Origin of the sequence: Micromonospora sp. NPDC126480 (assembly GCF_040302465.1) — a bacterium.
GTDB lineage: Bacteria > Actinomycetota > Actinomycetes > Mycobacteriales > Micromonosporaceae > Micromonospora.
In genome coordinates, this window is sequence record NZ_JBEORU010000001.1 from 110,547 (window position 1) to 166,793 (window position 56,247).

Below are 56,247 nucleotides of genomic sequence, written 5' to 3' on the forward strand. Positions count from 1 at the left end.
GTCGCGCTGGGCATCGAGTTCGGTGACATCGCCACCAAGGCCAGCCTCGCCGACGCCCTGCGGCACGTGCTCCGGCTCACCGGCGTGGAGACCGGCCGCCGGTCCCGGCGGGAGTCCTGATGGACCGGGTGCCGATTCTCAAGATCGGCGACATCCTGCTGGTCTCCATCCAGGTCGACATGTCCGACCAGACGGCCGTCCAGCTCCAGGAGGACCTGGCCGAGCGGATCGTGGCCACCGGCAGTCACGGCGTGGTGATCGACATCACCGCACTCGACATCGTGGACTCCTTCGTCGGGCGGATGCTCTCCACCATCGCGTCCATCTCGAAGGTGCTCGACGCCGAGACCGTCGTCGTCGGGATGCGCCCCGCGGTCGCCATCACCCTGGTCGAGCTGGGGCTGTCGCTCAACGGCATCCGCACCGCTTTGAACGTGGAGCGGGGCATGGAACTGATCGCGGCGGCCCGCGCCGACGGGCACGACGTGGAACTCGACGACGAACCGGACGCCGGAACGACGGCCACGCCATGACGACAAGCGTGGACCTGGGTCAGCCGCAGGCGCAGACGGTCCACAGCGACGAGGACGTGGTGCGGGTGCGGCAGCTCGTGCGGACGGCCGCAGTGGCGGTCCGGCTCTCCCTGGTCGACCAGACCAAGGTGGTCACCGCCGCCAGCGAACTGGCCCGCAACACCCTCGTCCACGGCGGGGGCGGCCTGGTCGAGGTGAGCACCGTCGACAACGGGCGGCGCCGGGGCGTACACATCGTCTTCGCCGACACCGGGCCCGGCATCGCTGACCTCGACCTGGCCCTCACCGACGGCTACACCACCGGCGGCGGGCTCGGCCTCGGGCTCAGCGGTGCCCGCCGGCTGGTGGACGAGTTCGACATCAAGACGGCGCCGGGACAGGGCACGACGGTCACCGTCACCAAGTGGTCCCGATGACCGGCGACGCGGTCACCGACCGTGGGAGCTGGTTCCGGGTCGAGGCCGGGAGCACCGCCAGTGCGGTGCGGCGCGCCGCCGAACGGCTCGGCACCGACCTGGGCCTCGGTGCGGCCCGGATCGCCGACCTCGCCATCGTGGCCGCGGAGCTGACCAGCAACCTGGTCAAGCACGCCGACGAGGGTGTGCTGCTGCTCCGGCCGGTCCGCGGCGACCGGCACGCCGGTGTGGAGCTGATCGCGATCGACTCCGGCCCCGGCATGGCGGACCTGACCGTCTCCTCCCGGGACGGGCACTCCACCACCGGCACGCTCGGCATCGGTCTCGGCGCGATCGTCCGGCAGGCCACCTGGTTCGACGGGTACTCCCGGCCGGGCCGGGGCACCGTGCTCGCCGTGCAGGTCTGGCCGCGGGACGCCGACCCCGGGCCGTCGTGGGTGGGCGCGCTGACCCGGCCACTGGCCGGTGAGCAGGTCAGCGGCGACGGGTACGCCTGGCGGGTCGTCGACGGCCGACGGCAGGTGCTCGCCTGCGACGGCCTGGGACACGGGCCGCTCGCCGCCGCCGCCACCGAGGCCGCGACCGAGGCGTTCCGGCGGGCGCCGGCCGCGTCGCCAGCGACGGTGGTCGAGCACCTGCACCGCGCCATGACACACACCCGGGGCGCGGCGTTGGCGGTCGCCGAGCCGGACCCGGCGGCCGGCCTGCTCCGGTACGCCGGCCTCGGGAACGTCTCCGGCTCCGTGATCGACGGCGCCGGGCACCGCCGCGGCCTCGTGTCGCTGCCCGGCATCGCCGGGCACCAGCGCCCGGTGATCCGCCAGTACGAGTACCCCTTCCCACCCGACGCCCTGCTCGTGATGCACAGTGACGGGGTGGTCGACCGCTGGCAGCTCGACGACCACCCGGGTCTCGCCGGGCGGTCGCCCCTCGTGGTCGCCGCGACCCTGCTGCGCGACGCCGGTACGCGGCGCGACGACGCCTGCGTCCTGGTCGCCAAGGGGGCGCCGTGACCGGAGCGCTGCTGCAGATGGCGCTGCGCGTCGAGCACGACATCTTCGTCGTACGGCAGCGGGGGCGGGAGGTCGCCGCGATCGTGGGGCTGGAGCACCAGGACCAGGTACGCCTCGCCACCGCCCTCAGCGAGGTGGCCCGCGACCTGCTCCGCGCCGCCGGTGGCGCGGACGTGACGTTCGCCGCGGTCGACGACGCCGTTGACGGTAGGCGTCACCTCCGGGTCGACCTCGCCCCGCTCCGGCCGCTGCCCGGCGGGCGGTACGAGCCGCAGTCGGGAGCGGTGGCGCGACTGGTCGACAGCCTGGCCGTCCTGGGCGGAGGGGAGGATACGGTCGTGAGGATGACCCGACGCGTCCCGGCCACCGCGCCGGTGCTGACCCCCGAGCGCCTCGCCGAACTGCGAGCCGCGCTCACCGGCAGCGCGCCCGGCAGCGCCCTCGACGAGCTGGCCGCGCAGAACGAGCAGCTCATCGCCGCTCTCGACGAGGTACGCAGCCAGCGCGACGAGCTGGCGGTGCTGAACGCGGAGCTGGCCGAGACCAACCGCGGGGTGATGGCTCTCTACAACCAGCTCACGGAGGAGCTGGAGGAGACGAACCGGGGAGTCGTGGCGCTCTACGGCGAGCTGGACGAGAAGTCGGCCCAGCTGCGCGCGGCGAGCGAGTCGAAGAGCCGGTTCCTGGCCAACGTCAGCCACGAGCTGCGCGCGCCGGTCACCGCGATCATCGGGCTCGCCCGGTTGCTTGCCGACTCGGCCTCCGATCCGCTCACCGCCGAGCAGGCCCGGCAGGTCGGGCTGATCCGTTCGTCGGCGGCCGACCTGCTCGCCCTGGTGAACGAGCTGCTCGACCTGGCCAAGGCGGAGTCCGGGCGGATCGAGCCGACGTGGGGCGAGGTGGACCTGCGGCTCATCTTCGGCCAGCTGCGCGGCACGCTGCGGGCGCTGGCCACCCGGCCCGACGTCGAGCTGGTGGTGGAGGAGCCGCCCGCCCCGGCCACACTCCGCTCCGACGAGGTCCTCCTCGCCCAGGTGCTACGCAACCTGCTGCACAACGGGCTCAAGTTCACCGAGAGCGGCGAGGTGCGGCTGCGGGCCCGACGCGCCGGTGACCGCTGGCTGCTCAGCGTGTCCGACACCGGCCCGGGCATCGCCCCCGAGCTGCAGGACCGGATCTTCGAGGAGTTCTACCAGGTGCCGGGCGCCACCCGGGTCGGCGGCACCGGCCTCGGCCTGCCGTACGCACGACGCCTGGTGAACCTGCTCGGCGGAACGCTGGAGTTGACCAGCGCGCCCGGTGCGGGCAGCACGTTCACCGTCTCCCTGCCGGTGGACGGAGCCTGACCGTGGACGGCGGCCCGGCGACCGTCCTGGTGGTCGACGACAGTCGCACCAAGCGGTACCTGCTGGTGAGCTGGCTCTCCCGGGCCGGCTTCACGGTGCTGGAGGCGGAGAACGGGGCCGAGGCGCTGGCCCGGGTCGGCACGGACCCGATCGACCTCGTGGTGCTCGACGTCCGGCTGCCGGACGTGAGCGGGTTCGAGGTGTGCGAGCGGATCAAGGCCGACCACCCCGCCATCGCGGTGATCCACGTGTCTGCGCACGCCGTGGACGTGACGGACCGGGCGCGAGGGCTCACCCGGGGCGCGGACGCGTACCTGGCCGAGCCCATCGAGCCGGAGGAACTGGTCGCCACGGCCCATGCGGTGCTGCGCTACTACCGCGCCCGGCAGCGGGCGGAGCTGCTCGCCGAACGGCTGCTCGGTCTCGCCGACACCACCATGGCGGTGCACGCCGCGCCGAACTTCGCCCGGCTGCTCCAGGAGGCGGCGTCCGGCGCCGCGCGGATCTTCCGCAGTCCGGCCGCGGTGATCGCCGAGACCTTCGACGGCGACTGCCTGGCCGGGGTCGCCACCGGCCCCGACGGCGCGGCGGCCGTCATCCCGTGGATCGTCGACGACTCCGGTGTCCCGACCGGCGCGACGGTCCGCGTCGAGGACCCGGCCGGCTGGGACCTGGTGGACTGGCCGGCCGGGGACACGGTCACCGTGGCCGCCGCCCGGCTGCGCGAGGACCGGGCACCGCTCTACGTGGTCGTGCCGACCGCCACCCAGACCGCCCGCACACCGGTGCTGGTACAGCTCGCCCAGGCGGTCGCGGCCGCCGTGGAGGCGCAGCGCTCCTTCGACGAGGAGCACCGGATCGCGGTCACCCTCCAGCGCAGCCTGCTGCCCCGCCGGATACCGGAGATCGCCGGGCTCGATCTCGCCGTGCGCTACGAGCCGGCGAGCGCGCGGACCGAGGTGGGTGGTGACTTCTACGAGCTGGTGATGCTCGACGGGCACCTGCTGCTGGCGATCGGGGATGTGGCCGGCCACTCGCTGCACGCGGCCACCGTGATGGCGGAGCTGCGCCACGCGGTGCGGGCGTACGCGATCGAGGGGCACCCGCCGGGCGAGATCCTGCACCGGGTGAACGAGTTGATGCGGGCGCTGCTGCCCGCCGAGTTGGCGACGATCTGCGTCCTGCTGCTGCACCCGCCGACCGGTCACGTACGGCTGGCCAGCGCCGGTCACCTGCCGCCGTTGCTCAGCAACGACGGCAAGGTCGAGTTCGTGCAGCAGTCCGCGCCGCTGCTCGGCGTGCGGGCGCCGCGCCCGCCGGACCTGGAGTTCGTCCTGCCGGCCGGCGCCACGCTGGTGTTCTACACCGACGGCCTGATTGAGCGGCGGGACACGATCATCGACGACGGGCTGAGCGCCCTGGCGGTGGCCGCCGCCACAGTCGACGACGACCTGGACCGCTTCTGCGAACGGCTTCTCGTCGAGCTCGCCCCGCCCGAGATCCAGGACGACGTGGCTGTGGTCGCCCTCCGCCGCCGCTGACCCCGGTACGGCCCGCCCGTCGTTACCTGACGCGACGGCGAACCATCTCACCGTCCGTGATGCCTCTTCCGGGCCCGGCGACGGCCTCGTCCGCCTTTGCTCTGCTTACTCATACGCACAAGTCGTTTTACCTGCGGCTTTGGCCGCGTCCGCGGAGCGCGGACACCTTACTTGCCGGCACCGTCAGTGATTGTTGCGTCCGTTGAAGCAGAGCAAAGGGGGCAGCGGGATTGTCGCCGGCCACATGCTGTGACGGAACGTGCAGGTCTGGGGCCGCGCCGCGGCGGACGCGTTCGGCCTTCGCCGCGCAGCCCGACTGCCGGTCAGACCAGGGAGCGGGCGTACGCGGCCGGCGTGCTGCCGGTGACCGCGGCGAACTCGCGGACCAGATGGGCCTGGTCACTGAAGCCCAGTTCGGCGGCCAGCCGGGCCCAGTCCGGCACGCCCCCGGCCGCCTGTTCGATGGCCTCCTGCAGGCGGTAGCGGCGAATCACCCACTTCGGGCCGGCGCCGACGTGCGTCAGGAACAGCCGTTGCAGCCGCCGGACCGGGATGCCGTGGCGGTCGGCGACGTCGTCGACGCGCAGCACGCCACGGTCCCGGCGGATCGCCTCGACCAGGGCGATCACCTCGTCGTTCACGGGGTCGGGCCGGGGTGCCCAGCCGGTCAGCAGGGCGTCGAGGGCGCGGCGGCGCTCGGTGTCCGTACCCGCGCAGTGGCCGGCACCGGCCCCGGCGGCGGCCGGCGGCCAGCGGTCGGCCAGCGCGGTGAACGACCACCGCCCCCCGGTCAGCTCCGCCACCGACCGGCGCCAGAAGGGCCGGAAGCCGCCCGGACGGAACTGCACCCCGCTGACCCGGCCGGATCCGGCGAGGGTGATCGAGAAGAGTTCGAGCCCGATTCCGGCCACCTCGCCGGCCTCGCGGCCGTCGCCGTCGCCGTCGCCGTCGCGGCGGAACACCACGTTGACCGCCGGGTGCGGCACGATCTGCTGGGTGAGCGGCTCGGTCAGCTCCCAGTCGATGAACCAGTAGTGCTCCACCCACCGGTGCAACGCCGGGGCGGGCAGGTGCCGGCGGAAACGTACCGCCCGGTGCAGCCGTGCCGGGTCGAGGATGCCCCGGTTGTCGACGCGCGGCTGCTGTCGCATTTCTTCAAGACCGCCCTCATACGCTGGCGCTATGGCCACAAAGACTAGCGACCTCCTGGCGGCCGCCGCCCCGCGTACCGTCGCGGTGGTCCGCGGCATCGCCGACGACCAGTTCGACCTTCCCACGCCGTGCAGCGAGTACGCGGTGCGCGACCTGATGAACCACCTCTTCCAGGTGGTGGTCAACTTCCAGCAGTTGGCGGCGAAACGTCCCGCCGAGTGGGCCGACAAGCCGGACTTCCTCAACGACGGCTGGCGGGACCGGTTCGAGGCCGAGACGCGGCGGTTGATCGACGCCTGGGCCGATCCGGCCAGCCTGGAGGGTGTGTCCCCCGGCATGGGCCTGCCGCAGGCGACGGTGGGCGGCATGGTGCTGCTGGACCTGACCGTGCACGGGTGGGACCTCGCCGTCGCCACCGGCCAGCCGTACCAGCCGGCGCCCGAGGCGGTCCGGGCCCTGCACGAGCTGGTCGAGCAGCTCGGCCCGAACGCCCGGAAGATGGGCGTCTTCGCCGAGGCGGTGCCCGCCCGGGCCGACCTTCCGGACCTGGACCGGCTTCTCGCCGGCACCGGCCGCGACCCGGTCTGGGCGGCCGGCACGCGCTGACCGTCGGTCCCGGCGGCGCGCGGGCGCCGCCGGGACCGTTGACACCGCTATTCGCTCAGTGAATAGTGGCGGAGGTGTCCACTCCGCACGTACTACTCGGGCTGCTCGCGAGCGGCGGCACCCGGCACGGCTACGAGCTGAAGCGCGCACACGACGAGCGGCTGCCCCGGGCCCGGCCGCTCGCCTTCGGGCAGGTCTACGCCACGCTCGGCCGGTTGCAGCGCGACGGGCTCGTCGCCACCGCCGGCCAGGAGCGGGAGGCGGGCCCGGACCGCACCACGTACACGCTCACCGACGCCGGCCGGGCCACGCTGGACCGCTGGCTCACCGAGGTCGAGCCGCCCATGCCGTACGTCGCCAGCACCCTCTTCGCCAAGGTCACGGTCGCGCTGCTGGTAGCCGACGTGGACCGGGCCCGCGCCTGGCTGATCGCCCAGCGGCGGGCACACACCCAACGGCTGCGTGAGCTGACCGCGGCCAAGGCGGCCCCGTCGGCCACGCTCGACGACGTCGTCGCCCTCGACTTCGCGATCGCCCACCTCGACGCCGACCTGCGGTGGCTGCACACCACCCTGGACCGGGTCGCCGACTGGCACCGGGAGGTGCACACGTGACGCAACTACAGGCTCGCGGAGTGGTCAAGGCGTACGGGCCGACGCCCGCCCTGCGCGGCATCACCCTCGACGTCGACGCCGGCGAGATCATCGCCGTGACCGGCCCGAGCGGCTGCGGAAAGTCGACGCTGCTGCACTGCCTCGCCGGCATCCTACGGCCCGACGCCGGCGAGGTGACCTGGCACGGCCACCGGATCGACACCTGGTCCGAGGCGGCCCGCTCGCGGCTGCGGCGCACCGAGTTCGGCGTGCTGTTCCAGTTCGGTCAGCTCGTCGCCGAGCTGACCGCGGCGGAGAACGTCGCGCTGCCGCTGCTTCTCGCCGGCACGGGGCGGCGGGAGGCGCGGACGGCGGCGCTGACCTGGCTGGAGCGCTTCGGCGTGGCGGAGCTGGCCGACGTCCGGCCCGGCGAGATGTCCGGCGGGCAGCAGCAGCGCTGCGCCACCGCCCGGGCCCTGGTCACCGAGCCGCGGGTGCTGTTCGCGGACGAGCCGACCGGCGCGTTGGACACGCTCACCGGCGAGCAGGTCCTCACCCAGCTGGTGCGGCTCGCCCGCGAACAGGGCACCTCGGTCGTCCTGGTCACCCACGAGCCGCGCATCGCCGCGTACGCCGACCGGGAGGTCGTCCTCCGGGACGGCCTGGTGGACCAGAGCGGCCTGGGCCTCGACTCGCCACTGCTCGGGGAGCGGCGGTGAGGCCGGGTGCCTCGCTCCGCCTGGCCCTCGCGGGCACCCGCACCGACGCGGCCCGGGTCGCGCTGACCGCGCTCAGCGCCGGGCTGGCCACCCTCGCCGGGTTGGCCGCGCTCACCGTGCTGGCCATCCCCGAGGTGCCGGGTGACCCGTGGGCGCAGGCCGAGCAGTACGGCAACGCGCTGCTGCGCGAGCCGGGCCTGCGCGGTGGGACCGCGTTCGCGCTGGCGCTGCTCACCATCCCGGTGCTCGCGCTGGCCGGCCAGTGCGCCCGGCTCGGCGCCCCCGCCCGGGACCGCCGGCTGGCCGCGCTCCGGCTGGCGGGCGCCACCCCGGCCCAGGTGACCCGGATCGCCGTCCTGGAGACCGGTCTCGCGAGCCTCCTGGGCACGGTCACCGGGCTGCTTGTGTACCTCGGCGGCCGGGGACTCCTGCACCGGCCGGACGAGCGGGGCCAACTCGCGCTGCCCACCGACGTGCTGCCCGCGACCGGCACCATTGCCGCGCTCGTGCTCGGACTGCCGCTGGCGGCCGCCCTGGTCACCGTCCTCATGCTGCGCCGGGTCACCACCACGCCGTTCGGTGTGGTGCGCCGGGTACGCACCCGGGGGCCGCGCCCGTGGCCGGGACTGCTCATCGTGCTGGGGCTGGCCGCGTTCAGCGCGTACCAGCCGGTCGGGCTCTGGTACGCGCGGCGGGACAGCGAACCACCCGAGTGGCTGCCGCCGACGCTGCTGATCGTCGGTGGCCTGACGGCCACCATCGGCGTGGTGACCGGGACGGGCTGGCTCTCGTACGCGGCCGGACGGGTGCTGCACCGCTGGGCCCGCCGGCCGGCCGCGCTGCTCGCCGCCCGCCGGCTCACCGCCGACCCGTGGGCCGGAAGTCGCACCTTCGCCGCGCTGCTGGCGGCCGTGCTCATCGGCGCCGGGGCGGCCGGGATGCGCGCCTACTTCGAGGCGGAGCTCAGGCTGACCCGGCGTACCGGCTCCGGAATACCGGACGACCCGTTCTACCTGAGAACGATGGACCTGGTCGACCTCACCGTCGCGGTGGCCGTGCTGATCGCCGCCGGCGGGCTGCTGGTCGCGGTGGTGGAGGGCGTCACCGCCCGGCGCCGCGCGTACGCGGCACTTGTCGCCACCGGAGTGCCCCGGGCGACGCTCGGTCGGGCCATCGCGTGGCAGTCGCTCGCACCCGCCGTACCGGCCGTCGCCGTCGCGCTCACCGTCGGGCTGCTCCTCGCGCGTGGCCTGTTCCGCACGCCGTCCAACGGCGGCCACCTGCAGACGATCTGCGACGCCGGCGACGTCTGCTCCGAGCCCGGGGGCTGGGACCGGTACGCCCGGACCGAGTGGGTGGAGCGGGTCACCGAGCCGCCGGTCGTACCGCTGGAGCAGTTGGCGCTGCTCGGCGGCGGTTCCCTCGCCGCGGTGCTGGTGACGGTCGCCGCCGGGGTGCTGTTCCTCCGGGCCGGTACGACGGTGGAGGAGCTGCGGACGACCTGACCGGGTGTAACGCGCCGGCCGGGCGACGGCGCTGATGGCACCGGAGGCCCGGGCGACGGGCCACCGTCTCGGCGGGCATCGGCGCGCCCGAGTCGACCGTGCCGGCAAGCGCGGGCAGCCGGCTGAGCGGCGTCGCCCTGCGCTGGGCCCAGGTCGGCGCGGCCGGCGTCTCGGACGCGATGACGGTGCTGCTGGCGGTCGCGCTGGTCCTCGGCGTGGCGCGGCTCCTCGTGCAGGTGGTCTGCGCGCAACGCCACGTACGCCGGGTCCGCCGGCCGGTGCGGGGCCGGCGGCAGGTCACCGAACCCGTCTCGGTGATCGTGCCCGCGTACAACGAGGCGGCCAACATCGCCGCCACCGTCCGGTCCCTGGTCGCCAGCGCCTACCCGGCCCTTGAGGTGATCGTGGTGGACGACGGGTCGACGGACGGCACCGCCGACATCGTGGAGCGGCTGCGGCTGCGCGGCGTCCGGGTGATCCGCCAGGCCAACGCCGGTAAGCCGGCCGCGCTCAACACCGGTGTCCGGGCCGCCCGGGCCGACCTGCTGGTGCTCGTCGACGGGGACACCGTCTTCCAGCCGGACACCGTGTACCGGCTGGTGCAGGGCTTCGCCGACCCGACCGTCGGCGCGATCTCCGGCAACACCAAGGTCGCCAACCGGCGGCGGCTGCTCGGGCGCTGGCAGCACCTGGAGTACGTGATCGGCTTCAACCTGGACCGCCGGATGTACGACGTGCTGGAGTGCATGCCGACCATCCCCGGGGCGATCGGCGCGTTCCGCCGCCAGGTGCTGCTCGCCGTTGGCGGCGTGCCGGCGGACACCCTGGCCGAGGACACCGACCTGACGATGAAGGTGCTCAGGTCCGGCTGGCGGGTCGTCTACGAGGAGGCGGCGATCGCCTGGACCGAGGTGCCGTCGACGCTGCGGCAACTGTGGCGGCAGCGCTACCGGTGGTGCTACGGCACGATGCAGGCGATGTGGAAGCACCGGCGGGCCCTGCGGGAACCGGGCGCCGGGGGGCGACTGGGCCGGCGGTGCCTGCCGTACCTGACCGTGTTCCAGATCGTGCTGCCGTTGGCCGCTCCGGCGGTCGACGTGTACGCGCTCTACGCGCTGCTCTTCCTGCCCTGGTCGACGCTCGTGCTGGCGTGGGTCGGGCTGCTGCTGCTCCAGGCTTTGACGGCCGCGTACGCCCTGCGGCTGGACGGGGAACGCCTGGGGCCGCTGTGGAGCCTGCCGTTCCAGCAGGTCGTCTATCGGCAGGTGATGTACCTGGTCGTCGTGCAGTCGGTGGTCACCGCGCTGATCGGCAACCGGCTGCGCTGGCAGCGCATGTCCCGAACCGGCGACGCCGCCGCCCTGCTCCGGGTGTAAGGAGGGGCCCCCTTTTAACGCCTCCGGTAGAGGAAGGGTCCCTTCTTAACACCCACGCACGGCGGTGCGCCCACACGCGGCAACGGTCAGCCGCCGGTGAACAGCCCGGCGGAGAGCGCGAGCAGCGTGCCGGCGGCGGCCGAACAGCAGCAGACGAGCAGGGCGGCGACCACCGCGAGGATCGCCCAGACCCGCCGGTCACCCGCCGCCGCCCGCAGACTCGACCGGGGTACGCCGCCTGCCGGCTCGCCATCCGTGGCGCTCACCGCACTGCCCTGGTCACGCCGGCAGTCTAGGCGACCGGTCCGCCCCGTACCCCGGTCATGATCGTGCTCGATCGACGATGTCACTTCTGCGATCGAGCGCGATCATGCTCGTCCCGATCCGGGCTTCCGGCGTAGGGGTAGCGCGACGCCGTGCGCCCGGCGGGGGCCGGGGGCGTGGCGAGCGGGCAGGATGGGGCGATGGATCTGGTGTCGGTGGAGGACGTCCGGGGCGCCGCCGTGGACGTCGCGGACGCGGTCGTGCGTACCCCGTTGCTGCGGGCCTCGTGGGACGCGGACCTGTGGTTGAAGCCGGAGAGCCTGCAGCCGGTCGGGTCGTTCAAGCTGCGGGGCGCGACGCACGCGGTCGCCCGGCTCACGCCGGCCGAGCGAGCGCGCGGCGTCGTCACCCACTCGTCGGGAAACCACGGCCTGGCCCTGGCGTACGCGGCCCGCGCGGCCGGCGTGCCGTGCCGGATCGTGGTGCCGGACGGTGCGCCGGCGGCCAAGGTCGACCGGATCCGGGCACTCGGAGTCGAGGTGGTCACGGTGCCGCCACCGCGTCGTGGGCCGGAGGCCGAGCGGATCGCGGCGGAGACCGGTGCCGTGCTGGTGCCGCCGTTCGACGACCGGCGGATCATCGCCGGGCAGGGCACGGTCGGCCTGGAGATCGTCGAGGACCGGCCCGACGTGGACGTGGTGCTGGTGCCGGTCGGCGGAGGCGGTCTCTCCTCCGGCGTGGCGACCGTGGTGAAGGCCCTGCGGCCGGCGGCCGCCGTGATCGGCGTCGAACCGGAGCTGGCCGCCGACGCCCGTGACTCGCTCGCGGCCGGGTCGGTCGTGGCGTGGGGCGAGGAGCGCACCTACCGGACGATGGCCGACGGCCTGCGCCTGCCACCGTCCGAGCTGACCCTCGCACACCTGCTGGCACGGCTCGACGGCATCGTCACCGTGTCGGAGGCCGAGATCCGCGCGGCGATGGGCCGGCTCGTCCGGGACGCGCGCCTGGTGGTGGAGCCCAGCGCCGCGGTGGCGGTGGCCGCGCGGCTGTTCCGCGCCGCCGAGCTGCCGAGCGGGCGTACGGTCGCCGTGGTGACCGGCGGCAACGTCGACCCGAGGGTGCTGGCGGCGGCGTTGTGAGTGTTAAGAAGGGGCCCCTTCACCACGCCAGGCGTTAACAAGGGGCCCCTCCTTTCACGCGTGGTGTAGATGGTCGAGGATCCAGGCGTTGATGAACGCCTCCTCGCGCCAGGCGTTGTAGCGGCCGCTCGGGCCGCCGTGCCCGGCACCCATCTCGGTCTTGAGCAGGTAGTCGCCCTGCGGCGCGGTCGCCCGCAGCCGGGCGATCCACTTCGCCGGCTCGTGGTAGAGCACGCGGGTGTCGTTGAGGCTGGTCACCGCGAGGATCGCCGGGTAGTCCACCGCCCGCACGTTCTCGTACGGCGTGTACGACTTCATGTACGCGTACACCTCGGGGTCGTCGAGCGGGTTGCCCCACTCCTCCCACTCGGTGACCGTCAGCGGCAGTGTCGGGTCGAGGATCGAGTTGAGCGCGTCCACGAAGGGCACCTGCGCGACGATCCCGGTAAACGCGTCCGGGGCGAGGTTGGCCACCGCGCCCATCAGCAGGCCGCCGGCCGAGGCGCCCCGGGCGACCAGCCGGTCGGCGGCCGTCCAGCCGGCCTTGACCAGGTGCCGGGCGCAGGCCACGAAGTCGGTGAAGGTGTTCTTCTTGGCCAGCAGCTTGCCCTGGTCGTACCAGCGCCGGCCCAGCTCGCCGCCGCCCCGGATGTGTGCCACGGCGAAGACGACGCCGCGGTCCAGGAGGGACAGCCGGCCCACCGAGAACCAGGGGTCCATGCTCGCCTCGTACGAGCCGTACCCGTAGATGACGCACGGCGCGGAGCCGTCGCGCGGCGTGCCGGCCCGGCAGACCAGTGAGATCGGCACCCGTGTGCCGTCGTCGGCGAGCGCCCAGTCGCGGTGCTGCTCGTACGCGGCCGGGTCGTACGGGCGGCCGTCCGGCCCGGGCAGCACCGGCTTGCGCCGCCGCAGCACCATCTGGTGGGTGACCAGGTCGTAGTCGTACACCGAGTCGGGGGTGACCAGGGACGTGTAACGCAGCCGGAGCTGGCCGGTGCGGTACTCCGGGTTGCTGTCCAGCCCGACGTTGTACAGCGGTTCCGGGAATTCGATGTCGTGGGCGTCGCCGCCGCCGATCGGCAGTACGCGCAGCCCGGTCAGCCCGTTGGTGCGCAGGGTGACCACGAGGTGGTTCTCGAACGCGTCGACCGCCTCCAGCCGGGTGCCGGGGGAGTGCTCGATCAGCGGCACCCAGTCGCCCGGTGCGTCCGCCGACGTGTACGCGAGCGCGAAGTCCTCGGCGCCGTCGTTGTGCAGGATGAGGAACCGGTGGCCGTGGTGCTCGACCGTGTACTCGACGCCCTGCCGTCGGGATGCCACGGAGGCCGGCGCGCCGGTCGGGTTGCCGGCGGGGATGACCAGGATCTCGCTCGTCACCTTGCTGTGGATGTCGATGAGGATGAACTTCTCGGAGCGGGTCAGCTCGACGCCCACCCAGAACCGCTCGTCGTCCTCCTGGTGGACCACGACGTCCTCGCTCGACGGGGTGCCCAGCGTGTGCCGCCACACCCGGTTCGGCCGCCACGCGTCGTCCACGGTGACGTAGAACAGCACCGAGGCGTCGGCGGACCAGGCCGTGCCGTAGAAGGTGTCCGGCACCTCGTCGGGGAGCAGCTCCCCGGTGGCGAGGTCCTTGACCCGCAGCGTGAAGCGTTCGTCGCCGGAGAAGTCGGTGGAGTACGCAAGCCAGCGCCCGTCCGGGCTCACGTCGAACGCGCCGAGCGCGAAGAAGTCGTGGCCCTCGGCGAGCAGGTTGCCGTCGAGGAGCACCTCCTCGCCCTCCAGCGGCGCGCCGTCGGCGCTCACCGGCGGGTCGGTCTCGCCGTCGCGGACGGTCCGGCGGCAGTGCACGCCGTACTGCTGCCCCTCGACGGTCCGGGTGTAGTACCAGTGGCCGCCCTTGCGGGTGGGCACGGAGAGGTCCGTCTCCTGGGTCCGGCGGCGGATCTCCTCGAACAGCCGCGTGCGCAGGTCGGCAAGGTGGGCGGTGCGGGTCTCGGTGTACGCGTTCTCGGCGGTCAGGTAGGCGATCGTCGCCGGATCGTCCTTGGCGGCGAGCCAGGCGTACTCGTCGACGACCTTGTCGCCGTGGTGCGTGCGTTCGGTCGGCACCCGCTTGGCGGCGGGTACTGGGGTCTCGGTGCTCACGGCGTCACGTTACCGGCCGCGGGCCCGCTCACCCGGTCGTGCGACATGCCTTCCGCAACTTTCGAACATGTGTACGATGACCGGCATGGCGGCAGCAGCGAGTTCCACGGACCGGCCCGGAGCCCTCGACATCACCCGCCGGCTCGCGGAGATCTGCGGGCCGCCGTTCGCCCGCCTCGCGGGCCCCGCCGACGAGGTGGCCGGCCGGCCCGCCCGCTGGGTCGCCGTGCCGGGGACCGCGCGGGCCGCCGCCGACATCCTCCGGCTCGCCGCCCGGCACGATCTGACCGTGGTGCCGCGCGGTGCCGGCACGAAGATCGACTGGGGTGCGGCCCCCGACGGGGTGGACATCATGCTCGACACCGGCCGGCTCGCCGGCATCGGTCACGAGCGGGTCGGCGCGTCGACCGCCGAGGTCGGCGCGGGCACTCCGCTGCGCGCGGTCCAGGCCACCCTGGAACGCACCGGCCAGCGCCTCGCCCTGGACGCGCCGTCGCCCGGTGCCACGCTCGGCGGGGTGCTGGCGGCCGGCGAGGCGGGCCCGCTGCGGCACCGCCACGGTACGGCCTGCGACCAGCTCGTCTCCCTGCGCTACCTGGACGCCGACGGCGAGCTGGTCGGCGCCGGTGGCGGTGCGGAGGGGCTGGAGCTGGCCCGGCTGCTCTGCGGCTCCCAGGGCGCGCTCGGGGTGCTGGTCGCCGCGACCCTCCGGGTGCAGGCCGTCCCGGCGAGCCGGATCTGGGTCACCCGGCCCGTGTGGACGCCGCTGGAGGTGCACGACCTGGTGCGCACGGTGCTCGCGGCCCGCCTCGACCCGGCGGCCGTCGAGCTGGACCTCCCGGCCGGCGCGGGACCCCGGCCGCGGCAGGGGAGCCGGGCCGCGTCGATGGCCCGGCACCCGTCGATGACGGGGCGCGCCACGACCGGCCCGGCCCGGGCCGGCACCCTCGTCATCCTGCTCGAGGGCGGGCCCGCCGACGTCGCGGAGCGGGCCGACCGGATGGTGTCGCTGCTCGGCGGTGGCGCCTCGGCGAGCCACTCGGCCCCCGAGTGGTGGCGGCGTTACCCGTTCGGGCCCGGCGACACGGCGCTGCGCCTGGAGGTGCCGATCACCGACCTGCACGCGGCCGTGTACGCGTTGCGCGACGCCGCGGGCGCGCCGGTCCCGGTGCGTGGCTCCGCGGGCCTGGGCGTGGTGCACGCGGCGCTGCCCGGCGCGATGCCCGCCGAGCGGGTCGCCTCGATCCTCGCCGCGGTGCGTGGGGTCCTGCTCGCGCGGCACGGCCGGTGCGTGGTGGTCTCCGCGCCGGAGCCGGTCCGGCGGGCCGTCGACCTGTGGGGCGAACTGGCCGGCCTGGCCCGGCTGCGCGCCGCCAAGGAGCACCTCGACCCGCACCACCGGCTGGCGCCGGGCCGCCTCCCCGGCGGGCTGTGACGCGGCGGCCTCAGTCCAGCCACCAGCGGGTCAGCTCCGTGCCGACCGGCGCGAACCGCAGCACGGTCACCGCGACGCCGACCACGGTCACGGCGAGCAGCAGTCGCCGGGTGCGGCGGGGAACACTCTCCCGGTCACGGACCAGCAGCAACACCGAGTAGGCGGCGAGCAGCGGCACGGCGACCAGCCCGACGAGGAAGAGCAGCGACACGAGCACGTAGAGCCAGGTGAACGGGTTGGCCATGCCCAGCCCGAACGGCACCAGGTCCTTCGGGTCGTACGCTCCGGTGGTCATCTCCTCGGGCCCCACCCCGGCGACGGCCATCCGGCCGAGCCACATCGCGGTCACGACCGCGAAGGCGGACAGGAGGGCGACCTGTCCGGCGAGGACGCTGCGCAGCAGTGGCGGTCGATCGGTGACGGCGTGGACGGCGCTCGACATGGCACCAACCTAGGCCCTGATCGCGGGCGGATTCCACCTCCCGCAAGGGGGTGGCACCGCCTCAGGCGGCGTCGTTGCGCAGGACCAGGATGGCGATGTCGTCGCGGGGCGTCTCGGGCGAGAAGCCGAGCGCGGTCGAGCGGAGCCGGGCCGCCACCACGTCCGCCGAGTAGCCGGCCAGCGGGGCCGCCGCTTCCCGGAGGCGGTCCACCCCGAAGAGTTCCCGGCCGCGCCGCCGTTCGGTGACCCCGTCGGTGTAGAAGATCAGCGCGTCGCCCGCGCCGAGCGAGAGCTCCGCCGTCGGCGAGGCGATCGAGTCGAGCAGCCCGAGGGCGGTGCCCCCGGTGCCGACGAACCTCGCGCCGCCGGCCGTCAGCAGCACCGGGCGGTCGTGGCCGGCGAGGTGCAGCGAGACGTCGAGCTGGCCGCCGTCGCCCGGCCCGACCGCCGCGACGGCAAGCGTGCAGTACCGCCCGCCGCCCCGCTCGACAAGCGTCTCGTTGAGCCGGGTCAGCGCCTCCGGCAGCGGCTTGCCGTCGCCGACAAGTGTGCGGATGACGTCGCGGACCAGGCCGGTGACGGTGGCCGCCTGCACACCCTTGCCGGAGACGTCGCCGATGACGACCAGCCACCGCCCGTCCGGCAGCGGCAGCACGTCGTAGAAGTCGCCGCCGACGTCGGCGTCGTCGCCGGTCGGGACGTACTCGGCGGCGAAGCCGATCCCCTCGACCACCGGCAGCACGGGCGGCAGCAGCGACTGCTGGAGCGCCTGTGCGACCCGGCGGCGTTCGGCGTGGATGCGGGCGTTGTCGATCGCCAGCGCCGCCCGGCGGGCGACGTCCTCCAGGACGGCGACCTCGTCGGGGTCGTGGCGGTGCCGCTGGTGCCGGCCCACCGCGAGGGTGCCGAGCCGCTGGCCGCGGGCGATCAGCGGAACGGCGAAGCCCTCGGTGGGCGCGCCGAGCGGCATCTGGGTGCCGTTGCGGGACGCCTCCCGCAGCCGGGCCTGGATGGACTCCGGCCCGGTCTCGGCAAGGACCGCGTGCAGTTGCGGCAGCACCGACTCGTCCGCGTGGCTGGTCGCCGCGAGGCGCAGCCGGCCCCACTCGTCGGTGGTGTGCACGGCGCACCACTGTCCCAGCCGGGGCACCACGAGCTGCGGGATGAGCGCCATGGTCAGCTCGACGTCGAGGGACTGGGCGAGCAGTTCGCTGACCTCGGCGAGGAACGTCAGCCAGGCCTGGCGGCGCACGTCGGCCCGGCGCAGCCGGTCGTTCTCCAGGTGCAGCGACAGCCGCTCGGCCATCAGCGACGCCAGCGGCCGGGCGTACGCGGACGGCGCGGCGTCCAGTTCGAGTTCGCCGGCGTACGGCCGGTGCACGGTCAGCGGCACCCGCAGCAGCTCGTTCCCGGGCCGGGGCTGGCGGCCGTAGCGGGCCAGCACCTGCGTGCCCTGCCCGTCGCCCCGGTCGAGCCGGACCACGCCACCGGCCGCGCCGACCATCTCGGCCACGCGGGTCAGCAGGCTTGTCGCGAAATCCGGGAGCGGATCGTCGGTGTACGGGTCGGGGGCGGTCTGCATCAGCTCGCTCATCGCCGCGGCGCTCGGCGCGGAGCTGTCCTCGCTGACGCCGCTCCCGGCGCCCGCCGTGGCACGTGCGGCGGCGGCCAGTTCCGGTGGGGTGGCGCCGGTGGATCCGGACCTCTCCAGCCGGAACCAGACCCCCTTGCCGGTGGGGTGGTACGTGGTTCCCCAGCGGCTGGCGAAGTGGTCGACCAGCAGCAGGCCCCGCCCGCGTTCGGAGACCTGGCTGATGTCGCTGCTCTCGTTGCGGACGCCGACGGTCAGTTCCTCCACCGGCCCGCCGGCGAAGTCGGAGACGGTGACGGTGAGCCCGGAACGGTCGGCGACGACCTCGACGTCCAGTTCGGTGCGGGCGTGCTCCACGGCGTTCGTGGAGAGCTCGGTGGTCAGCAGCAGGGCCTCGTTGGTCAGCTCGTCAAGCGCCGCCTCGGCGAGCACGGACCGGACAAGGGCGCGGGCGGCCGCGGGCGTACGGCGGTCGGCGGGGAGCCGGACCCGCCGGACGTGCTCGTCGCGACCGCCGATCGATGCGGTCCCCCGCTCCGCTGACATCCCCGTATCCTCCATCGCCGGCCCGTCGGGTGCCAAGCTTGTCACGCGTTCCGGTCATCGCCGGCGCGACCGTTCGTCGCGGAGCGTGGCCGAACCGGTACGGGGTTCGCGGTGGCGCCGGCCTGGCGCGGTCGGGGTCGCGGGCACAATAGTGGGGTGGCCGGCGTTCCGGCAGCCGGTGGCCCCCGACGTGAGCGAGGAATGATGACCACGGCGAAACAGCCGGTGGCGGATCCGTCCGCGCCGGATCACGAGGCGGTCCTCGTCGAGCTGACCGAGGCGTTGCGGCGGGTCCGTCGCGGCGATCTCAAGGTCCGGCTGCCCCGCCGGGCGGGCCGGGCCGGTGAGGTGGCGGACGCCTTCAACGAGGTGGTCTCGTTGCAGGAACGGCAGTACCACGACCTGCGGCGGATCAGCCGGATCGTCGGTCGGGACGGCCGGCTCACCGAGCGCCTCGACGACGAGGGCCTGGACGGCTCGTGGGCGGAGGGGCAGCGCGCGGTCAACTCGCTCATCGACGACCTGGGGCGCCCGACCACCGAGATCGCCCGGGTCATCGTGGCGGTGGCCGAGGGCGACCTCTCCCAGCACATGGCGCTGGAGATCGACGGCCGGCCCCTGCGCGGTGAGTACCTGCGCATCGGGCGCACCGTGAACACGATGGTGGATCAGCTGTCGTCGTTCGCCGACGAGGTGACCCGGGTGGCCCGTGAGGTGGGCACCGAGGGCAAGCTCGGTGGCCAGGCCGACGTCCGGGGCGTCGCCGGCACCTGGAAGGACCTCACCGACTCGGTGAACACCATGGCGTCGAACCTGACCGGCCAGGTGCGGTCGATCTCCCAGGTGGCGACGGCGGTGGCGAAGGGTGACCTGTCGCAGAAGATCACCGTCAGCGCGCGGGGCGAGGTCGCCGAGCTGGCCGATACGATGAGCTATCTCACCGACACGCTGCGTCTCTTCGCCGAGCAGGTGACCCGGGTGGCCCGCGAGGTGGGCACCGAGGGCAAGCTCGGCGGTCAGGCGGAGGTGCCGAACGTGGCCGGCACCTGGAAGGACCTGACCGACAGCGTCAACTCGATGGCGTCGAACCTGACCGCCCAGGTGCGGAACATCGCCCAGGTGTCGACGGCGGTGGCCCGGGGCGACCTGTCGCAGAAGATCACCGTTGCGGCGCAGGGCGAGATCCTGGAGCTGAAGGACACCGTCAACACGATGGTGGATCAGCTGTCGTCGTTCGCCGACGAGGTGACGCGGGTGGCCCGTGAGGTGGGCATCGAGGGCAAGCTGGGTGGTCAGGCGCAGGTCCGGGGTGTCTCCGGCACGTGGCGGGACCTCACCGAGAACGTGAATCAGCTCGCCGGCAACCTCACCAGCCAGGTCCGCAACATCTCGCAGGTGTCCACGGCCGTCGCGAAGGGTGACCTGTCGCAGAAGATCACCGTGGACGCGCAGGGCGAGATCCTGGAGCTGAAGAACACGGTGAACACGATGGTGGATCAGCTGTCGTCGTTCGCCGACGAGGTGACCCGGGTGGCCCGCGAGGTGGGCACCGAGGGCAAGCTGGGCGGTCAGGCGCAGGTCAAGGGCGTCAGCGGTACGTGGCGGGACCTGACCGACAACGTGAACTCGATGGCGTCGAACCTGACCTCGCAGGTCCGCAACATCGCCTCGGTCACCACCGCCGTGGCGAAGGGTGACCTGGGCCAGAAGATCACCGTCGACGCCCGGGGCGAGATCCTGGAGCTGAAGAACACCGTCAACACGATGGTGGATCAGCTGTCGTCGTTCGCCGACGAGGTGACCCGGGTGGCCCGCGAGGTGGGCACCGAGGGCAAGCTGGGCGGCCAGGCGCAGGTCCGGGGCGTCGCCGGCACGTGGCGGGACCTCACCGACAACGTGAACTCGATGGCGTCGAACCTGACGTCCCAGGTCCGCAACATCGCCCAGGTCTCCACGGCCGTCGCGAAGGGTGACCTGTCGCAGAAGATCACCGTGGACGCGCAGGGCGAGATCCTGGAGCTGAAGAACACGGTGAACACGATGGTGGATCAGCTGTCGTCGTTCGCCGACGAGGTGACCCGGGTGGCCCGCGAGGTGGGCACCGAGGGCAAGCTGGGCGGTCAGGCGCAGGTCAAGGGCGTCAGCGGTACGTGGCGGGACCTGACCGACAACGTGAACTCGATGGCGTCGAACCTGACCTCGCAGGTCCGCAACATCGCCTCGGTCACCACCGCCGTGGCGAAGGGTGACCTGGGCCAGAAGATCACCGTCGACGCGCAGGGCGAGATCCTGGAGCTGAAGAACACCGTCAACACGATGGTGGATCAGCTGTCGTCGTTCGCCGACGAGGTGACCCGGGTGGCCCGCGAGGTCGGCATCGAGGGCAAGTTGGGCGGGCAGGCGCAGGTCAAGGGCGTCTCCGGCACCTGGCGGGACCTCACCGAGAACGTCAACCAGCTCGCCTCGACCCTGACCACCCAGCTGCGTGCCATCGCCCAGGTCTCCACGTCGGTGACCCGTGGCGACCTGACCCAGCGGATCGCCGTCGAGGCGCAGGGCGAGGTCGCCGAGCTGAAGGACAACATCAACCAGATGATCGTCACCCTCCGGGAGACGACCAAGAAGAACGCCGAGCAGGGCTGGCTGGACTCCAACCTGGCCCGCATCGGCGGCCTCCTCCAGGGGCAGCGCGACCTCGGCGAGGTCTGCCGCATGATCATGATGGAGGTGACCCCGCTCGTCGACGCGCAGCTCGGCGCGTTCTTCCTTGTCGACGACTCCGAGGGCAGTTTCCGGCTGCGGCTCGCCGCCTCCTACGGGTACGTCGCCCGCGGGCACGACGTGACGTTCGGCCCCGGCGAGGGCCTGGTCGGGCAGACCGCGCTGTCCCGCCGCACGATCCGGGTCAGCGCCGCACCGGACAACCGGCTCACGCTGCGCTCCGGGCTGGCCGACACGCCGCCTGCCGATCTGGTGGTGCTGCCGGTCCTCTTCGAGGGCGAACTGCTCGGCGTGATCGAGTTCGCAAGCGTGGCGGCCTTCTCCAGCCTGCACCTGTCGTTCCTGGAGCGCCTGGTTCTCACCATCGGCGTCGCGGTCAACACCATTCAGGCGAACCGGCGTACGGAGGAACTGCTCGCCCAGTCGCAGCGGCTGGCCCACGAGATGCAGGAGCAGTCGGCCGAGCTGCAGCGCACCAACGCGGAGCTGGAGGACAAGGCGAAGCTGCTCTCCGAGCAGAAGGGCAACATCGAGACGAAGAACCGGGAGATCGAGCTGGCCCGGCTCGGCCTGGAGGAGAAGGCGCAGCAGCTCACCCGGGCCTCGGCGTACAAGTCGGAGTTCCTGGCCAACATGAGCCACGAGCTGCGTACGCCGCTGAACTCCCTGCTGCTGCTGGCCCGGCTGCTCGCGGAGAACTCGGAGCAGAACCTCACCCCGAAGCAGATCGAGTTCGCGCGGACGATCCACAGCGCCGGCTCGGACCTGCTCTCGCTGATCGACGACATCCTCGACCTGTCCAAGATCGAGGCCGGCCGGATGGACGTCGAGCCGACCGAGATCCGGTTCGCCGAGATCCGCAACTACGTCGAGCAGGCGTTCGTGCCGCAGGCCGAGGAGAAGGGGCTCGACCTCGAGGTCCGCGTCGCCGAGAACCTGCCGGAGTCGATCGTCACCGACGCGCAGCGGCTCCAGCAGATCCTGCGCAACCTGCTCTCCAACGCGGTGAAGTTCACCGACACCGGGGCCGTGACGCTGACCATCGGGCCGGCACCGCAGAGCGCGGTGTTCGACGTGCCGGCGCTGACCAACGCGCGGCAGGTCATCGCGTTCACCGTGGTCGACACCGGCATCGGCATCTCGGACGACAAGCTCTCGATCATCTTCGAGGCGTTCCAGCAGGCCGACGGCACCACCAGCCGCCGGTACGGCGGTACCGGTCTGGGCCTGTCGATCAGCCGGGACCTGGCCCGGCTGCTGGGCGGTGCGATCAGCGTGTCGTCGGCGCCCGGGCAGGGCTCGACGTTCACCCTCTTCGTGCCGGACGTCCTGGCCCCGGACGCGGTGGTGGCCCCGGCCCCGCCGTCGCCGACCCGCGCCGGTCTCCCGTCGTCGCTGCTGATGCCTCCGGTGGAGCTGCTGCCGGAGGCGTCCGAGGCGTCGGCCACCCGCCGGCTGGAGGGCGTGACCGTGCTGATCGTGGACGACGACGTACGCAACGTGTTCGCCTTGACGAGCGCATTGGAGTTGCACGGTATGACCGTGTTGTACTCGGACAACGGGGCGGACGGCGTCCGCCTGCTGGCCGAGCATCCGGAGGTGGACATCGTGCTGATGGACGCCATGATGCCCGATCAGGACGGGTACGAGACGACCCGGCAGATCCGCCGCAACCACCGGTTCGCCGACCTGCCGATCGTCTTCCTGACCGCGAAGGCCATGCCCGGGGACCGGGAGTCGGCGCTGGCGGCCGGGGGCAGCGACTACATCACCAAGCCCGTCGACCTGGACGAGCTGATCGAGCTGATGTCGTCGTGGATCAGCAGCCGCAGTGAGGAGAGTTCGTGACCCAGATGGCGAAGGCGCTGCTGGTGGACGACCGCCGGGAGAACCTGATGGCCCTGGAGGCGATCCTCCAGGGGCTCCCGGTGCAGTCGGTGGCCGTGGAGAGCGGTGAGGCGGCCCTGAAGCAGCTCCTCGTCGACGACTTCGCGGTGATCCTCCTCGACGCCCAGATGCCGGACATGGACGGCTTCGAGACGGCCAGCCACATCAAGCGGCGTGAGCGTACGCGGCACGTGCCGATCATCTTCCTCACCGCCGCCGACCGCGACGCCCAGCTGGCCCTGCGCGGGTACGCGGCCGGCGCGGTCGACTACCTCACCAAGCCGTTCGACCCGTGGGTGCTCCGCGCCAAGGTGTCGGTCTTCGTGGAGCTGTGGGTGAAGACCCGGCAACTGGCGGCCCAGTCCGACCTGGTCCGGGAGCGGGACGTCCAGTGGCGGCTGCTGACCGACGCGGTCGACGAGGCGACCGCCCTGCTCCGCGCCGAGACCGACCCGGAGGCGGTGGGAAGAGCGATCGACCTGCTGGAACAGGCCCGCTGGGGCAACACCGACTGACCCGGTCCCACCCCGGCCGGGTCAGGTCGTCGGGGACTCGTTGCGGATCATCAGGGCGCTGCGGAGGCCGGTGATGTCCAGCACGCGGAGCAGGAACTCGCCCACGTTGGTGAGGACCAGCAGGCTCTGCGAGTGGCTGGCCTTGCGGCTGAGCACGACAAGCGTTCCCAGGCCCTGGGAGTCGCAGAAGGTGACGCCGGCCAGGTCGAGCACGATCCGCGGCGGCGGGTCGGTCAGCACCTCGTTGACGACGGTCGAGAGCTGGGCGGCCGTGAGCATGTCGATCTCACCGGCGAGACGGAGGACTGCTTCGTCACCCGACCGGTGCAGCGTGATGGACAGTTCGGCACGATCCACCGGATCAGCCTAGCGCGATCTCGACCCACCGGCCTGTCGAGGCGGAACCGTCCGGGGTGACCGGGGTGAGCGGCGCCGACCAGGGTGAGACTGGTAACCCCGGCCCCGGGGTGCCTGCCGATCGGGCGGCCGACGCTGACACAATGGCGGCATCGTGACCGACGTGTTTCCCGCCGGATCCGGCCGCTACCCGGCCGACGCGCCGGCCTCCGAGGCCCTGTTCGACCGCGCCTGCGCCATCGTGCCGGGCGGGGTGAACTCCCCTGTGCGGGCGTTCCGTGCCGTCGGTGGCACTCCCCGCTTCATGGTTCGGGGGGAGGGCCCGTGGCTGTTCGACGCCGACGGTCGACGCTACGTCGACCTGGTCTGCTCGTGGGGGCCGCTGATCCTCGGGCACGCCCACCCCGAGGTGGTCGACGCCGTGCAGGCCGCCGCCGCGAAGGGGACCAGCTTCGGCACCCCCACCCCGGGTGAGGTGGAGCTGGCGGCGGAGATCGTCGACCGCACTCCTGTCGATCAGGTGCGACTGGTCAACTCGGGCACCGAGGCCACCATGTCGGCGATCCGGCTCGCCCGGGGCTTCACCGGCCGCGCCAAGATCATCAAGTTCGCCGGCTGCTACCACGGGCACTCCGACGCGCTGCTCGCCGCCGCCGGGTCCGGCGTCGCGACGTTCGGCCTGCCCGACTCGCCCGGCGTGACCGGCGCGGCCGCCGGGGACACCATCGTGCTGCCGTACAACGACCTCACCGCCGTCGAGGCGGCCTTCGCGGCCGAAGGCCCGCACATCGCCGCGGTGATCACCGAGGCCGCCGCCGGCAACATGGGCGTGGTTGCCCCGCGTGACAACTTCAACCAGCGGCTCGCGTCGATCGCCCACGCGCACGGCGCCCTGCTCATCGTCGACGAGGTGATGACCGGGTTCCGGGTCTCCCGCGCCGGCTGGCACGGCCTCGACGCCTCCGACGCCGACCTGTGGACGTACGGCAAGGTCATGGGGGGTGGCCTGCCCGCCGCGGCGTTCGGCGGGCGCGCGGAGATCATGGCGCGGCTGGCCCCGGCCGGCCCGGTCTACCAGGCCGGCACCCTCTCCGGTAACCCCCTGGCCTGCGCCGCCGGCCTCGCCACGCTGCGGCTCGCCGACGACGCGCTCTACCGCAGGCTGGACGACACGGCCGCCGTCGTGGGCAAGCTCGCCGGCGACGCGCTGGCCGCCGCCGGGGTTCCGCACCGGCTGTCGTACGCGGGCAACATGTTCTCGATCTTCTTCACCGACGCCGAGGTGGTCGACTACGACAGCGCCCGCACCCAGCAGGTGCCGGCGTTCAAGGCGTTCTTCCACGCGATGCTCGCGGCCGGGGTCTACCTGCCGCCGAGCGCGTTCGAGTCGTGGTTCGTGTCGGCGGCGATCGACGACGCCGCTCTGGAGCAGATCGCCGTGGCGCTGCCGTCGGCGGCGGCAGCGGCGGCAGCGGCAGGTCACGGGGGGTAGCGGTGAGCGCGAGGAGTGAGCCGGGTTTGCGAGCCCCGCAGTCGCGAACAGGGGCGGCGCGGGTGAGCGCGAGGAGTGAGCCGGGTTTGCGAGCCCCGCAGTCGCGAACGAAGGGGCACGGCAGTGAGTAAGACGGTGGTCCACGTGCTGCGCCACGGTGAGGTGCACAACCCGGACGGCGTCCTCTACGGCCGGCTGCCCGGCTTCCGGCTGTCGGAGCTGGGCGTGCAGATGGCGAAGGCCGCCGCGCAGGGGCTCGCCGACCGGGAGGTCGTCCATGTGGTCGCCAGCCCGCTGGAACGCGCCCAGCAGACCGCCGAGCCGATCGCCGCGCAGTTCGGGCTGCCCGTGGGGGTGGACGAACGGCTGATCGAGAGCGCCAACTGGTTCGAGGGCAAGAAGGTCTCGCCGGGTGACGGCTCGTTCCGCGACCCGCGCAACTGGTGGGTGCTGCGGGACCCGGTCACCCCCTCCTGGGGCGAGGCGTACCGGACCATCGCCGAGCGCATGTTCGCCGCCCTGCACGCGGCTCGGGTGGCCGCCGAGGGGCGGGAGGCCGTGCTCGTCTCGCACCAGCTGCCGATCTGGACGCTGCGCCGGTACGTCGAGCGCAAGCGTCTCTGGCACGACCCGCGCAAGCGGCAGTGCGGCCTCGCCAGCCTCACCACGTTCCACTTCGACGGCGCCAAGGTGGTCGGGATCGGCTACTCCGAGCCGGCCGCGCACCTGATCGCGATGTCGCCGACCGCCCGGACGGCCAAGGGGGCCTGATGAACGCCCGACAGCCTCGTCGGTGGACCGCGGGTCTGCTCGCCGCCCTCGCCACGGTGGCGTTGGCCGCCTGCAGCGCACCGAAGGGCGAGGAGGCGTGCGCGACGAACGCCGACGGCGTCATCGAGTGTGCCCCCGACCAGCGTTCGGCGCCCCCGAAGCTCGCCGGTGAGCTGCTCGACGGCGGCAGCTACGACGTGGCGCGTGACCGCGGGCAGGTCGTGGTGGTCAACTTCTGGGGTTCCTGGTGCGCGCCCTGCCGGGCGGAGGCCGACGACCTGGAGGCCACCTACCAGGCCACCAAGGGCTCCGGCGTGACCTTCCTCGGCATCAACGTCCAGGACAGCCGGGACAAGGCGATCGCCTTCGAGGAGGGCCGGGTCACGTACCCGAGCCTGTTCGATCCGGGCAGCCGGCTGGCGCTGGCGCTCGACATCCCACCGAACACGGTCCCGGCGACCGTCGTGCTGGACCGGGACGGCCGGATCGCCGCGGTGATCCGGGCGGCCGTCAAGCAGCAGGGTCTGCAGCCCATCGTGGAGCGGATCGCCGCGGAGTCACCCGCGCCGGTCGGCGAACGCTGATGGGCGAGACCTTCCGGGAGCTCGCCCAGTCCGGGCCGCTGCTGCTGGCCTTCGGCGCGGCGGCCCTGGCCGGCCTGGTCAGCTTCCTCTCGCCATGCGTGCTGCCGCTGATGCCGGGCTACCTGTCGTACGTGACCGGTCTGGCCGGCGCCGACCTCGAAGGTGCAAGGAAGGGCCCCCTGTTAACGCCTCCGGTAGAGGAAGGGCCCCCTGTTAACACGCCGAGGGACGGGGGCGTCGCGCTTCGGGAGCGCACCGCGCGGGCCGCCGTCGCCGCCGTCAAGGGACGGGTGCTCGCTGGGACGCTGCTGTTCATCGCCGGCTTCACCGTCGTGTTCACCGCCACCGCCATCCTCTTCTCCACCGTCGGTAAGATCTTCTTCCAGTACGAGCGGGCCCTGGAGATCGGCATCGGCGCACTTGTCGTGGTGCTCGGCCTCAGCTACCTCGGCGTGATCCCCGGGATGCAGCGCGAGCTGCGTATCCAGCGGCTGCCCGCCGCCGGGCTGCTCGGCGCGCCCGTGCTCGGCGCGGTCTTCGCGCTCAGCTGGCTGCCCTGCACCGGCCCGACCCTCGGCGCGGTGCTCGGCATGGCCACCGTCGAGGGGCAGACCGACCGGGCCGTGGTGCTGGCCGTGGCGTACTGCCTCGGGCTGGGGGTACCGTTCGTCGTCTTCGGGCTGGGCTTCCAGCGCCTGCTCGGGGTCTTCCGCGCCGTCCGGCGCAACAGCCGGTGGGTCACCCGGATCGGCGGCGCACTGCTGATCCTCATCGGTCTCGCGCTCGTCACGGGTGGCTGGACCAACGTCGTGATCTGGTTGCAGACCACCGTCGGGGTGGGCGAGGTGAGCATCTGATGACCGTCGTGGACGACCGGCCGGCCCCGCCGGCCGAGGCGCCCCGGCGCCGCCCCAACCCGGCCCTGGCGCTCCTGCGCAACTCGTGGCGGCAGCTCACCAGCATGCGTACGGCGCTGGTCCTGCTCTTCCTCCTCGCGGTTGCCGCGATCCCCGGCTCGGTGCTGCCGCAGCGCGGCGTCAACCCGGAGGACGTACGCGACTACTTCGCCGCCCACCCGGACCTGGCGCCGGTGCTGGACCGGATCGGCGCCTTCGAGGCGTTCGGCTCGGTCTGGTTCTCCGCGATCTACCTGCTGCTGTTCACCTCGCTCATCGGTTGCATCACGCCCCGGCTGCGCGACCACGTCCGGGCCCTGCGGTCGCAGCCCCCGCCGGTGCCGAAGCGGCTGGACCGGCTGCCCCAGCACGCGGTGTTCGCCGCGCCGACCGGCGGTGCCGCCGCGATCGCCGCGTCGTTGCGCCGTCGCCGTTGGCGGACGGTGGTCCGCGGCGACGAGGTGTCCGCCGAGAAGGGGTACCTCAAGGAGACCGGCAACCTGCTCTTCCACGCGTCGCTGGTGGTGGTGCTGGTGGGCGTCGCGCTCGGCTCCTGGTACGGCTGGAGCGGCAACCGCCTCCTGGTCGCCGGAGCGGACAACCAGTTCTGCAACACCAAGCAGCAGTACGCCGAGACGACGTTCGGCCCCCGCGTGAGCAGCGGCGACCTGCCCCGCTTCTGCCTGCGGCTGGACGACTTCGAGGCGACGTTCCTGGAGACCAACGGCCAGCCGGAGTCCTTCAACGCCCGGGTCACCGTCGACGAGGACGGCGGCACGCCCCGGCCGGCCGAGTTCTCGGTGAACTCGCCGCTGCGGCTGGACGGCGCCAACGTCTACCTGCTCGGTCACGGGTACGCGCCGGTGGTCCGCTACACGGACCGCTTCGGCAACAGCCAGACCAGCCCGACCCCGTTCCTCGCCACCGGTGACGTCGGCCTGACCGGGGAGGGCGCCGCCCTCTTCCCGGACGCGAACGTCGACCCGGCGACCGGCAAGCGCGACCCGAACCTGCAGATGGCCTTCACCGGCCTGTACCTGCCGACGGCGCCGCAGGAGGGCCCGTTCGTCCGGTCCGAGTTCCCGACCGAGCGCAACCCGCTGCTCAATCTCGTCGCGTACCGGGGGAACCTGGGTCTGGACGCCGGCATCCCCGGCTCGGTGTACGAGCTGGACGAGCGGCAGGTGCGCTCCGGCCGGGTCAAGGAGGTCGGCACCAAGCTGCTCAAGGTCGGCGAGACGTGGACGCTGGACGACGGCACGAGGCTCGAGTTCCTGGGCACCGAGCCGTACATCGTCCTGTCCGTGCGGTACGACCCCGGCTCGACGCTGCTGTTGGTCAGCGCGGGCACCCTGCTGCTCGGCCTGATGGGCTCGCTCTTCGGCCGCCGGCGGCGGGTCTTCTTCCGGGTGGTCCCGGCCGACCCGGAAAACGGATCTCCGACGAGCGGTAGTAGTTTGGTCGAGGCCGGTGGCCTGCCGCGCACCGACCATCCCGGGTTCGCCGACGAGTTCGCGCAACTCGTGGCCGCGGTCGGTGACGACGGGCAGCGGGACGAGCGGGCCGGTGCCGACGACCGGGCCGGAGCGCGAGAAGGAGCCGAGTGATGTCCGCACTCTCCGATCAGCTGGTGAGCTTCGCGATCCTGGCGTACCTGGTCGCGATGATCAGCCACGCCGTCGAGTACGCGCTCGGCAACTCCCGTACCCGGGCCGCCGCGCCCGCCCGCGAGCTGGTCGGCGCCGGCGCCGGAGGGCCCGGCGACGTGGTCGCGACGGTGCCGGCGGCCGAGGGTACGACGGCGGCCGCCGAGCGGACCGCCGCGCGGGCCCGGCTGGCCGGCCTGGTGGCCGTCGGCCTGACCGCGGTCGGTGCCCTGCTGCACCTGGGCGCGCTCGTCGCGCGCGGCCTGGCCGCCGACCGGATGCCCTGGGGCAACATGTACGAGTTCGTGCTCACCGGCTCCTGGATCGGGGTGGCCGGCTGGCTTGTGGTGCTCTGGAGGCGACCGCAGCTGCGCCGCCTCGGGCTGTTCCTCTCGCTGGTGATGGTGCTGCTGGTCGCCACCGCCGAGCTGGTGCTCTACACCCCGATCGTGCCGCTGGTGCCGGCACTCAACTCGTACTGGTTCGTCATCCACGTCTCGACGATCGTCTTCGCCTCCGGCATCTTCCTGCTGGCCGCGGTGCCGGCGGTGGCGTTCCTGATGCGCTCCGGGTACGAGCAGGGCCGGCGCAGCTTCCCGTACACCCTGGCGAAGCGGCTGCCGGCGGCGGCGGCCCTGGAGCGGCTCACCTTCGTGCTGCACGCCTTCGCGTTCCCGGTCTTCACCTTCGCGGTGATCGCCGGCGCGATCTGGGCGGAGGCGGCCTGGGGGCGGCCCTGGGGGTGGGACCCGAAGGAGACCTGGTCGTTCATCTCCTGGGTGATCTACGCCGGGTACCTGCACGCCCGGGCCACGCCGAGCGTGAAGCGGAACGTCGCGACCTGGCTGGCCGTTCTGGGTTTCGCCTCCATGCTGATGAACCTGTTCGGCGTGAACATCTTCTTCGAGGGTCTGCACTCGTACGCCGGCATCGACTGACCGGCCCACACTCCAGTGCCGGCGGAGATCACCGAGCAGATGTTGGGCAGTTCTCGTTCGCGGGGTAGACGGTAACTGTCAAGATTTCGCTCACCGGCGCTCCGCTGGACCCGCCCGTGGCCGCGTAGGCCCGGGAGCCGACCGCCTGACCAGCCGGTGAGCGCCACGGATGCCCTGGACAGGTCGGGCAGCAAGGGGCGCAGGGTCAGGCGCGTCATGCGCCATCCGCGCTCCGACCACCCCGCCGGACCCCCTTTGCTCTGCTTCAACCCACGCACCGTTTCGAAGCGGAACCTGTTGCGCCGGTTGAAGCAGAGCAAAGGGAGCGGTCAGGATGTTATGAAGGGGCCCTTTCGCTACCGGAGGCGTTAACAAGGGGCCCCTCCTTGCACTGCGGAGCGGTGGGGGAGACTTGCAGGCATGGCGGCTCGTGGCTTCCCGTACACCGATCTGAAGGACTTCCTCGCGGCCCTGGAGCGCGCGGGCGAGCTGCGGCGGGTGACCGCCCCGGTGGATCCCACCCTGGAGATCAGCGAGATCGTCACCCGGACGGTCCGGGCCGGTGGCCCGGCGCTGCTGTTCGAGCGCCCGACCCGCGGCGAGATGCCGGTGGCGATCAACCTGTTCGGCACCGAGAAGCGGATGGCGATGGCGCTCGGGGTGGAGCACCTCGACGAGATCGGCGAACGGATCGGCGAGATGCTCAAGCCGGAGCTGCCGCAGGGCTTCTCCGGCATGATGGGTGGCCTCGGCAAGGTCATGCAGCTCAAGTCGATGCCGCCGAAGAAGGTGAAGACAGCCCCCTGCCAGCAGGTGGTCTACCGCGGCGCCGACGTCGACCTGAACCGGCTGCCGGGTCTGCAGGTCTGGCCGGGCGACGGCGGGATCTTCCACAACTTCGGGCTGACGCACACCAAGCACCCGGAGACCGGCAAGCGCAACCTGGGGTTGTACCGGTTGCAGCAGCACTCGCACAACACGCTCGGCATGCACTGGCAGATCCACAAGAACTCGACCGCGCACCACGCCGTCGCCGAGCGGCTCGGGCAGCGGCTGCCGGTCGCCATCGCCATCGGCGCCGACCCGGTGGTCGCGTACTCGGCAAGCGCGCCGCTCCCCGCCGACATCGACGAGTACCTCTTCGCCGGGTATCTGCGCGGCGAGCGGGTCGAGATGGTGGACTGCCTGACGGTCCCGCTGCAGGTGCCGGCGCACGCGCAGGTCGTCCTGGAGGGCTACCTCGAGCCGGGCGAGCGGCTGCCGGAGGGCCCGTTCGGCGACCACACCGGCTTCTACACGCCGGTGGAACCGTTCCCGGTGCTGCACGTCGAGTGCATGACCATGCAGCGCGACCCGGTCTACCACTCGATCGTCACGTCCCAGCCGCCGCAGGAGGACCACGGCCTCGGCAAGGCCACCGAGCGGATCTTCGCCCCGCTGCTGCGCTTCCTGATCCCGGACATCGTCGACTACAACCTGCCCGCGGCCGGTGTCTTCCACAACTGCGCGATCGTGTCGATCCGCAAGCGCTACCCGAAGCACGCGCAGAAGGTGATGAACGCGATCTGGGGCGCGCACATGATGTCGCTGACCAAGCTGATCGTGGTCGTCGACGAGGACTGCGACGTGCACGACTACAACGAGGTCGCCTTCCGCGCCTTCGGCAACGTCGACTACTCCCGGGACCTGCTGCTCACCGAGGGCCCGGTGGACCACCTCGACCACGCCTCGTACCAGCAGTTCTGGGGCGGCAAGGCCGGCGTCGACGCCACCCGCAAGCTCCCCGAGGAGGGCTACAGCCGGGGCTGGCCGGAGGAGATGAGCATGTCGCCGGAGATCGTCTCCCTGGTCGACAAGCGCTGGAAGGAGTACGGCATCTGATGGCCGTCGTCGACGCGCCGGCCGAGCGGCCGAGCCGGGTGAAGTCCTTCCTCAAGCTGGTGGCCATCGAGCACTCCGTGTTCGCGTTGCCGTTCGCGTACCTGTCGGCGCTGACCGCCATGCAGGTGAACGGCGGGCGGGTCCGCTGGCTCGACCTGCTGCTGATCACCGTCGCGATGGTCGGCGCGCGGACGTTCGCGATGGCCGCCAACCGGATCCTGGACCGGCGGATCGACGCGCGGAACCCGCGTACCGCCAACCGGGAGCTGGTCACCGGGGCGGTGAGCGTCCGGACGGCCTGGACCGGGGCGGCCGTGGCGCTTGTGGTGTTCCTCGCCGCCGCCGCGCTGCTCAACCCGCTCTGCCTGGCGCTCGCGCCGCTCGCGGTGGTGCCGCTCGTCGTCTACCCGTACGGCAAGCGGTTCACCAACTGGCCGCACGCGATCCTGGCGGTGGCGCAGGCGGTCGGTCCGGTCGGCGCCTGGCTGGCGGTCACCGGCACCTTCGCCGGCTCGTGGCCGGCCTGGCTGCTCGGCGCGGCGGTGGGGCTGTGGATCGGCGGGTTCGACCTGATCTACGCGTGCCAGGACGCCGAGGTGGACCGGGAGATCGGCGTGCACAGCGTGCCCGCGCGCTACGGGCTGCGCTTCGCGCTGCACGCCTCGACCGTGGCGCACGTGGTGACCTTCGCGTTGTTCGTGTGGTTCGGTGCGCTTATCGGCTTCGGCTGGCTGTGGTGGATCGGGCTGGCGCTGACCGCGGTCGCCTTCGCCTACCAGCACGTGGTGGTCAGCCCCACCGATCTGAGCCGGGTCAACCGGGCCTTCTTCACGGCGAACGGCTTCGTGGGCATCGCGCTCTTTGCCTTCGCGCTGCTCGACCTCGTGGTCCGGCTCGGCCTGCGGCCCTGACCGCCCGGCTGAGCGTTAAGAAGGGACCCCTGCTCTACCGGAGGCGTTAAGAAGGGGCCCTTCCTTACCCGCGTAGCGGGTGCTTTCGAGTGTCCAGTCGATCGTGCCCCGGACCGCGTTGGCGACCACGTCGAGGTGGGCGGTGACGGCCGGGTCCAGCGCCGGCCCGAACGACGGTACGGACGCACGCAGCTCGACGAAGCGGCGCATCGAGTCCCGCCAGCGGTCGGCCGCCAGCCGCACCGCCTCGGCGACCGGCACGCGCCGCTCGCCGGCGATCGCGAGCACCAGGTTGTGCCCGACGGCGCTGGGCTCCTCCCGTTCCAGCGAGGCCAGGTCGTTGAACCAGGAGAGCAGGTCGTTGCCGGTGTCGGCGACCCGGCGCAGCAGCGGATGGTGGTACACCGGATCCGGCAGCGGACGTCCGGTCACGAACTCCACAAGCGGGTAGGAGACGTACGCCGCCGAGGTGGCACGGCGCAGCTCGACGTACTCGGCCAGGCCCGGCCGGTGGCCGGCGGCCTTCCCGGCCGCCTCACGCCAGGTCCCGTCGAGGTGGTGGGCGACCGCCTCGACGACCCGTGCCCGCCAGCGCGCCGGCATCCGGCGACGCGGCTCCCGCCACGCCCGGACCAGCAGCCGGCGCAGTCCGCCGTCCAGGCCGGGGGACCGGAAGCGGGCGCCGCCCTGCAGCACCGTGAGCGCACCCGTCCGCAGCGTCCGGATCTGGTCCGGGTCGAGCCGATCCGGCCCGTCGCAGGCGTCGTCGATCAGGAAGAACCAGGTGAAGAGCGCGGTGAGCACCCGGAGGTCGGCCTCGGTGGCGCCGGGGTAGAGCCGGCCCGCGTACCGGGCGACACCGGCGGCGGCCAGCCGTCGGCGGGCCGCGGCGTCCAGCGGCAGATCGAGGTCGGGCAGCAGTTCGTCGACGAACCACCGCTGCACCGCGTCGGCGTGCGGCGAGAGGCGGGCCGGGAGCGGACACTCCGCCCGCAGCGACCAGAGGACCTCGCCGGTCGTCACCGAATTCCTCCCGCCGTGCGATCCGCCTGCCCGCAACTCGCTGGGAAAGCATGTCAGGTCGCCGGGAAACCCGCGCTCCCGGGCGGACAAGGAGGCCGAGCGGGCGACAATCCCCACCAGCCGGTGCAAACCGGGGGTGCCCGTCGGCCGATCACCACCACCAGGCAGGCTGGAGGCATGCGCGAACCATGGGTGGTCGGTGTCTCCGGGGCCTCCGGCACGCCGTACGCGGCCGCCGTCGTACGGGCTCTGCTCGACGCCGGGCAACCGGTGGACCTGATCGTGTCCCGCGCCGCCCGGTTGACCATCCTCGACGAGACGGGTCGGCCGTTCCGCGACGGGCACTGGGCCGACGACCTCGCCGGTTGGCTGGAGCGGGACCTCACCGGCGCCGACGTCCGCCACTGGGCCGCCGGCGACCTCGCCGCCGGCCCGAGCAGCGGCTCCTACCGGGTACGCGGCATGGTGGTCGTGCCGGCGAGCACGGCGGCCTGCGCCGGCATCGCCATCGGGCTCTCCAAGGATCTGCTGCAACGGGCGGCCGAGGTCAACCTCAAGGAGCGCCGGCCGGTCGTCGTCGTGCCCCGCGAAACCCCGGTGACACGCAGCCACCTGGAACATCTCATCGCCCTGCACGACGCCGGAGCGGTGGTGCTACCCGCCAGCCCCGGCTTCTACGGCTCGGGCGCGGCGGCCTCCGCCGCCCAACTTGTCGACTTCGTCGCCGGAAAGGTGCTGGACGTCCTGGGCGTACCGCACACGCTCTTCCGTCGCTGGGCGGGCGAGCTGGGTGCGGCGCGCGACTGACCGGCCGCCGCGAACCTGCCGGACACCGGCGGCCGTCGCGCGCCGTCACACCACCTCAGTACATACCGGCGTTCGCCGGACCGGACCCGGCCGAGGCGGTGGGGCCGGCGTTGCGCGGCTTGCCCATGTCCTCCGCCTCGTCCAACATGCCCTCCCCCTCGAGCAACGCTCGCACCTCGGATTCCCGAAACCGGCGATGCCCGCCTGGAGTCCGGATGCTGCCTATCCGGCCCGCCGCCGCCCACCTCGTCACAGTCTTGGGATCAACCCGAAACAGCGCGGCGACCTCACCCGGTGTCAGCAGGCGATCTCCAGTGTCCACAGCCCCCTCCTCGCATCGACGAAGCCCCCGGCTGAACACACTGCCCCCGGCCGGTGCGAGCCCAGAGCCGTCATGAGGGACGTATGGCAATTACAGCACCAGCGACCTGGCCTGTCCGCCAAACGCGAAAAAAGCACTGAGTGGGAAGTTAGGAAATGTTACCTGCGAACGCCCCCGCTGACGGTGAGTTTGTGAACAATCACGTTCGGTAGGTACCACCGGGTCGGCGCGCCCGACGTGGCCCCTTTGCCACTAGGGTCTACAGTCCGTGGACGCGATCGACCTGAGCCTCGTTGAGCTGCTGCGCGGCAACGCCCGCCTCTCGTACGCCGAGCTGGCCCGGCAGGTGGGCCTCTCCGCCCCGGCCGTCCACGAGCGGGTCGGGAAGCTGGAGTCCAGCGGCGTGATCCGCGCGTACCGGGCCGAGGTGGAGCCGGAGACCATCGGGCTCGGCGTGACGGCGATCATCGGCATCGTCGAGGACTCCGGCGCGGACACCGACGACGTGCTGGAGGCGTTCCGGGGCATCCCCGAGGTCGAGTCCTGCTACTTCATGGCCGGTGTGGAGTCCTTCCTGCTCAAGGCGCGGGTCGGCACGATCGCGGAGTTGGAGCAGCTGATCGTGCGGTTGAACCGCATCCCCGGTGTCGCCTCCACCCGTACCGGGGTCGCCCTGTCGACGAAGTGGGAGAACCGCCCGCAGCCGGTCACCCCGCCGCCCGCCTGAGCACCGGCGGTCGCTCAGTCGCTCCGAACCCGCGCCGGCAGCTTCGTGCGGGACGGCGGCCCTGGCGGCGGCCCGCCCGGCGGTAGTAGCGTGCGCCGATGACCAAGCGGACCAGCGGGCCCGGTGCCGCGGCCAACCCCGGTACCGCCGTCGTGACCGGCGCCGCCGGTGGTCTCGGGCAGGCGATCGCCGCCGCTCTGCACGGGGACGGCTGGCGGGTGCTCCTCACCGACCTCGACGCCGCCGCGGTGGCCGCCGCCGCGGCGCCGCTGAGCGGGTGGTCCCGGCCGCTCGACGTGCGGGACGAGTCAGCCTGCGCCGACGTCGCCGCCGAGGCGGCCGCGAGCGACGGGCTGGGACTCTGGGTCAACAACGCCGGCATCCTGGTCACCGGCGCCTCCTGGGAGCACGACCCGGCCACCCGACGCCGGGTGGTCGAGGTGAACACGCTCGGGGCGATGAACGGCACGGTCGCCGCCCTGGCGGTGATGCGCGCCCAGGGGTACGGGCACGTCCTCAACGTCGTCTCGCTCGCCGGCCTGGTCGCGGCCCCGGGCGAGACCGTGTACGCGGCCAGCAAGCACGCCCTCGTGGCGTTCAGCATCGGCACGCTCGCCGACCTGCGGTTGGCGGGGCACCGGGACGTACACGTGTCGTGCCTCTGCCCGGACGGGATCTGGACGCCGATGCTGCACGACCGGCTGGACGACCCGGCGGCCGCCGCCTCCTTCACCGGCACCCTGCTGACGCCCGAGCGGGTCGCCCGGCGGGCCGCGCAGCTGGCCCGGCGGCCCCGCCCGGTGGTCGCCGTGCCACGGTGGCGGGGCGCGCAGGTCCGGCTGCTGGACGCGCTGCCGGGCCTGTCCCTGCGGCTGCTGCCGCTGGTGATGGCGCTGGGCCGGGCCGGCCAGCGTCGCCAACGCCGGCGGACCGCCGGCGGGAAGCTCTGACCAGGCTTGCTAGGTTTCCGACGTGACTCATCTGGACCGGTGCGACGAGGCAGGCCGGCGGTGGGTGACCGAGGCGATCGCCGCCGTGGAGGCGGACGCCAACCGGTCCGCCGACACCCACCTGCTGCCGTTCCCGCTGCCCCGGGAGTGGGGCGTCGACCTCTACCTCAAGGACGAGTCGGTGCACCCGACCGGCTCCCTGAAGCACCGGCTGGCGCGCTCGCTGTTCCTGTACGGGCTCTGCAACGGCTGGATCGGGCCGGACACCACGATCGTCGAGGCGTCGTCCGGGTCGACGGCGGTGTCCGAGGCGTACTTCGCCCGGATGCTCGGCCTACCCTTCATCGCGGTGATGCCCGCCTCCACCTCACCGGAGAAGATCGCCAAGATCGAGTTCCAGGGCGGCCGGTGCCACCTGGTGGACGACCCGGCGAAGGTGGTCGTCGAGGCGCGCTGGCTGGCCGAGGACACCGGCGGTCACTTCATGGACCAGTTCACGTACGCCGAGCGGGCCACGGACTGGCGGGGCAACAACAACATCGCCGAGTCGATCTTCTCGCAGCTGGCCCTGGAGCGGCACCCGGTGCCGGCGTGGGTCGTGGTCGGCGCCGGCACCGGCGGCACCAGCGCCACCATCGGCCGGTACGCCCGCTACCGCCGGCTGCCCACCAAGCTCTGCGTGGTGGACCCGGAGAACTCGGCGTTCTATCCGGCCTGGCAGGCCGCCGACTGGTCGGTACGCACCGGCCGCGGCTCCCGGATCGAGGGTATCGGCCGGCCGACCGTGGAGGCGTCGTTCCTGCCGTCGGTGGTGGACCGGATGGTCCAGGTGCCCGACGCCGCCTCGCTGGCGGCGATGCGCGCCGGCTCCGCCGTGCTCGGCCGGCAGCTCGGCGGCTCGACCGGCACCAACCTGTGGGGCGCGTTCGGGCTGATCGCCGAGCTGCTCGCCGAGGGGCGGAGCGGGTCGGTGGTCACCCTGATCTGCGACGCCGGCGACCGCTACGCCGACACCTACTACGCCGACGAGTGGGTCGCCGCCCAGGGCCTGGACCTGGCCCCGCACCTGGCGACGGTCGAGCGTTTCCTGGCCAGCGGCGCCTGGCCGTCCTGACCGTCCCCGCCGACGCCGGCTAGGCCGTCCGCGGGCCGCAGCCGGGCCGGCCGTTGCCGCGCCCGGCCGTTGCCGCGCCCGGTCCGGCCGTGGTTCAGCCGGCGTCGGCCCGCACGGCCAGACCCGGGTAGCGCAGCACGTACCCGTCGTCGTCCACGTCCAGTTCGGCGGTGAACGAGTCGCTGGCGAACCCGACCTTGCCGGGCCCCCGCGCCGTGTAGACCTGTTCGGCGGCGACCACCACCAGGCTCGGCACCAGCACCCAGGCGACCGGCACGCGGTGTGCGGTCCCGGCGGACGCGCCGGTCAAGCCGAGCCGGCGTACCGGCAGGGTGTTGAAGAGCGCGGAACCGCCCAGGTCGACGTCCCGGGCGTCGACCAGGCGGTCCGGGTCGTCGGTGCCGGGCAGGCCGGCCGGCGGGTGCCCGGCGGCGGCCAGTGCCCCGTCAAGGTCGCCCTGCTCGGCGGTGGTCACCCGCCACCGGTCGACCGCCCGTTCCAGCCGTACGCTGCGCAGCCAGCCCGATCCCTCCGCCTCGACCACGAGCCCGGTGGTGACCCACTCCGGGTCGGTGGTGAGCTGGTAGCGGCACGTGTACGGGATCGGGTCGACCGCGAGCTGGATGCCGCGCGCCGTCAGCCCCCGCGCGTCGTCGACGAGGGCGTGCTCGGCGCCGGCCGTGTCCGTCCGGGTCCACAGGTACGACTTCGGCATGGTCGGCATGAGCCGACGCTACGCGAAACCCCACCGGAGGGCAGCGCAGTCGGCGCGCCGGCGTGATCGGATACGCCTGAGCGACCCGACCAGCCGGCACGCCGCTCAGACGTTTCCGGTCCGTCAGTACGTGCCGGCGGGTCGCCCGCCGAAGCGCCGGTCCCCCGACCGCCGCTCGGAGCGGCCGTCCGCCGGCCGGCCCGGGTGGCGGCGCTCGCCGAACCGGCCGCGCTCGCCCCGCTCGCCGAACCGGCGATCGTCGCCACGCTCACCGGAACCCCGGGACTCCGCGCGGTCGCCGTACCGCCCGCGCTCGCCGCGCTCGGTGGGGTGCCGAGACTCGCCGCCGCGATCGGCGAACCGGCCACGCTCGCCGAACCGGCCGTGCTCGCCGCGCCCGGGCCGGTCCGTGAAGCGGCGCGGGCCGTCCGTGCGCCGGCGCGGCTCCGGCTCGTCCCGCACGGGTACGCCGCTCGGCTCCCGGGCCCCGGTCAGCTCGGCCAGCGCCGGGTCGCCGGCGCGTACCCGGGTCTGCGCCGGCTCGACGCCCGCCTTCTCCAGCATGGCAAGCGTGCTGCGGCGCTGCTTCGGGAGGACGAGGGTCGCCACCGCGCCGGACTCACCGGCCCGCGCGGTCCGCCCCGCCCGGTGCAGGTAGTCCTTCGGGTCCTTCGGCGGGTCGACGTGCAGCACCAGCGAGACGCCGTCGACGTGGATGCCCCGGGCCGCCACGTCGGTGGCGACCAGGACGTTCGTCCGGCCCTCCCGGAACTCGGCGAGGGTGCGGGTGCGCATCCGCTGGGTCTTGCCGCCGTGCAGGCCACCGGCGCGTACGCCGACCGCCGCGAGCTGCTGCACGAGCCGGTCGACGCCAAGCTGGGTGCGGGCGAACACCATCGTCCGCCCCTCCCGCGCCGCGATGGACGCGGCGACCGGGAACTTGTCGTGCGGCGGGATCAACAGCAGGTGATGGTCCATGGTGGACACCGCTGCCGTGGGCGGGGCGGTCGAGTGGGTGACGGGATCGTTCATGAACCGCCTGACCAGCGCGTCCACGTCACCGTCCAAGGTGGCCGAGAAGAGCAGGCGCTGCGCGCCGGCCGGGGTCTTCGCGAGCAGTTCGGTGACCTCGGGCAGGAAGCCCATGTCGGCCATCTGGTCCGCCTCGTCCAGCACGGTGACCTCGACGTCGTCGAGGTGGCAGACGCCCCGCTCGATGAGGTCGCCGAGCCGTCCCGGCGTGGCCACCACGACCTCCACGCCGCGCCGAAGGGCGTCGATCTGCCGGTCGTACGGCACACCGCCGACGGCGGTCTTGAGGAACACGCCGACCGCCCGACCGAGCGGGAACAGCGCGTCGTTGACCTGCATGGCGAGTTCCCGGGTCGGCACCAGGACGAGCGCGCGCGGGCGCAGCGGCCGGGCCCGCTCCCGGTCGGCGAGCCGGGCCAGCAGGGGCAGACCGAACGCGAGCGTCTTGCCGGAGCCGGTCTGGCCGCGGCCGAGCACGTCCCGGCCGGCGACCGCGTCCGGCACGGTGGCGCGCTGGATCTCGAACGGGGTGGTGATGCCCTGCCGGGCCAGCGCCCGGACCAGGGGCTGGGGCAGCCCGAGGGCGGCGAAGTCGTGGATGTTGTCGGTTGCGGACGAGGGCGTGCCAAGGTCGAGCGAGGTGGTCAAGTAATGCCTTTCGAGCGGGGCGCATCTTCGCGATGGCCCGCTGCGGCACCATGCCGCCGGATCGCCCGCAAGACCGCCCATGGGCGCACGCGGGGGCGCGCCAGGTCAGTGATCTCCACCAGTGTACGGCGGCCGGCCCGGCCCGCACGCCGTCACCGCCGCGCAGTGGGCGGGCTCACCCGCTCAGGAGGTTCCCGACCAGGCCGTCCATCGCATCGTTGGCCAGCAGGACGACAAGCACACTGATCGCGACAAGCAGACCCAGCGACGCGGCCAGTACGACCACCACACGGGCGTTGCTGGACCGCTCGGAGGCCGGCGTCTCGGTCCAGCCCTGCGCGAGGATGTGCCCGGTGAGGGAGCCCGACGTCTCGAGCGAGTTGGCCGGGAAGGCGACCGTCGAGAATCCCGGCCCGTCCGTGCCGCCGGCGTAGAGCCCGCTCAGGTCACCCTCGTACCGGTCCGGTCGACCCCCGCCCGGCCGCTGCCAGGGGTCGGCGGCGCCCGCCGGCCCGGTCGGGAAACCGCTCGCGGGAGTGGCCGGGGCCGGAGCCGCCGGTTCCCGGCGGCTGGCCGGGCTGCCCGGCGGCGGCCAGGCCGGCAGCGCCGGTGCCGGCACGACGGGCGGCTCGGGCCTGGCGGGCGGCGCGGGTACGACGGGCGGCTCGGGTACCGGCGCGGTGCGGGGGCCGGGGACCGGGGCCGGCACGGCGGCCCGGCCGCTGAGCCGGGGCGGCGGCGCGGTCACCCCGGCCGGCGTGGCGGGCGGGGGTGGGAACGGAGGTGCCGGCGTCGGGCCCGGCGGGGGCGGCGGCGGGGGGACCGGCGGGCCGGGCGGCGGCGCCGGTGGGCCGGGCGGCGGCGCCGGTGGGCCGGGCGGAACCGGGCCGGGAGGGGTCGGCCGAGGCGGAACCGGGCCAGGTGGGTACGGCCCGGGCGCGGGCGGCGTCGGGCCCGGCACCGGCGGGTTCGGCGAGGGCGGTTTCGGGCCGGGTACGGGCGGGATCGGGGCCGGCTCCGGCTCCGGCTCCGGGACCGGGGGCTTGGGCGGCTGGGCGGGCTCCGGCGGCTGCGCCGGCTCGGGTGGCTCCGGGTTCACCGGGCCGGCACGGTAGAGCCGAGCCTCACCGGTCACCGACCGGATGGCCGCGGCCTCGGCGGCCGACACCCGGCTCGCGCCCGGCACCGGCACGCTGGCCCGGGCCGCACCCGCATCCGTCCGCTCGGCCGAACCCGCTTCGCCCCGCTCGGCCGAACCCGCTTCGCCCCGCTCGGCCGAACCCGCTTCGCCCCGCTCAGCCGGAGCCGGCGAAGCCTCCGGCGGCTGCGTCGGGAGCGGCGGCGCCTTCGTCGGGCCGCTGGCGGTGAGCGGCGTGTCGGGCGTCCCGTCCGGGGTGGCGGGCGGCTCCTCCGCCGGTCCGGTCGCGCCGTCGGCGGCCCCGCCGGTGGCCGCGAGCGGCGCGGCCCGGCCCGGTGCACCGCCCTTCTCGGCAGCGGTGGCTGCTCCACGCTGATCGGGAACGGCGGCCCGGGACGGCACCGAGGCGGAGCCGGTGGCCCGGTACGTCGTGGTGCCGGGGGTCGGCGGGACCGACCCGTCCGGCGGCGGCGCGACCGCGGTGGCGACGCTCACCCGGGCCCGGGTGGTTACGGGGACCGCGGACCGGGGCCGCGCGGCGTCGACATCGGCGCGAGCCGTTCCGGCGGGAGCCGCGGACGCCGCCTCGCCGGCCCCCTGCTCGTCGGACGCGCCGTCGAGGTCGGGGGCGGACGGGTCCACCGGGACGTTCTGCTCGGCCATGCTCGCCCTCCGCGCCACGCTCGCACCCGGATCCGAGCTGCCGGACCGGGTGTGCCTGAGTCTCACCGTGCCACATTCCAGGCCGGTGGCACAGCCGGAGCCGCTACCGGGCGGTACGGCTCAGCTGCCGGTGCTGGCCGAGGCGCTGGCCGAGGTGCTGGCCGAGGTGCTGGCTGAGGTGCTGGCCGAGGGCTCCAGGCTGCTCGCGGCGGTCGTCGGCACGGCGCGGCTGGTGGTCGTGGCCGGCGACGGGGTCGAGGGGTCGGCTGTGGGGCTGGACGGCTCGGTGGTCGCCGGCGCGCTGGTCTCCGGGGCGGATGTGCTGCCGGACGGCGACGGCGACGGCGAGGTCGTTCCGGTCGGCGTCGGCGACGGTGAGCTCGTTCCGGTCGGCGTCGGCGTCGGCGTCGTGGTCGGCGGGGTGGACGGGGACGTCGTCGCCGACGGTGTCGGCTTCGGGGTGGCCGGCGTTGTCGGCTTGGGCGTGGTGCTCGGGCTGGGGGAGGTCGTGACCGGTGCGGGAACCGCCCCCACGACCCGGGTGGCGGCGTACAGGCGGGACCAGCGCACCGTTGCGATCCTGACCACGTCACCGGTTCTCGGGGCGTGGATCATCTTGCCGCCGCCGATGTACATGCCCATGTGGTGGATGCTCGTCCAGCTCGACCCGGAGGCGAAGAAGACCAGGTCGCCGGGGAGCAGGGCGGTGCGGGCGACGGTGCGGTGGCGGGTCGCGTAGTACTGGTCGCGGGAGACCCGGGGCAGGTCGTAGTAGCCGGCCGACCGGTACGCGGCCCAGATCAGGCCCGAGCAGTCGAACCGGTCCGGCCCCTCGGCCGCCCACAGGTACGGGTCGCCGAGCTGGGCCCTCGCGTACGCGACCGCCTTCAGGGCGGTGGGGTGCGCGGCGAGCCCGTTCGCCGTCTCGTTGCCGATGTACCCGGCACCGAGGGCCTGCTCGGCCGCCTCCTGCTGGCGTTCCAGCTCGATGAGCTGAGCGGCGTTGTCCCGGCGTAGCTGGGCGAGCTTCGCCTCCTCGGCGCGAAGCACCTGCTCGCCGGTCGTGTACGCGGCGCGCGCGGTCTGCACCCGGCCATGGGCCGCCGCCAGCGCCTGCTGGGCCGCCTGCTCGCCGGTGCGGGCCCGGTTGAGCTCCCGGGTGGCGGCGGTGGTGTCGCCGCCCTCGACCTCCTCGCCCCGGGCGATCCGAGAGAGTTGGCTGAGATCGTGCAGGTCGGTCGCGAACCCGCCGGGCGGCAGCGCGGCGGCGGCCTTGATCGCGTCGGCAACGGCCGTGTCGGCGCGCTCCTGTGCCCGGGCCAGGGCGTCCCGGGCCAGGGCCAGGTCGCGCTCGGCCGTGGCGAGCTGCGTCTCCGCCTCGGTGCGCTGCTGCCGCTGCAGGAGCAGCTCGTCGCCGAGCTGGCCGATCCGCGCCTCGACGGCGTAGATCTGTGCGGCCAGCGGCCCGTTGACGAGGTTGACCGGCGCGCCGGGGGTGGGCGCGAGCGGCACGCCGCCGGGCAGGGTGATCGGGCCGGACAACACCGGCCGGGCACCCGAGTCAGGCACGGTGGTGGGTAGCGGCGGGTCGGCGTACGCGGGTGCGCTCAGCGCGGCGGCGGCGATGGCGCCGAGCAGGGCCGACCAGAGCTTCGGGCGCAGCACCGGCGAGATCACCGGCCTGTGTCGAGGCTGTCGTCGTCCGTGGCCGCTGTCGCCCATTCCGCTCCCCGTCCGGCGTCTGCACCGCGCCTCGTGCGCGCGGCGTCAGGACGCTACCAGTGGTGTGTGTCGCGCCCCACCCTGTCTTACCGCACGCGGGCAACGATGTCGATGCGTCGCCTGGTAACGGGTGGCTGTGAGTGTGGTGAAGTGTGTCGCTGCCCGCCGACCGCGCTGACGGTGGACCCGCCGGCCGACGTAGGCTCGACCGGGACCGCAGGTGAAGGGACGGGGCTGGACATGGACGCCGGACTCAAGCGCGAGCTCGAAGCGAAGGTGTACGCCGGCGAGCGGCTGACCCGCGAGGACGGGATCGCCCTCTACGAGAGCGACGACCTGACCTGGCTGGGTCGGCTCGCGCACCACCGCCGCACCGAGCTCAACGGCGACCGGGTGATGTTCAACGTCAACCGGCACCTCAACCTGACAAACGTGTGCAGCGCGAGCTGCGCGTACTGCTCGTTCCAGCGCAAGCCGGGCGAGAAGGACGCGTACACGATGCGCATCGACGAGGCGGTCCGCAAGGCCAAGGAGATGGAGGACGAGCAGCTCACCGAGCTGCACATCGTCAACGGCCTGCACCCGACGCTGCCGTGGCGCTACTACCCGAAGGTGCTGCGGGAGCTGAAGGCGGCCCTGCCGAACGTCAAACTCAAGTGCTTCACCGCGACCGAGGTGCAGTGGTTCGAGAAGATCAGTGGCCTGAGCGCCGACGAGATCCTCGACGAGCTGATGGACGCCGGCCTGGAGTCGCTGACCGGCGGCGGCGCGGAGATCTTCGACTGGGAGGTCCGGCAGCACATCGTCGACCACGCCTGCCACTGGGAGGACTGGTCGCGCATCCACCGGCTGGCGCACAGCAAGGGCATGAAGACGCCGTCGACCATGCTGTACGGCCACATCGAGGAGCCCCGGCACCGGGTCGACCACGTGCTGCGGCTGCGCGAGCTGCAGGACGAGACCGGTGGCTTCGCGGTCTTCATCCCGCTGCGCTACCAGCACGACTTCGTCGACTCGGCGGACGGCAAGATCCGCAACCGGATCCAGGCGCGCACCACGATGGCGTCCCCGGCGGAGTCGCTGAAGACGTTCGCGGTGTCCCGGCTGCTCTTCGACAACGTCCCGCACGTGAAGTGCTTCTGGGTGATGCACGGCCTCTCGGTGGCCCAGCTCTCGCTCAACTTCGGTGTGGATGACCTGGACGGCTCCGTCGTGGAGTACAAGATCACGCACGACGCGGACTCGTACGGCACGCCGAACACCATGCACCGCGAGGACCTGCTGAACCTGATCTGGGACGCCGGCTTCCGGCCGGTCGAGCGCAACACCCGCTACGAGGTGGTGCGCGAGTACGACGCCGCGCCGACCCTCGCCGAGCGACGGGCCGAGCCGCAGCAGGTCTGGGCCTGACCGGCACGTACCCTCGTAGGACCATGACCGAGCAGCAGAGCGGCTTTCCCCGGCGAGATGCCGAGGGTCGCATCGTGACCCTGGGCGACCTGCTCGGGGTGAGCCTCGCCGGCTTCGTCATCGGGGTGCTGGCCGTGGTGCTCTTCGACTGGGCGTTCACCTCGTTCGGCGCCGGCGACTTCGGGCGGGCCAACGGGTGGCTGGCGGTGATCCTGCCGGTGTGGCTCTACTGGGAGGATTTCCGCGCCTGGGAGTTCGGGGCCGCGCGCGTGGTGGCGGCACTGGTGGCCGTCGGGGTCGGGCTGACCGCCGGGCTGGTGGTGGCCGGGCTGGCCGCCGGTCTGCCGCCGCTGGTCTCGGGCGGTCTGGGTGCGGCGGCCTTCACCCTCGGGTACGCGGTTGTGTGGTTCCACGGCGTGCGGTGGCTCGCCCGGCGGACGGGCTGAGGCCGTCGCCGCCGGCGGCGGAGAACGGAGTGCGGAGATGAGCGCGGCGGTCAAGTACACGCTGGGCCGGATCGGGCTGTTCGCCGTCGTGCTGGCGGCCCTCTGGTTCGTCGAGATGAACCTGTTCCTGAAGCTGATGGTGGCCCTGATCTTCTCGGCGGCCGCCTCCTTCTTCCTGCTGCGCCCCTGGCGGGACGAGATGGCCGAGGAGATGGCGGAGGCCGCCGAGCGGCGCCGTACCGAGAAGGAGCGGCTGCGCTCCGCCCTGGCCGGCGAGGACGAGGACGGGCCGAAGGCCTGACCGGGAGGGCGCGTCGCCCTCCCGGCCAGGGCGCCTCACCAGTTGGTGCTGCCCGGCACGTGCGGCCAGGGGAGCCGCTCGGGCTTGATCAGGTAGACCACGCCGCCGGAGCCGCCGGACACCCCGCCGTTGGCGTTGATCCGCTTGGTCCGCAGCCAGATCTGCTCGAACTGCTCCCGCTGGTAGACGTTGCGCACCTCGTCGTTGCTGGACGAGGCGGGGTCGTTGACGATCACGTCGCCGTCGGCGGTGAACCCGACGATCACGAAGAGGTGCCCGGAGGTGCCGTAGTTCGACCCGTCCAGCTCGCTGGCGAGGAAGGACTGGCTGGTCACCACGGGGATACCGGCGGCGATGAAGCGCTCCACCTCGTCCAGTGAGTGCAGTCGGGTGACCCGCCCCTCGAGGCCCCGGAAGCTCGCCGCGTACGCCGTGTTGAACGGCCAGTTCCCCGCGCCGTCGTAGGTGTAGTCGTAGACCATCCGGGCGGCGTGGTTGACCGTCGGGTCCGGGTAGGTCGGGTCCACCCAGGCGGTGTCCTCCTCGGACGCCTTCCGGCCCCAGTACTCGATGACCATCGTGGTGGAGGTGGGGGAACACCAGGCCTGGCCGCCGCCGTCGTACTCCGGGTAGTGACCACTGTGGACGTTCTGTGAGTAGCGCGGCACCGGCAGCTCGACGCCCCAGGCGATGCCGCCGGCGCTCGGGCTGACGTTGAACCGGTCCGGCACCGTGGAGCTCATCGCGCCGAGCATCCGCACCACCGGCGCGGCCTGCTGGCCGGGCGCCCGGTAGAGGGTGAGTCGCAGTTGGTACTCCCGCAGCAGCACGCCGGCGTCGGCGTCGTCGATGCTGAAGGTGTCGGTCCAGATCGTCGACCAGGGGTCGCCCTGCCGGTTCACGCTTGTGCGCTTGATGTCGGCGTCACCCGAGGCCCAGCGCCCCATGACGTACCAGGGGGTCTGGTCGCCGGTGTTGTAGGTGCCCTGCATCTCGACCTGGATCCAGGTGCCGGCCGGGGTCTGCGCGTTCCAGGAGGCGATCAGCTCGGTGGCGTCGAACCCGACCCGGGTCAGCGGCGAGGTCCAGGTCGCGTACTCCCAGGTGCGGGTGGTCCCGGTGTGCGGGTCGGTGTACGCGGTGGTCCCGGCCGGGCGGGCGAGGGTCAGGCCGGGGCGGGCACCGGGCACCGCCCGGGTACCGGCGTGGGTGCCGCGACGCCAGTCGGGGTAGCGGGACCATTCATGGAAGGTGATCTGTTCGTCGTGGACGACCGGCCGGCCGGCCGGTGCCGCGAGGGGCGCCGCGCCGGCGGGCGCCGTCGTGCCGAGGAGGGCGAGAGCGGTGAGGCCGGCGAGGGCGGCCCCGCCGAGACGTCGTCTGTGCATCGGTACTCCACGGGAGAGGTGGGGCATCGTCGCCGGTCAGTCTCTCGTCTGGAAGGAAGTTTCGCCATAGGTCGGCGGATGGAAAATCCTTGCCGATGTGAGGATCAGGCTGGCATGGAAAGTAGGAATGGATGGATGTTGATATGACCATGTGACGGGTGGTGGAGTTTGCCCACCACGCGGGAACGATCTCCCGCGCCGCCCAGGAGGTTGTCCATGGCCTTCCGCTCTCCCACCCTCCGCCGTCGCCTCGCGCTCGCCTGCGCCGCGGGGCTCGGCATTCTCACCCTCGTCGCCGCACCGGTCTCCGCGCAGCCGAGCCCGGACCGCTCCGGCGAACCCGCCGCCGCCCAGTACCGGGTGCTCGGCCCGCGTACGGTGGCCGACCGCACCGCGGTCGCCCGCACCGGCGCGTCGATCGACTACTCCGAGCACGGCGTCCTGCACGTCTCCGCCACCAGCGCCGAGGCCGCCGCCATCACCCGGCTGGGCTTCCGGCTCGAGGCGGTCGCCGCGTCGCCCACCGATCGGGGCCACGACCACGCCGACGGTGAGATGGGCACCCTCGACTTCCCGCCCGCCGACTCCGCCTACCACAACTACGCCGAGCTGACGGCCGCGGTGAACAAGGTGGTCGCCGACCACCCGTCCATCGCCCGGAAGATCAGCATCGGCAGCTCGTACGAGGGCCGGGACCTGATGGCGGTGAAGATCTCCGACAACGTCGCCACCGACGAGAACGAGCCGGAGATCCTCTTCAACGCCCAGCAGCATGCCCGGGAGCACCTGACCGTCGAGATGGCGGTCTACCTGCTCAACCTCTTCACCGACAACTACGGCTCGGACTCCCGGATCACGAACATCGTCAACAGCCGGGAGATCTGGATCGTGCCGACGGTCAACCCGGACGGCAGCGAGTACGACATCGCCACCGGCTCGTACCGCTCCTGGCGGAAGAACCGGCAGCCGAACAGCGGCTCGTCGTACGTCGGCACCGACCTCAACCGCAACTGGTCCTACCAGTGGGGCTGCTGCGGCGGCTCGTCCGGCTCGACCTCGTCGGACACCTACCGGGGCCCGTCGGCGTTCTCCGCCCCGGAGACGCAGGCGCTGCGCAACTTCGTCAACAGCCGGGTCGTCGGCGGCGTGCAGCAGATCAAAGCCAACATCGACTTCCACACCTACTCCCAGCTGGTGCTCTGGCCGTTCGGCTACACGTACAACAACACCGCGCCGGGAATGAGCGCCGACCAGTACAACACCTTCGCCACCATCGGCCAGCAGATGGCGGCCACCAACGGGTACACCCCCGAGCAGTCCAGTGACCTCTACATCGCCGACGGCACCAGCATCGACTGGATGTGGGGGCAGCACGGCATCTGGGCGTACACCTTCGAGATGTACCCGGGCTCGGCCAGCGGTGGCGGCTTCTACCCGCCCGACGAGGTCATCCCGCGCGAGACCTCGCGCAACCGCGACGCGGTGCTGATCCTGGCCGAGTACGCCGACTGCCCGTACCGGGCGATCGGCAAGGACGGCCAGTACTGCGGCGGCGGTGGCGGCGGCACGACGGTGTGGTCGGACACCTTCGAGACCGCGACCGGCTGGACGATCAACCCGAACGGCACCGACACCGCGACGACCGGGGCGTGGGAGCGGGGCGCCGCCCAGGCGACCAACTCCAGCGGCGCCAAGCAGCTCACCCCGTACGCCGGCAGCAACGACCTGGTCACCGGCCGGCTCGCCGGGACCGGAGCGGGTGACTACGACATCGACGGTGGCGTGACAAGCGCCCGCTCCCCGGCGGTGACCCTGCCGTCGAGCGGCACGCTGACGCTGTCCCTGGCGTGGTACCTGGCCCATGGCTCGAACTCGTCGTCGGCCGACTACCTCCGGGTCAGCGTCGTGCACAGCGGCGGCACCACCACGCTGCTCAACCAGGCGGGCGCGGCCACCAACCGCAACGGTTCCTGGGCGGTGGCGAGCTTGAACCTGAGCCCGTACGCCGGCCAGTCCGTCCGGATCCAGGTCGAGGCGGCGGACGCCTCCGGAGCGAGCCTCGTCGAGGCGGCTGTGGACAACGTCACCATCACCGCCTCCTGAGAACAGGTGGGGCCCCGTCCCGCCCCCCGACGGGGCCCCACCCCACCCACCACCTCGGTGGGAACGGTCCGAGCGTGCGCTACCGTCTTACCGACCATCCCGCAGCGAAGCCGGTGCGAAACCGGCGCTGTCCCGCAACTGTGATGCCCCGATCATCGGGGACGAGCCAGGTCGCCTGCGGTCGGTCGCGATTCGCGCTCTCGAGGAAGGGCGCCTCGCGGACGGGCGCCCCGGGCTCCCTGTCGGCGAAGCACCACGATCCTCGACCGACAGGAGGACCGATGTCCAGACGTACCCCCCGGCTCTTCGCCGCGACCCTCGCGGTGGCGGCGCTCGCCCTCGGCGCCTGCGCCGAGAAGACCTCCGACACCCCCGCGACCGGCGGCAGCGCGTCGGCCGCCGCGACCTTCCCGGTCACCGTCGGCCCGGTGACCCTCGAAAAGCGGCCGGAGAAGATCATCTCGCTGTCGCCGACGACCACCGAGATGCTCTTCGCGATCGGCGCCGGCAAGCAGGTGACCGCCGTCGACGACAACTCGAACTACCCGCCCGAGGCGCCCAAGAGCGACCTCTCCGGCTTCCAGCCGAACGCGGAGGCGATCGCCGCCCGGAACCCGGACCTGGTGGTGCTCTCCGACGACCGCAACAAGGTCGTGGAGCAGCTCGGCAAGCTGAAGATCCCGGTGGTCATCACCCCGGCCGCGACCACGCTCGACGACACCTACCGGCAGATCACCGACCTGGGCACGCTGACCGGGCACCCGGCCGAGGCCGCCGACGTGGTGCAGCGGATGAAGGACGACATCGCCAAGCTGGTCGCCGACCTGCCGCAGCGGTCGGAGAAGCTGACCTACTTCCACGAGCTGGGTCCCGAGCTGTACACGGCCACCAGCAAGACCTTCATCGGCTCGCTGTACACGCTCGCCGGCCTGGAGAACATCGCCGACGCGGCCGACGCGGACGGCAAGAGCGGCGGCTACCCGCAGCTCTCCCAGGAGGTCATCGTCAAGGCCAACCCGGACTTCGTCTTCCTCGCCGACACCAAGTGCTGCCAGCAGAGCGCGGACACGGTCAAGGCCCGGGCCGGCTGGGCGGGGATCACCGCGGTCAAGAACAACCAGGTCGTGGCGCTCGACGACGACATCGCCTCGCGCTGGGGCCCGCGCGTCGTCGACCTGCTCCGCACGATCATCGACGCGGTCGCCAAGGTGCCGGCGTGACGCTCGCCGTCGCCGGGCGTTAACAGGGGACCCTTTCCATGCAGCAGGCGTTAAAAAGGGGCCCTTCCTTCCCGCCGGCCCGGGCGCCGCAGGTGCCCCGGCCGGCGGGCCTCCGCCCACGCTGGCTGGCCGCCGGCCTGGCCGCGGTGCTCGTCGCCCTGGTCGCGGGCGTGTCGCTCGGCCCGGTCAGCCTGCCGCCGGGCAGCGTCGCGGTGGAGCTGCTGAACCTCCTTCCCGGAGTACGCCTCGACAGCGGGCTGACCGAACGGGAGATCGCCATCGTGACCGAGCTACGGCTGCCCCGTGCCGTGCTCGGTCTGCTGGTCGGCGGGCTGCTCGCCCTCGCCGGCGGCGCGTACCAGGGCGTGTTCCGCAACCCGCTGGCCGATCCGTACCTGCTCGGCGTCGCCGCCGGGGCCGGGCTGGCGGTCACCGTGGTGATCACCGCCGGGGTGGGCGCGGGAGGCGCGATCACCGGGCTGCCGGTCACCGTCCCGCTGGCCGCGTTCGTCGGCGCGGTCGGCGCGGTCCTCATGACGTACCTGCTCGGCTCCTCCGGCGGCCGGGGCCGCTCCCCGGCGACGCTGATCCTGGCCGGGGTGGCGGTCGCCGCGTTCCTCTCCGCCGGGCAGACCTACCTGCTGCAGCGCAACTCGGACAGCATCCAGCAGGTCTACTCCTGGCTGCTCGGCCGGCTCGCCACCGCCGGCTGGCACGACGTCCGGCTCGTCCTGCCGTACTTCCTGCTCACCGCCGTGGTGGTGCTGCTGCACCGGCGCGAGCTGGACGTGCTGTCCGTCGGTGACGACGAGGCGAGCAGCCTGGGCCTGCACCCGCAACGGTCGCGCTACCTGCTGATCGCCGCCGCCTCGCTCGGCACCGCCGCCGCGGTCTCCGCGTCCGGGCTGATCGGCTTCGTGGGGATCATCGTGCCGCACACCGTACGGCTGCTCGCCGGGTCCAGCTACCGGGTGATCCTGCCGCTGTCGATGCTCTTCGGCGGGGCGTTCCTGGCGCTGACCGATGTCATCGCGCGGACCGCCGCCGCCCCGGAGGAGATCCCGATCGGCGTGGTCACCGCCCTGCTCGGCGGCCCGTTCTTCGTGCTGGTCCTGCGTACCACCCGGCGGGTGCTGGGATGACCGGCCCGGCCGCCGCGCCCGCCGCGCCCGCCGTGGAGGTGCGTGACCTGCACGTCCGGCTGGGCGGGGTACCGATCCTCGCCGGCGTCGACCTGACCGTCGCGGCCGGGGAGTGGGTCACGGTGATCGGCCCGAACGGCGCCGGCAAGTCGACGCTGCTGCGCGCCGTCGGCGGCCTGCTGCCCGCACCGGACGCGGTCAGTCTCTTCGGTACGCCGATCCGGGCGCTGCGCCGCCGGGACCGTGCCCGGGTGGTGGCGACAGTCGCCCAGTCCCCGGTGGTGCCGGCCGGCATGTCGGTGCTGGACTACGTCCTGCTCGGCCGGACCCCGTACATCCCGCCGCTGGGCCGGGAGTCCGCCGCCGACCTGGTCGCCGCGCACGACGTGCTGGACCAGCTGGACCTCACCGGCTTCCACACCCGGGAGCTGGCCACCCTCTCCGGTGGTGAGCGGCAGCGCGTCTTCCTGGCCCGGGCTCTGGCCCAGGGGGCCACCCTGCTGCTCCTCGACGAGCCGACAAGCGCCCTGGACATCGGTCACCAGCAGGAGGTCCTCGAGCTGGTCGACCAGCTCCGCCGCGCGCACGGGCTGACCGTGGTGGCCACCATGCACGACCTGTCGATCGCCGGCGAGTACGCCGACCGCATGGTGCTCCTCGCCGACGGCCGCGTGGCGGCAACCGGCCCCCCTCGCGACGTCCTCACCGAGCAGCTCCTCTCCCGCCACTACCGCGCCACGGTCCGGGTGCTCGAAGGTGAGCACGGCCCCCTGGTCGTCCCCGTCCGCCGCTGACCCTCGCCGATCATGGATGTGTGGTGGGCGAAACATGGCGGTCAGCCCCGCTCGTCGGGCACCGCAACTCCATGATCGGCCGGGAGATCAGGCGGGTGGGGTGAGGGTCTGGAAGAGGGCGCCCTGGGGGTCGCGGAGGGAGGTGTAGCGGCCAGCCGGGACGTCGTGGGGTGGGACCAGGATCTCGCCGCCCAGCGCGGCGGCCCGCGCCGCTGTGGCGTCGACGTCGGCCGCACCGAAGTACACCGACCAGTACGCGGGCGTGTCCGCCGGGAAGTCACCGAGCGGAGTGGACATCCCCGCGACGATCTGGGTGCCGAGGCGCCAACCGGTGTGCCCGCCCGGGTCGGCCGGCGGGTCCTCCGGCTGCCAGCCGAAGACCAGCTCGTAGAAGACCTTCGCGCCCTCCGGGTCGGGGGTGACCAGCTCCGTCCAGGTCAGCGCGCCCGGCACCCCGAAGATCTCGCCGCCCGGCATGGCCATCGGCTGCCACACGCTGAAGGCCGCGCCCGCCGGGTCGCTGAAGACCGCCATCCGCCCCCGGTCGAACACCTCGAAGGGCGGCACCACCACCTGCCCGCCGGCCCGTTCGACCCGTCCCGCCACCAGGTCCGCGTCGTTGGTGGCGAAGTACACCGACCAGATCGGCACCTGGTCGGGGATGGCCGGCGGCCCGGCCCCGGCCACCGCCTGGCCGCCCAGGAGGAAGACGGTGTACCCACCGGCCTCCGGTTCCGGCGCGATCCGGCCGGTCCAGCCGAACAGCTCCGGGTAGAAGCGCCGCGCGTCGGTGAGGTCCGGGGTGGCCAGGTCGGTCCAGCAGGGCGTACCCGCCGGGACGGTGCTCACGTGGGCCCCTCTCGGTCACGGGCCGCCGTAGGGGCGGGCCCTGACCGCATCGTGGCACCGCCGGAGCCCGGTCCGGCGTGCGAACAGGGGAAACATCAACTGAACCGGCGACCCTCGTCCCGGCGGTACGCCCAGCCGGCGAGGGCGGCCAGCCCCACGATCCAGACCCCGAGCATGATCATGGAGAGCGGGTTCAGCGGGTAGTCGTCGACCGCCGCCCACATCAGCTCGACCGCGCCCCGAGTGGGCAGGAACGGCGCCACCGCCTCGATGAAGCCGGGCGCCGCGTCCGGCGCGGTGAGCAGGCCGCCGCCAACGGCGAGCGGAAAGAACACGACCTGCGCCACCACGATCGCCGCGCGGCTGGGCAGCGAGTATCCGATCGCGAGCCCGAGCAGCGTGAACGGCACCGAGACCACGGCGACGGTGGCGGTCGCCAGCAGGAACGCCCCGGCGGTCACCCGCGCCTCGGTCAGCGTCGCGGCGATCAGCACCACGGGCGTCAGGGACAGGTAGGTGATCGCGAGACCGGCCAGGATCCGGCCGGCGAAGCGTGGCGCCGGCCCGGCCGGCAGGGTCCGGGTGTACGGGTCCCAGGGCTGGTCCCGGTCCTCCGCCACACCCACCCCGTACTGGAAGATGTTGGCGCTCAGCACCGAGAAGGTGACCATCGAGGCGGTGGCGAAGGTCGCGGCGACCGGATCCCCGCCGGCGAACGGCACCACGAAGAAGAGCATCGCGGCGGCCGGGAAGAACGCGCTGCCGACCACCGCCACCGGGGTCCGGAGCGTCTCGAGCAACTGGTAGCGGGTGTGGACCAGGGCGAGTTGCACGGCGTCCTCTCAGCGGCTCACGGGTTGTCCGGCGGCGGGCGCCGGACCGGTCGGCGTCGCGGCGGCCGGGCCCTCGGAGGTGGTGATGGCGAGGAACGCCTCTTCCAGCGAGGTCGGCCGCACCTCCAGGTCCCGGAACGGGACCCCGGCGGTGACCAGCGCCCGGACCAGCTCGTCGGCGTCGGCGGTGAACAGGTGTGTGCGCCCGTCGACCCGCTCGGTGCGGACCACGCCGGGCAGCACGGGCAGCGAGCCGTCCACGACGAGGCTGACCCGGCGCACACCGACGATGCCCCGCACCGCGTCGACCGTGTCGTCCGCGAGCACCCGGCCCTGGCCGATCACCACCACCCGCTGGGCGAGGGCCTCGACCTCCTCCAGGTAGTGGCTGCTCAGGAGCACGGCACCCCCGTCGGCGTGGAAGGCTCGGACGGCGTCCCACAGGGTGCGCCGGGCCGCCACGTCCAGGCCGGTGGTCGGCTCGTCCAGCAGGACCAGCCGGGGCCGGCCGGCGAACGCCAGCGCGACGGCCAGCCGTCGCCGCTGCCCGCCGGAGAGCCCGCCGGTCTGCCGCCGCACCAGGTCGCCCAGGCCGAACCGGTCGAGCAGCTCGGCCCGGGGGACCGGATCGGGGTAGTGCGCGGAGACGAAGTCGACCACCTCGCCCACCCGCAGCGTGCGGGGGACGCCGGTCTCCTGCGGGGTGACCCCGATCAGCCGGCGGCTGGCCGGGTTGCGCGGGTCGCCGCCGAACAGCTCGACCCGGCCGGCTGTCGGGCGGCGGACGCCGACCAGCAGGTTGAGCAGCGTGCTCTTGCCGGCGCCGTTGGGGCCGAGCAGCCCGACCAACTCGCCGGAGCGCACCTCCAGGTCGACGCGGTCGAGGGCGAGCACGTCCCCGTAGCGGCGGGTCGCCTGGACGGCACGGGCGAGGATCACGGTGCGCTCCTCGGGGGTGACGGCATCGGGGCCTCTCCAGGTCTACCACCGCCCTGCCACCCGGCACCGCGGAGCGGGACGGCCGGGACGGGGCCGGTCGCCTATGGTGAACATCGCCGGCGGTTGATCCGGCACTCAGCACAGCGGGGGAGGTTCCGTGACGGGCCCGGCCAGGGAGTTGGATGTCCAGCCGGAGGCGCTGACCGCGTTCGCGGCGGCCTCACGGGACCGCGCCGACCGGTTCCGGGAACTGCACCGCGCACTCGGTGACGGGCAGGTCCCGCGACACGCGTTCGGCGTGCTGCCGGCGTCGTTCGGCCTCGCCGCCGCGTACGCGGAGCAGTTCGAGGCGTGCCTGCGGGGGCTGGCGGACGCCGCCGACGTCATGGCGGACATCGCCGAGGGACTGACCGACACGGCCGACGCCTACACCGGCGCCGACGTCGCCAACACCGATCTCTTCGTGCCGGGTCGCCCCGCCGCTCCCGACGTGGTGGCGCCGGCACCGGGCTTCGGCGGCAGGTGAGGGGGCGGGATGAGCACCGAGGCCCTGCAGCGCAACCGGACGTACTTCGAGCAGATCGTGTCCGGCACGCCGGACCCGTTCAAGCCGCTGTCGAACGCCGTGCTCTGGCCGTTCGAGCAGTTGCTGGAGCTGGTGGCCGGTGAGCCCGACGACCTGCTGCGGGCGGCCCAGCTCTGCCTGACCACGGGGGAGGCGGTCCGGGAGATCGCCGGTGAGCAGATCGCCGACCGGGCCCGGCTGCGGGGCGCGTGGAGCGGGGACGCCGCGGAGAGCTTCCACGCCTCGATGCAGTCGGTGGAGGAGGCGATCGAGGAGCTGGCGCGCGGCCTGGAGGGCACCAAGGAGGTGCTGGTCGACGCGGCGAACGCGGCGGTGGACGCGTTCAACCTGCTGGTCGAGTTGATCCTGGAGTTCCTGCTCTGGTTCCTCACCGAGGTCATCATCGCCGCGGTGGCGGCGGTGCTGAGC

General features: G+C 73.1%; 52 protein-coding genes and 1 riboswitch (2 of these 53 running past the window's edge). Of the genes, 36 read left to right on the forward strand and 16 right to left on the reverse strand.

The genetic code is table 11. The annotated features are described in order from the left end of the window. The 6 genes in view from ABTW87_RS00600 to ABTW87_RS00625 are tightly spaced (at most 17 nt apart) and all read left to right on the forward strand, a layout consistent with a single transcriptional unit that may run on beyond the window. Positions 1–120: the 3' end of an STAS domain-containing protein gene (locus tag ABTW87_RS00600; RefSeq protein WP_350647132.1), read on the forward strand. Its footprint begins 738 nt before the window's first position; 120 of the gene's 858 nt are visible here — the last part of the coding sequence; the start codon falls outside the window, past its left edge; it ends in the stop codon at positions 118–120. Beyond that, a complete protein-coding gene (locus ABTW87_RS00605; RefSeq protein WP_350647134.1) occupies positions 120–533 on the forward strand; it encodes an STAS domain-containing protein in 414 nt (137 codons plus the stop codon). The genes ABTW87_RS00600 and ABTW87_RS00605 overlap by 1 nt, the downstream gene beginning before the upstream one ends. Then, positions 530–949, forward strand: coding sequence for an ATP-binding protein (locus tag ABTW87_RS00610; RefSeq protein WP_350647136.1), 420 nt, complete (start codon positions 530–532; stop codon positions 947–949). Before ABTW87_RS00605 ends, ABTW87_RS00610 begins: the two co-directional genes overlap by 4 nt. After that, positions 946–1,962 carry a SpoIIE family protein phosphatase gene (locus ABTW87_RS00615; RefSeq protein ID WP_350647582.1) on the forward strand — a complete coding sequence of 339 codons (1,017 nt, stop codon included), beginning with the start codon at positions 946–948 and terminating at the stop codon, positions 1,960–1,962. The genes ABTW87_RS00610 and ABTW87_RS00615 overlap by 4 nt, the downstream gene beginning before the upstream one ends. A 17-nt stretch (positions 1,963–1,979) precedes the next feature. Continuing rightward, on the forward strand, positions 1,980–3,308 hold the full coding sequence (locus tag ABTW87_RS00620; protein ID WP_502891513.1) for an ATP-binding protein: 1,329 nt from the start codon (positions 1,980–1,982) through the stop codon (positions 3,306–3,308). 2 nt (positions 3,309–3,310) lie between these two features. Further along, on the forward strand, positions 3,311–4,849 hold the full coding sequence (locus ABTW87_RS00625; protein ID WP_350647140.1) for a SpoIIE family protein phosphatase: 1,539 nt from the start codon (positions 3,311–3,313) through the stop codon (positions 4,847–4,849). A 323-nt stretch (positions 4,850–5,172) separates the two neighbouring features. Here ABTW87_RS00625 and ABTW87_RS00630 read toward each other — a convergent pair whose 3' ends face one another. Beyond that, a complete protein-coding gene (locus tag ABTW87_RS00630) occupies positions 5,173–6,000 on the reverse strand; it encodes a DUF6597 domain-containing transcriptional factor (protein WP_350647142.1) in 828 nt (275 codons plus the stop codon). A 31-nt stretch (positions 6,001–6,031) separates the two neighbouring features. Between ABTW87_RS00630 and ABTW87_RS00635 the strand changes: the two genes are divergently transcribed. From ABTW87_RS00635 to ABTW87_RS00655, 5 genes are all read left to right on the forward strand, one after another. Further along, positions 6,032–6,607, forward strand: a complete 576-nt coding sequence (locus ABTW87_RS00635; protein ID WP_350647144.1) for a TIGR03086 family metal-binding protein — start codon at positions 6,032–6,034, stop codon at positions 6,605–6,607. 74 nt (positions 6,608–6,681) lie between these two features. Next, a complete protein-coding gene (locus ABTW87_RS00640) occupies positions 6,682–7,221 on the forward strand; it encodes a PadR family transcriptional regulator (protein WP_350647146.1) in 540 nt (179 codons plus the stop codon). After that, entirely contained in the window at positions 7,218–7,919 is a 702-nt protein-coding gene (locus ABTW87_RS00645; RefSeq protein ID WP_350647148.1) for an ABC transporter ATP-binding protein, read from the forward strand. Before ABTW87_RS00640 ends, ABTW87_RS00645 begins: the two co-directional genes overlap by 4 nt. Next, complete coding sequence (locus ABTW87_RS00650; RefSeq protein ID WP_350647150.1) at positions 7,916–9,424, forward strand: FtsX-like permease family protein; 1,509 nt, start codon at positions 7,916–7,918, stop codon at positions 9,422–9,424. Before ABTW87_RS00645 ends, ABTW87_RS00650 begins: the two co-directional genes overlap by 4 nt. A 98-nt stretch (positions 9,425–9,522) precedes the next feature. After that, complete coding sequence (locus ABTW87_RS00655; RefSeq protein WP_350647152.1) at positions 9,523–10,800, forward strand: glycosyltransferase family 2 protein; 1,278 nt, start codon at positions 9,523–9,525, stop codon at positions 10,798–10,800. A gap of 86 nt (positions 10,801–10,886) precedes the next feature. Here ABTW87_RS00655 and ABTW87_RS00660 read toward each other — a convergent pair whose 3' ends face one another. Then, on the reverse strand, positions 10,887–11,066 hold the full coding sequence (locus ABTW87_RS00660; RefSeq protein WP_350647153.1) for a hypothetical protein: 180 nt from the start codon (positions 11,064–11,066) through the stop codon (positions 10,887–10,889). 198 nt (positions 11,067–11,264) lie between these two features. On the opposite strand from ABTW87_RS00660, the gene ABTW87_RS00665 reads away from it, so the two are divergent. After that, complete coding sequence (locus ABTW87_RS00665; protein WP_350647154.1) at positions 11,265–12,203, forward strand: threonine ammonia-lyase; 939 nt, start codon at positions 11,265–11,267, stop codon at positions 12,201–12,203. 54 nt (positions 12,204–12,257) lie between these two features. On the opposite strand, the gene ABTW87_RS00670 is transcribed toward ABTW87_RS00665, so the two are convergent. Next, positions 12,258–14,354 (reverse strand): S9 family peptidase, encoded by a 2,097-nt coding sequence (locus tag ABTW87_RS00670; protein ID WP_350647156.1) that lies wholly within the window; start codon positions 14,352–14,354, stop codon positions 12,258–12,260. 85 nt (positions 14,355–14,439) lie between these two features. Between ABTW87_RS00670 and ABTW87_RS00675 the strand changes: the two genes are divergently transcribed. After that, complete coding sequence (locus ABTW87_RS00675) at positions 14,440–15,789, forward strand: FAD-binding oxidoreductase (protein WP_350647158.1); 1,350 nt, start codon at positions 14,440–14,442, stop codon at positions 15,787–15,789. Between the two features lie 10 nt (positions 15,790–15,799). Here the strand turns inward: ABTW87_RS00675 and ABTW87_RS00680 are convergent, their stop codons facing one another. Next, positions 15,800–16,231, reverse strand: coding sequence for a hypothetical protein (locus tag ABTW87_RS00680; protein ID WP_350647160.1), 432 nt, complete (start codon positions 16,229–16,231; stop codon positions 15,800–15,802). Between the two features lie 61 nt (positions 16,232–16,292). Continuing rightward, positions 16,293–18,368 (reverse strand): SpoIIE family protein phosphatase, encoded by a 2,076-nt coding sequence (locus tag ABTW87_RS00685; protein ID WP_350647162.1) that lies wholly within the window; start codon positions 18,366–18,368, stop codon positions 16,293–16,295. A 204-nt stretch (positions 18,369–18,572) separates the two neighbouring features. Here ABTW87_RS00685 and ABTW87_RS00690 point away from each other — a divergent pair, with 204 nt between their 5' ends. Together ABTW87_RS00690 and ABTW87_RS00695 are read left to right on the forward strand one after the other, a co-directional pair. Further along, positions 18,573–22,937, forward strand: coding sequence for a HAMP domain-containing protein (locus tag ABTW87_RS00690; protein ID WP_350647164.1), 4,365 nt, complete (start codon positions 18,573–18,575; stop codon positions 22,935–22,937). Beyond that, positions 22,934–23,491: a response regulator gene (locus ABTW87_RS00695; protein ID WP_350647166.1), complete on the forward strand. Its 558-nt coding sequence runs from the start codon at positions 22,934–22,936 to the stop codon at positions 23,489–23,491. Before ABTW87_RS00690 ends, ABTW87_RS00695 begins: the two co-directional genes overlap by 4 nt. A gap of 21 nt (positions 23,492–23,512) precedes the next feature. Here ABTW87_RS00695 and ABTW87_RS00700 read toward each other — a convergent pair whose 3' ends face one another. Beyond that, a complete protein-coding gene (locus tag ABTW87_RS00700) occupies positions 23,513–23,848 on the reverse strand; it encodes an STAS domain-containing protein (RefSeq protein WP_350647168.1) in 336 nt (111 codons plus the stop codon). Between the two features lie 154 nt (positions 23,849–24,002). Between ABTW87_RS00700 and hemL the strand changes: the two genes are divergently transcribed. The 8 genes from hemL to mqnP all read left to right on the forward strand — a co-directional run bounded on the left by hemL (position 24,003) and on the right by mqnP (position 32,967). Continuing rightward, positions 24,003–25,340: a glutamate-1-semialdehyde 2,1-aminomutase gene (hemL, locus tag ABTW87_RS00705; protein ID WP_350647170.1), complete on the forward strand. Its 1,338-nt coding sequence runs from the start codon at positions 24,003–24,005 to the stop codon at positions 25,338–25,340. Positions 25,341–25,463: 123 nt separating this feature from the next. Continuing rightward, a complete protein-coding gene (locus ABTW87_RS00710; protein WP_350647172.1) occupies positions 25,464–26,111 on the forward strand; it encodes a histidine phosphatase family protein in 648 nt (215 codons plus the stop codon). Further along, positions 26,111–26,695 carry a TlpA family protein disulfide reductase gene (locus tag ABTW87_RS00715; RefSeq protein WP_350647174.1) on the forward strand — a complete coding sequence of 195 codons (585 nt, stop codon included), beginning with the start codon at positions 26,111–26,113 and terminating at the stop codon, positions 26,693–26,695. The genes ABTW87_RS00710 and ABTW87_RS00715 overlap by 1 nt, the downstream gene beginning before the upstream one ends. Next, complete coding sequence (locus tag ABTW87_RS00720; protein WP_350647176.1) at positions 26,695–27,552, forward strand: cytochrome c biogenesis CcdA family protein; 858 nt, start codon at positions 26,695–26,697, stop codon at positions 27,550–27,552. Before ABTW87_RS00715 ends, ABTW87_RS00720 begins: the two co-directional genes overlap by 1 nt. Then, on the forward strand, positions 27,552–29,198 hold the full coding sequence (gene resB, locus ABTW87_RS00725) for a cytochrome c biogenesis protein ResB (protein WP_350647178.1): 1,647 nt from the start codon (positions 27,552–27,554) through the stop codon (positions 29,196–29,198). Before ABTW87_RS00720 ends, resB begins: the two co-directional genes overlap by 1 nt. Further along, positions 29,198–30,175 (forward strand): c-type cytochrome biogenesis protein CcsB, encoded by a 978-nt coding sequence (gene ccsB / locus ABTW87_RS00730; protein WP_350647180.1) that lies wholly within the window; start codon positions 29,198–29,200, stop codon positions 30,173–30,175. The genes resB and ccsB overlap by 1 nt, the downstream gene beginning before the upstream one ends. 420 nt (positions 30,176–30,595) lie before the next feature. After that, positions 30,596–32,056 carry a menaquinone biosynthesis decarboxylase gene (locus tag ABTW87_RS00735; protein WP_350647182.1) on the forward strand — a complete coding sequence of 487 codons (1,461 nt, stop codon included), beginning with the start codon at positions 30,596–30,598 and terminating at the stop codon, positions 32,054–32,056. Then, the gene (gene mqnP, locus ABTW87_RS00740; protein WP_350647184.1) at positions 32,056–32,967 is read left to right on the forward strand and encodes a menaquinone biosynthesis prenyltransferase MqnP; all 912 of its coding nucleotides are present in this window, start codon (positions 32,056–32,058) and stop codon (positions 32,965–32,967) included. The genes ABTW87_RS00735 and mqnP overlap by 1 nt, the downstream gene beginning before the upstream one ends. 15 nt (positions 32,968–32,982) lie before the next feature. Here mqnP and ABTW87_RS00745 read toward each other — a convergent pair whose 3' ends face one another. Continuing rightward, complete coding sequence (locus ABTW87_RS00745; RefSeq protein WP_350647186.1) at positions 32,983–33,990, reverse strand: terpene synthase family protein; 1,008 nt, start codon at positions 33,988–33,990, stop codon at positions 32,983–32,985. Between the two features lie 177 nt (positions 33,991–34,167). On the opposite strand from ABTW87_RS00745, the gene ABTW87_RS00750 reads away from it, so the two are divergent. Then, positions 34,168–34,797, forward strand: a complete 630-nt coding sequence (locus tag ABTW87_RS00750) for a UbiX family flavin prenyltransferase (protein ID WP_350647188.1) — start codon at positions 34,168–34,170, stop codon at positions 34,795–34,797. 55 nt (positions 34,798–34,852) lie between these two features. Here the strand turns inward: ABTW87_RS00750 and ABTW87_RS00755 are convergent, their stop codons facing one another. Next, the gene (locus ABTW87_RS00755) at positions 34,853–35,119 is read right to left on the reverse strand and encodes a BldC family transcriptional regulator (protein WP_350647190.1); all 267 of its coding nucleotides are present in this window, start codon (positions 35,117–35,119) and stop codon (positions 34,853–34,855) included. A gap of 268 nt (positions 35,120–35,387) precedes the next feature. Between ABTW87_RS00755 and ABTW87_RS00760 the strand changes: the two genes are divergently transcribed. The 3 genes from ABTW87_RS00760 (at position 35,388) to cds1 (ending at position 37,910) form a co-directional block, all read left to right on the forward strand. Then, entirely contained in the window at positions 35,388–35,846 is a 459-nt protein-coding gene (locus tag ABTW87_RS00760) for an Lrp/AsnC family transcriptional regulator (RefSeq protein ID WP_350647192.1), read from the forward strand. Positions 35,847–35,944: 98 nt separating this feature from the next. After that, positions 35,945–36,796: an SDR family NAD(P)-dependent oxidoreductase gene (locus tag ABTW87_RS00765; RefSeq protein WP_350647194.1), complete on the forward strand. Its 852-nt coding sequence runs from the start codon at positions 35,945–35,947 to the stop codon at positions 36,794–36,796. A gap of 22 nt (positions 36,797–36,818) precedes the next feature. Continuing rightward, the gene (cds1, locus tag ABTW87_RS00770; RefSeq protein WP_350647196.1) at positions 36,819–37,910 is read left to right on the forward strand and encodes an L-cysteine desulfhydrase Cds1; all 1,092 of its coding nucleotides are present in this window, start codon (positions 36,819–36,821) and stop codon (positions 37,908–37,910) included. A gap of 94 nt (positions 37,911–38,004) precedes the next feature. On the opposite strand, the gene ABTW87_RS00775 is transcribed toward cds1, so the two are convergent. The 4 genes from ABTW87_RS00775 to ABTW87_RS00790 form a co-directional block, all read right to left on the reverse strand. Next, positions 38,005–38,634 carry a putative glycolipid-binding domain-containing protein gene (locus ABTW87_RS00775; protein ID WP_350647198.1) on the reverse strand — a complete coding sequence of 210 codons (630 nt, stop codon included), beginning with the start codon at positions 38,632–38,634 and terminating at the stop codon, positions 38,005–38,007. Positions 38,635–38,748: 114 nt separating this feature from the next. After that, entirely contained in the window at positions 38,749–40,305 is a 1,557-nt protein-coding gene (locus ABTW87_RS00780; RefSeq protein WP_350647200.1) for a DEAD/DEAH box helicase, read from the reverse strand. 175 nt (positions 40,306–40,480) lie between these two features. Next, positions 40,481–42,106, reverse strand: coding sequence for a hypothetical protein (locus tag ABTW87_RS00785; protein WP_350647202.1), 1,626 nt, complete (start codon positions 42,104–42,106; stop codon positions 40,481–40,483). 120 nt (positions 42,107–42,226) lie between these two features. After that, positions 42,227–43,828, reverse strand: a complete 1,602-nt coding sequence (locus tag ABTW87_RS00790; protein WP_350647204.1) for a C40 family peptidase — start codon at positions 43,826–43,828, stop codon at positions 42,227–42,229. A gap of 240 nt (positions 43,829–44,068) precedes the next feature. Here ABTW87_RS00790 and mqnE point away from each other — a divergent pair, with 240 nt between their 5' ends. From mqnE to ABTW87_RS00805, 3 genes are read left to right on the forward strand one after another with little or no spacing between them, the layout of a single operon-like run. Further along, the gene (gene mqnE / locus ABTW87_RS00795) at positions 44,069–45,238 is read left to right on the forward strand and encodes an aminofutalosine synthase MqnE (RefSeq protein ID WP_350647206.1); all 1,170 of its coding nucleotides are present in this window, start codon (positions 44,069–44,071) and stop codon (positions 45,236–45,238) included. Between the two features lie 23 nt (positions 45,239–45,261). Further along, positions 45,262–45,684 (forward strand): hypothetical protein, encoded by a 423-nt coding sequence (locus ABTW87_RS00800; protein WP_350647208.1) that lies wholly within the window; start codon positions 45,262–45,264, stop codon positions 45,682–45,684. A 37-nt stretch (positions 45,685–45,721) separates the two neighbouring features. Beyond that, a complete protein-coding gene (locus ABTW87_RS00805) occupies positions 45,722–45,985 on the forward strand; it encodes a DUF4229 domain-containing protein (protein ID WP_350647210.1) in 264 nt (87 codons plus the stop codon). Positions 45,986–46,020: 35 nt separating this feature from the next. Here the strand turns inward: ABTW87_RS00805 and ABTW87_RS00810 are convergent, their stop codons facing one another. Beyond that, entirely contained in the window at positions 46,021–47,373 is a 1,353-nt protein-coding gene (locus ABTW87_RS00810) for a C39 family peptidase (protein ID WP_350647212.1), read from the reverse strand. A 216-nt stretch (positions 47,374–47,589) separates the two neighbouring features. Here ABTW87_RS00810 and ABTW87_RS00815 point away from each other — a divergent pair, with 216 nt between their 5' ends. From ABTW87_RS00815 to ABTW87_RS00830, 4 genes are all read left to right on the forward strand, one after another. Then, positions 47,590–49,476, forward strand: a complete 1,887-nt coding sequence (locus ABTW87_RS00815; RefSeq protein WP_350647214.1) for a M14 family metallopeptidase — start codon at positions 47,590–47,592, stop codon at positions 49,474–49,476. Between the two features lie 65 nt (positions 49,477–49,541). Beyond that, positions 49,542–49,673, forward strand: a riboswitch (cobalamin riboswitch). Between the two features lie 84 nt (positions 49,674–49,757). Then, positions 49,758–50,696, forward strand: a complete 939-nt coding sequence (locus tag ABTW87_RS00820; protein ID WP_350647216.1) for an ABC transporter substrate-binding protein — start codon at positions 49,758–49,760, stop codon at positions 50,694–50,696. A gap of 38 nt (positions 50,697–50,734) precedes the next feature. Continuing rightward, the gene (locus ABTW87_RS00825) at positions 50,735–51,838 is read left to right on the forward strand and encodes a FecCD family ABC transporter permease (RefSeq protein WP_350647218.1); all 1,104 of its coding nucleotides are present in this window, start codon (positions 50,735–50,737) and stop codon (positions 51,836–51,838) included. Further along, entirely contained in the window at positions 51,835–52,632 is a 798-nt protein-coding gene (locus ABTW87_RS00830; RefSeq protein ID WP_350647220.1) for an ABC transporter ATP-binding protein, read from the forward strand. The genes ABTW87_RS00825 and ABTW87_RS00830 overlap by 4 nt, the downstream gene beginning before the upstream one ends. Positions 52,633–52,719: 87 nt before the next feature. On the opposite strand, the gene ABTW87_RS00835 is transcribed toward ABTW87_RS00830, so the two are convergent. The 3 genes from ABTW87_RS00835 to ABTW87_RS00845 all read right to left on the reverse strand — a co-directional run bounded on the left by ABTW87_RS00835 (position 52,720) and on the right by ABTW87_RS00845 (position 55,253). Continuing rightward, the gene (locus ABTW87_RS00835; RefSeq protein ID WP_350647222.1) at positions 52,720–53,481 is read right to left on the reverse strand and encodes a VOC family protein; all 762 of its coding nucleotides are present in this window, start codon (positions 53,479–53,481) and stop codon (positions 52,720–52,722) included. 95 nt (positions 53,482–53,576) lie between these two features. Then, positions 53,577–54,314 carry an ABC transporter permease gene (locus ABTW87_RS00840; RefSeq protein ID WP_350647224.1) on the reverse strand — a complete coding sequence of 246 codons (738 nt, stop codon included), beginning with the start codon at positions 54,312–54,314 and terminating at the stop codon, positions 53,577–53,579. A 9-nt stretch (positions 54,315–54,323) separates the two neighbouring features. Beyond that, positions 54,324–55,253, reverse strand: coding sequence for an ABC transporter ATP-binding protein (locus tag ABTW87_RS00845; protein WP_350647226.1), 930 nt, complete (start codon positions 55,251–55,253; stop codon positions 54,324–54,326). A 157-nt stretch (positions 55,254–55,410) separates the two neighbouring features. On the opposite strand from ABTW87_RS00845, the gene ABTW87_RS00850 reads away from it, so the two are divergent. Beyond that, positions 55,411–55,779, forward strand: a complete 369-nt coding sequence (locus ABTW87_RS00850; protein ID WP_350647228.1) for a WXG100 family type VII secretion target — start codon at positions 55,411–55,413, stop codon at positions 55,777–55,779. Positions 55,780–55,788: 9 nt separating this feature from the next. Next, positions 55,789–56,247, forward strand: partial view of a WXG100 family type VII secretion target gene (locus ABTW87_RS00855; protein ID WP_350647230.1) — the beginning only. Its footprint extends 468 nt past the window's final position; 459 of the gene's 927 nt are visible here — the first part of the coding sequence; the start codon lies at positions 55,789–55,791; the stop codon falls past the right edge of the window.

Bases quoted from the DNA above. Each gene is read 5' to 3' on its own strand.
- ABTW87_RS00605 (WP_350647134.1), top strand. From the start codon at position 120: ATGGACCGGGTGCCGATTCTCAAGATCGGCGACATCCTGCTGGTCTCC.
- ABTW87_RS00610 (WP_350647136.1), top strand. From the start codon at position 530: ATGACGACAAGCGTGGACCTGGGTCAGCCGCAGGCGCAGACGGTCCAC.
- ABTW87_RS00615 (WP_350647582.1), top strand. From the start codon at position 946: ATGACCGGCGACGCGGTCACCGACCGTGGGAGCTGGTTCCGGGTCGAG.
- ABTW87_RS00620 (WP_502891513.1), top strand. From the start codon at position 1,980: ATGGCGCTGCGCGTCGAGCACGACATCTTCGTCGTACGGCAGCGGGGG.
- ABTW87_RS00630 (WP_350647142.1), bottom strand. From the start codon at position 6,000: ATGCGACAGCAGCCGCGCGTCGACAACCGGGGCATCCTCGACCCGGCA.
- ABTW87_RS00635 (WP_350647144.1), top strand. From the start codon at position 6,032: ATGGCCACAAAGACTAGCGACCTCCTGGCGGCCGCCGCCCCGCGTACC.
- ABTW87_RS00665 (WP_350647154.1), top strand. From the start codon at position 11,265: ATGGATCTGGTGTCGGTGGAGGACGTCCGGGGCGCCGCCGTGGACGTC.
- ABTW87_RS00675 (WP_350647158.1), top strand. From the start codon at position 14,440: ATGGCGGCAGCAGCGAGTTCCACGGACCGGCCCGGAGCCCTCGACATC.
- ABTW87_RS00680 (WP_350647160.1), bottom strand. From the start codon at position 16,231: ATGTCGAGCGCCGTCCACGCCGTCACCGATCGACCGCCACTGCTGCGC.
- ABTW87_RS00685 (WP_350647162.1), bottom strand. From the start codon at position 18,368: ATGTCAGCGGAGCGGGGGACCGCATCGATCGGCGGTCGCGACGAGCAC.
- ABTW87_RS00690 (WP_350647164.1), top strand. From the start codon at position 18,573: ATGACCACGGCGAAACAGCCGGTGGCGGATCCGTCCGCGCCGGATCAC.
- ABTW87_RS00715 (WP_350647174.1), top strand. From the start codon at position 26,111: ATGAACGCCCGACAGCCTCGTCGGTGGACCGCGGGTCTGCTCGCCGCC.
- ABTW87_RS00720 (WP_350647176.1), top strand. From the start codon at position 26,695: ATGGGCGAGACCTTCCGGGAGCTCGCCCAGTCCGGGCCGCTGCTGCTG.
- resB (WP_350647178.1), top strand. From the start codon at position 27,552: ATGACCGTCGTGGACGACCGGCCGGCCCCGCCGGCCGAGGCGCCCCGG.
- ccsB (WP_350647180.1), top strand. From the start codon at position 29,198: ATGTCCGCACTCTCCGATCAGCTGGTGAGCTTCGCGATCCTGGCGTAC.
- ABTW87_RS00735 (WP_350647182.1), top strand. From the start codon at position 30,596: ATGGCGGCTCGTGGCTTCCCGTACACCGATCTGAAGGACTTCCTCGCG.
- mqnP (WP_350647184.1), top strand. From the start codon at position 32,056: ATGGCCGTCGTCGACGCGCCGGCCGAGCGGCCGAGCCGGGTGAAGTCC.
- ABTW87_RS00750 (WP_350647188.1), top strand. From the start codon at position 34,168: ATGCGCGAACCATGGGTGGTCGGTGTCTCCGGGGCCTCCGGCACGCCG.
- ABTW87_RS00765 (WP_350647194.1), top strand. From the start codon at position 35,945: ATGACCAAGCGGACCAGCGGGCCCGGTGCCGCGGCCAACCCCGGTACC.
- ABTW87_RS00775 (WP_350647198.1), bottom strand. From the start codon at position 38,634: ATGCCGACCATGCCGAAGTCGTACCTGTGGACCCGGACGGACACGGCC.
- ABTW87_RS00785 (WP_350647202.1), bottom strand. From the start codon at position 42,106: ATGGCCGAGCAGAACGTCCCGGTGGACCCGTCCGCCCCCGACCTCGAC.
- ABTW87_RS00790 (WP_350647204.1), bottom strand. From the start codon at position 43,828: ATGGGCGACAGCGGCCACGGACGACGACAGCCTCGACACAGGCCGGTG.
- mqnE (WP_350647206.1), top strand. From the start codon at position 44,069: ATGGACGCCGGACTCAAGCGCGAGCTCGAAGCGAAGGTGTACGCCGGC.
- ABTW87_RS00800 (WP_350647208.1), top strand. From the start codon at position 45,262: ATGACCGAGCAGCAGAGCGGCTTTCCCCGGCGAGATGCCGAGGGTCGC.
- ABTW87_RS00805 (WP_350647210.1), top strand. From the start codon at position 45,722: ATGAGCGCGGCGGTCAAGTACACGCTGGGCCGGATCGGGCTGTTCGCC.
- ABTW87_RS00810 (WP_350647212.1), bottom strand. From the start codon at position 47,373: ATGCACAGACGACGTCTCGGCGGGGCCGCCCTCGCCGGCCTCACCGCT.
- ABTW87_RS00815 (WP_350647214.1), top strand. From the start codon at position 47,590: ATGGCCTTCCGCTCTCCCACCCTCCGCCGTCGCCTCGCGCTCGCCTGC.
- ABTW87_RS00820 (WP_350647216.1), top strand. From the start codon at position 49,758: ATGTCCAGACGTACCCCCCGGCTCTTCGCCGCGACCCTCGCGGTGGCG.
- ABTW87_RS00825 (WP_350647218.1), top strand. From the start codon at position 50,735: ATGCAGCAGGCGTTAAAAAGGGGCCCTTCCTTCCCGCCGGCCCGGGCG.
- ABTW87_RS00830 (WP_350647220.1), top strand. From the start codon at position 51,835: ATGACCGGCCCGGCCGCCGCGCCCGCCGCGCCCGCCGTGGAGGTGCGT.